This is a genomic window from Ruegeria spongiae (assembly GCF_023502395.1).
In the GTDB taxonomy this organism is placed as follows: domain Bacteria; phylum Pseudomonadota; class Alphaproteobacteria; order Rhodobacterales; family Rhodobacteraceae; genus Ruegeria_C; species Ruegeria_C spongiae.
Genome location: NZ_JAMFMB010000014.1, coordinates 57672 through 113723, shown reverse-complemented (window position 1 = coordinate 113723; position 56052 = coordinate 57672). Strand labels below are relative to the sequence as shown.

Sequence of the window (56052 nt, the reverse complement as noted above, 5' to 3'; positions counted from 1 at the left end):
CATGGCCCGGCCCAGCCCGGCGGCTTCCATCAGGTCCAGCGTGGTTTGGGTGACGGGCAGGTTGGCCAGCCCCTTGTCGGTGACCAGCAACGGTTTGGTGATCCCGGCCGCCGCGCAGGCCTCGGCAATTTCAGCGATCCGCCCCGCGCCGAAGCGGATGGCAGTGGGGTAGGACCAGTTTCCAACAAGTTTCATGGGCTCACGCCTTCTTCAGATGGTAGGATTTCGGGCGAGTCAGGGCGTGGAAGCCCAATACTGACAGACCCGCGCCGCGCCCGGTATCCTTGCAGCCGGTCCAGCACAGGCCAGGGTCGAGATAGTCGCAGCGGTTCAGGAACACGGTGCCGGTTTCCAGCCGCGCACCGATCTCTTCGGCCTTGGCGGCGTCGCGGGTCCAGATCGAGGCGGTCAGCCCGAACTGGCTGTCATTCATCAGCGCGATTGCCTCGTCATCATCATTGACCGGCATGATGCCGACCACCGGACCGAAGCTTTCCTCGCGCATCACGTCCATATCGTGGGTCACATTGGTCAGGATCTGTGGCGTCAGATAGGCGCCGCCATCATCGGCGTCAAAGCGGTCGATATGGGCGGTCGCCCCTTTGGCCATGGCATCCTCGATATGGTCGCGCACCACGCGGGCAAAACGGATATGCGCCATCGGGCCAAGCGTGGTTTCCGGGTCCAGCGGGTTGCCCAGTTTGTAGCCATTCACCAGCGCCACGGCCTTTTCGACGAAATCGTTGAAGAGGGTGCCATGCACATAGATACGCTCGATCCCGCAGCAACACTGACCCGCGTTGAACATCGCGCCGTCGATCAGCGTTTCGACGGCGGCATCCAGATCGGCATCAGCGCGCACATAGCCCGGGTCCTTGCCCCCCAATTCGGTCGAGACCGGAATGAACGTGCCCGCCGCCGCGCGCTCCATCGCCTGACCGCCACCAACCGAACCGGTGAAATTGACGAAATTCACGTGTCGGCCAGAGATCAGCTCGGAGGTTGTGTCGTGATCCAGCACCAGGTTCTGGAACACATCCTCTGGCACGCCCGCCGCATGGAACGCCTCGACCAGACGCTCGCCAACCTGCAGGGTCTGGGCGGCGTGTTTCAGCAGCACCGCGTTGCCCGCGATCAGGGCAGGGGCCACGGTGTTGATCGCGGTCATGTAGGGGTAGTTCCACGGTGCCACCACCAACACGACCCCATGCGGCTCGCGGGTGATCTTGCGCAGGAACGCGTCGCTGTCTTCCACGACAATCGGGGCGAGGCCGTCTTCGGCGATCTTGGCCATATGCAGGGCGCGTTCCTCGAAGCCGCCGAACTCACCGCCATAGCGCACGGGGCGGCCCATCTGATGGGCCAGTTCCACTGCCATACGGTCGGTGGTCTTGCCCACCTCGGCCACGCCCGCCTGTACCAGCGCGACCCGCTCGGCCAGCGGGCGCGCGGCCCAGTCGCGCTGTGCCTGCCGGGCGCGGGCGGCGGCGGCGCGGGCCGCGTCGGGGGACAGAACCGGACGTTCCAGATAAATCGATCCGTCAATCGGAGAGGTGCATTGTGTTGTCTTTGTCATGTCTCAGGCCTTTTCAAATCCACGGGCGATTTCCCAATCGGTCACCACCCGGTCAAACTCTTCTTGCTCCCACTCAGCGCAGCGGGTGTAGTGGTCGACCACCCAGTCGCCCATCGCCGCGCGCAGCATTTCTGATCCTCGCAGCGTCTCGACCGCATCGCGCAGGGTGCGGGGGATTTCGCGCGCCTCGGCATCTTCATAGAGATCGCCCGCCGTGGGCGCGGCAAGCTCCAGCTTGTCCTCGATCCCTTTGAGGCCAGCCGCCAGCAGCGCCGCCTGCGCCAGATAGGGGTTGAGGTCCGAACCGCCGACCCGGCATTCCATCCGCACTGCCTTGGTGCCTTCGCCGCACATGCGGAAACCGGCCGTGCGATTGTCTACTGACCAGACGGTTTTGGTGGGCGCGAATGTGCCCTTCATGAAGCGTTTGTAGCTGTTCACATAAGGCGCCAGGAACGCGGTGTAATCGGGCGCGTATTGGATCATGCCCGCGCAGAATTGCCGCCCCAGTTCCGACAGCCCATGAGGGGCGTCGGGGTCGTAAAAGGCGGGATCATTCCCGTGCCAGAGCGACAGGTGAACATGGCTGGCCGAGCCCACGCGATCCGCGTGCCATTTTGGCAAGAAACTTGCCGCATGCCCCTGAAGATGCGCGATTTCTTTTGTGGCGTGTTTGGCGATTGTGTGGTTGTCGGCACAGGCCAGCGCGTCGGCATAACGGATGTTCAGCTCTTCCTGACCGGCCTCTGCCTCGCCCTTGGTGTTCTCCACGGGAATGCCCGCCGCAAAGAGGTGATTGCGCAGCGGGCGCATCACATGCTCTTCCTTGGTGGTCTGCAGGATGTGGTAATCCTCGTTATAGCCCGAGATCGGGGTCAGGTCGCGGAAGCCCCCGGCACGGATCGCGTCAAACGTGCGGTCGAACAGGAAGAACTCCAGCTCAGTCGCCATCATCGGCGTCAGCCCCAACGCCTCGGCGCGGGCGATCTGGCGTTTCAACATCTCGCGCGGGGAATGGGGCACCGGCTCATGCGTGTGGTGATCCAGCACATCACACAGCACCAGCACCGTCCCTTCCAGCCAGGGCATCGGGCGCAGGGTGCTCAGGTCGGGTTTCATGACATAATCGCCATAACCTGCCTCCCACGAGGTGGCGGCATAGCCGTCGGGCGTCGCCATTTCCAGATCGGTGGCCAGCAGGTAATTGCAGCAATGGGTTTCCTGCCACGCAGAGTCGAGGAAGTTCTGCGCGTGGAACCGCTTGCCCATCAACCGGCCCTGCATGTCCACAAGGCAGACCAGAACCGTATCCACCTCGCCACTGGCCACTTTGGCCGATAACTCTTTCAGAGCAGATGCATCACTCATGGTGTCAATCCGTTTTCTTTTGTTTTCCGGGGGTCAGTCATTGACCCGCTCGCTTTTCATCTCGGTCACCAGCCGGGTTTCCAGAATCTGGCCCGAGCGGTAGAGGATCGGGTAGGCGATCGAGGCGATATGGCCGTGCAGGTCGCGCAGCGCGCGCAGGGTTTCCAGATGCAGGTCGCTGGACTGGAAGCTTTCAGCGGTGCCGCGTTCGAGACGCTTCAGGTGTGCCTTGCGGCTGGCGCGCTCCAGCCGCTTGACCTCGGCCTTGTCCAGAACCAGACGGCGGGCGCATTCCAGATCGTCCACCAGCAGCACGTGGCGGGCCAGCGCAAAGCTTTCGGTCACGGCCCTGTGCAGGTCCGACAGTTCCTTCCAGCCGGGGGGCGAGAACTGCACCCGTTCGTCATGGCGCGCCTTGGCAAAGCCGGTCATGCGTTTCGACACGATATCGCCCGCGGCTTCGACGCGGATGGCGTATTCGACCAGCGACCGGGCGGTCTTGATCTCGGACTTGGACATGTTCTGGCGCGGCATCCGGGCCACGTAGCGGCGGATATCGGTGAACTGTCTGTTCACCTTCTCGTCTTCCTGCAACAGCGCGGCGATCGCCTCGGGGTCGTCGTGCTGATATAGGTCGAGCGCAGGCCGCATCATCCGTTCGACCCGCGCGACCATCTGCAACAACTCCTGCCGGACCGAGGACATCGCCACCGCCGCCTGCGACCCGTGCGGGGCCTCCAGCGGGCTGAGCGGTTCCAGCAGGTCCGAGGAGGTTGTCTCTTCGTCTTCCTGCTCTGGCAACAGCCAGTTCATCGGCTGCTCCAGATGGCGCACGATGCCAAGCGCGCTCAGCGCCAGCAGCAGGTTGAAGCCGATATGGGCGCTGACCAGCGACTGGCCGGGTTGCCCCAGCAGCAGCGCGCCGGAGAGATCGAACAGGTTGATGACCATCAGGCACAGAAACGCCGCCGAACCGCGCAGCAGGAAATTGGCCAGCGGGATACGCTTGGGCACAGGCGGCAGGTCGCGGGTCAACCAGATCGGGATCAGCGCACCGCCCAGATTTGCGCCCAGCATCAGCGACAGACCGGCCGCAAAGGGCAGGGCGTCGACCTGCACCAGCGCCACGCACATCAGGATCGCGGCCACGCTGGAATGCATCACAAAGGCCAGCGCCGCGCCGACCAGAAAGGCGGCGAAATAGTCGGTGCTGAGATAGCCTGCAACGGCAGGCAGAAAGGCGCTTTCGCGGATCGGGTCGACCGCCTCGCGCAGGAATTGCAGCGAGATCAGGATAAAGGCGATGCCCAAAACGATCCGCCCGTTCAGCCGGGTGTGATTGCGGTCGGATTTCAGGTAGAGCCAGCCGCCGGTCGCCAGCAGGAAGGGCATCAGCCAGCGCAGATCGAAAGACAGCAACTGCACCACCAGCGCCGAGCCCAGATCGGCCCCCAGCACCCCGGCCAGCGCAAAGCCGAACCCCACCATGCCCGCCGCCGCAAATCCGGTCAGCAGCAGCGCCACCGCCGCCGAGCTTTGGATCACCACCGCCAGGGCGGTGCCTGACAGGCCCGCGATTGCGGTATTCGTGTGCCCCGTCAGAAGCCGCTCGAACATCGCGCCAAAACGCCGTTCGATCCCGGTGCGCACAAAGCGCACGGCAAAAAGCAGCAACATCGTTGCCGCGAATATCTCGACTATGAAACCTGCGATGGCCAGCAGAGTGTCCTTTCTTGTTTCCTCAGGTTTCGGTCAAAGAGTACCCCGGCGCGACCATATCCGCGCCGGGGCATGGGTCAAACCCGACGGATCAGCCGTAGCGATAGGGCCGTCCGGCCTTTTGCATCACGTCGTTGTATTTCTTGAAGATCTCGACCACCTTCGCCTTGGTCGGGCTTTCGGCGGCGACCTCGTCCCAGAACTTGACGGCGGCCTGTTCGACCTGCGCCCATTCTTCGTCCGGAATGGTGGTCAACTGCATCTTGGTGCCGTTCACGCGCAGATTGGCCTCACCGCCCCAATACCACCACTGGCGATAATAATGCGACTGGTCGCAGCAGACCTTGAAGAGGGTTTGCAGATCCTCGGGCAACTCGTTCCAGCGGTCCATATTGGCAAAGAAATGCCCCGCCCAGGCGCCCGAGACGTTGTTGGTCAGGAAGTAGTTGGTCACATCGGCCCAACCCACCGTGTAATCCTCGGTGATGCCCGACCATGCGATGCCGTCCAGCTCGCCGGTCTGCACCGCGACCTCGATATCTTCCCAGGGCAGGGTGACAGGCACCACGCCGAACTGGGCCAGGAACCGGCCCGCAGTGGGGAAGGTGAAGATGCGCTTGCCCTTCATGTCCTCCAGCGAGTTGATCGGGTCCTTGGTGGCGAAGTGGCAGGGGTCCCAGGCCCCGGCGCTGATATGTTTGACGCCGACCTTGGAATATTCCTCGTCCCAGATCTCGTTCAGCCCGTATTGGTTGAACAGCACCGGCACATCGAGGCTATAGCGCGAGGCAAAGGGGAAATAGCCGCCGAACACGGTGACTTCGGTGGGCGAGGCCATCGAGTCATCATCCGACTGCACCGCATCAATTGTGCCGCGCTGCATGGCGCGAAACAGCTCGCCCGTGGGCACCAGCTGATCGGCATAGAACAGCTCGATCTGCATCCGGTCACCGGCGATCTGGTTGAACATCTTGATGGCCGGGTCGATCACATGCTCGGCCAGCGCGGCCCCCGCATAGGTCTGCATCCGCCAGGTGATTTTGCCCTGCGCCAAAGCGGGCGTCGCCAGCGCGGCGGCGGCCGGGGCGGCAGCAGCGCCTTTCAGGAATGTACGTCTGTTGGTCATGTCTTCTCTCCCATTGTTGGTTTCACGCATCGAAACCTCGTCGGTTTTCCGCCCCGGTTTGGACCGGGATCACTTGTTGTATACATACTCCGGCAGCCACAGAGCGATCTGCGGGAACGTCATGATGATGCTCAGCGCCGCCACCATCACCAGCACAAACGGCAGGATCGAGCCATAGATGTCGCGCAGCGTGATCTCGGGCGGGGCCATGGCCCGCATCAGGAACAGGTTATAGCCGAAGGGCGGTGTCATATAGGCGATCTGGGTGGTGATCGTATAAAGCACCCCGTACCAGATCAGGTCGAACCCCAGCGCGCCCACCAGTGGCACATAAAGCGGGGCCACGATCACCAGCATGGCGGTGTCGTCGAGAAAGGTGCCCATCAGGATGAAGCTCAGCTGCATCAGGATCAGGATCATCCAGGGGTTCAGGCCCAGACGCTCGGTGAACAGGTTCTCGATCGCCTTGACCGCGCCCAGCCCGTCGAACACCGCACCAAAGGCCATCGCGGCCAGGATGATCCACATGAACATGCAGGTGATGCCCAGCGTCGAGCGCACCGAGGTTTCGAATACCTCGCGCGTCATCCGGCCCTTCAGCACCGCCACCGCAAAGGCGGTCAGCGCCCCGATGGCCGAGCTTTCCACCAGCGAGGTCCAGCCGTTGACAAAAGGCACCATCATCGCCGCGAAGATGCCGATGGGCAGAAGGCCCGCGCGCAGCAGCGCCAGCTTCTCGCCCAGCGGCACATCGCGTTCCTCGGGTGGCAGTGAGGGGCCGAGCGCCGGATTGATCCGGCAGCGGATCGCGATATAGGCGATGAACATCGCCGCCATCATCAGCCCCGGCACCACACCGGCCAGCCACAATTGCCCCACCGGCTGGCGCGCGATCATCGCAAACAGCACCAGCACGACCGAGGGCGGCACAAGGATGCCCAGACTGGACCCGGCCTGAATCACGCCGGTCACCATCTTCTTGTCATAGCCGCGTTTGAGCAGTTCCGGCAGCGCGATAGTGGCGCCGATAGCCATGCCCGCCACGCTCAGCCCGTTCATGGCCGAGATCAGCACCATCAGCCCGATGGTGCCGATCGCCAGCCCCCCGTTCAGCCCGCCCATCCAGACGTGGAACATCTTGTAGAGATCATCGGCGATCTTCGATTCCGACAGCACATAGCCCATGAAGATGAACATCGGCAGGGTCAGCAGCGGGTACCACTTCATCAGCTTCATCGCCGCCGAGAAGCCCAGATCATAGCCGCCCCGATCACCCCACAGCAGCAGCGCCGCCATCACCGCGACAAAGCCGATGGCCCCGAACACCCGCTGCCCGGTCAGCAACATCAGCATCATGGTCGAGAACATCAGGATCGCGATCAACTCATAGGGCATCAGATCACCTCGCGCGGGATGTCATCGCCCTTGAGGCGCAGGATGTCCTTGAACAGTTCCGACACTGCCTGCAGCAGCATCAGCGAAAGACCCACGATCATGATCGTCTTGATCGGCCACAGATAGGGTCGCCAGGCGGTCGGGCTGCGCTCGCCATATTGCAGCGAATAGCTGAGAGAGTCGTAACCGCCATAGAGCATGACGATCAGATAGGTGATCAGGAACAGCACGGTGATCGCATCGGTCCAGGCCTTGCGCCGTTCGGACCATTCTCCATACAGCAGGTCCATCCGCACATTGCTGCCCATCTGGATTGAATAGGGTCCGCCCAGCACGTAATAGGAGACCATGGCAAACTGCGCCATTTCCAGCGTCCAGAGCGAGGGCAGAAAGAAGGTCTTCGAGATCGACGACCAGAGCAGGATGCCCATCATGACAAAGATGCCATACATCACCACCCGCCCGATCCAGTGGTTCAGCCGGTCAACGATGCGGACATATCCCCTGAGAAAATTCAAATCCCCGGACCCTTGATCATGGTGCCTTTGATCATGATGATGCCGCCTCTTGTGACAAATCCGAGACCAGATCGGTCAGCATTGGCGACAGCAACCCGGCGATCCGGTTCACGCCCCGGGGCGTGTCGAGCAGATCGTTGCGCAATTCCAGCATCACATTGTGCTGCCCGCGTGAAACAGCGTGCTCGCGCAATGTATGGGTCACACCGTCGCGGGCAGAATATGGCTCGTTCAACGCCACGCGCAGCCCGCAATCAGCGGATCGCTTCAGCAGCACCTGTGCCGCCCGGTCATCCGTATCATGCAGGATGCCAAGTTCAACATCGCGGTGTACACCGTTGTAAACGGGCGTGAAACTGTGGATGGTTACGAGTATAGGCGGCTTTTTGTGCGCGGTCAGAACCTCGGCCAGAAGGTCGCGGAATGGCATGTAGACATCGCGCACCCGCTGCGCGTGATGCGCCGGGCTCAGCCCCTGATTGCCCGGTATGTCGAACCGTTCGCTGCGCGCCGGAACGGCGCTGTCGGCCTCGGGCGGGCGGTTGCAGTCATAGACCAGCCGGCTGACCCGCGAATGGACCAGAGGCGCATCCAGCGCGCCCATCAACTCCACCGCCAGTTCCATCGCGCCGACATCCCAGGCCGCGTGTGACTGCGCCGCTTCACCGTCCAGCCCCAGTCGATCCAGCGCTGCCGGGATGAACCGGCTGGCGTGTTCGCAGACCAGAACGGCAGCGCCGCTGCCCCGCGCATTCAGCACGCGCGCCGCCGGGCCTTCGAACGAGGATAGCAGAGGTGACTCGGGATCAATTGCCATGTGTAGCATTGGTTACAGCTTTGCGCTGACTGTCAACAATATTTCTGTAGACATGATTACAGAACCGCATAGGCTGTAACAATCGTAATCAGGACGCCCGCCCGTGACCCCGACCACCAAGCTCGTCAAGCAACAGATCCAGGAAGAGATGGAGGCGCTGACGCCGTCCGAGCGCCAGCTTGCCTCGATCCTGCTGCAGGATTACCCGATGGGCGGGCTGCAATCGATCACCAAGCTTGCCAATGCCGCCAGCGTCTCGACCCCGACCGTGATCCGGATGGCGCGCAAGCTGGGGTTCGACGGGTTTCCGGCGCTGCAGGACGCCCTGCGCGACGAGGTGGCAGCGCAGATCAAGAAGCCGATCGCCAAGCGGGATGCCTGGGTGGTGGACGAAGGGGCCGAACACCCGCTCACCCGGTTTGCCCAGACCGCCTGGACCAATATGCGTCACACGCTTGACCGGATCGACACGGGCATGTTCGACGCGGTGGCCACTTTGCTCGCCGATACAGCGCGTCCGCTTTACGTGGTGGGCGGGCGCATCACCCGCTCCAATGCCGATTACCTCTACAACCACATGCAGATCATCCGGCCCAATGTGACCATGCTGGGCAATTCCGCCAATGTCTGGCCGCAATATTTGCTGGACATGGACGAAGCCTCGGTCCTGGTGATCTTCGACATCCGCCGGTATGAGGCGCATCTGGCCAAACTGGCGCAGATCGCCTCGGAGCGCGGGGTGACGGTGGTGCTGTTCACCGACCAATGGGGCTCGCCCATCGCCCGCTCGGCCCGCCATACGTTCAACTCGCTGGTCGAGGCGCCGTCAAGCTGGGACAGCACCCTCGCGTTGATGCTGATCGTCGAGGCGCTGATCGCCGAGGTTCAGGATGCGCGCTGGGAACAGAGCAAGGAGCGGATCGAAGAGTTGGAGGCGATGTTCTCGTCCACAAGGCTGTTTCGGGGGCAGGGCTAGGCGGATAATGTGGCGGCCCGCCTTTGCGGTGTTTGAAAACCCTCTGATCAACCTTGTTGTGATGCCTGATATGGCGCGAACCCAATGCACTTGCTATCGTAGCGGCAGCTTGAATGGTTGCCTGTAGCTCCGGGTTGCCTTGAGGGACGCGAGATGCCTGTTTTTCTGACCCTGACCAATGCCGACATCAACAATGCGTCCTTCTGGGCCGGGCTTGATATCGGACCGAACAGCACAATCGACGTGTCAGGCGTCGGCAACGCGTTTCAGATCACAATGACCGGAAGCTCGATTACCTTCACCAACACCAATACCGGCGCTGTCACCACCTACACCAATTCCGATATCGCCTCGGGCTCGTTCAGTGAGTTCGTGGAATATACCGGCAACAACAATGCTGACAATGTCAGCGGCTCGGTCGGGCTGAATGCGGGGGGCTATTCCGGCGGGCGGGGCAATGACACTTTCACCGATGATGGCAGCCTTGGCGGTGCGATTGATGGTGGTCGTGGCAATGACACGCTGCAGGGCGGAGTCGGAGACAACAACATCATCGGCGGGCGTGGCCGTGACGTGCTGCTTGGCGGCTCGGGCAACAATATCCTCAGCGGCGGCATTGGGCGCGATACACTCTTTGCCGAAGACGGCAGCGGCAATCTGGATGGCGGTGCCGGGCGCGATGAAATTCATGCCGGGCTGAACACCAGTTTCGTGGATGGCGGCGCCAACAACGATACGTTGATCGTGCCCAAGGGCTCGACCGTAAGGCCGTTCTTTCCAGGCTCTACCGGCGGCACAGTCAGCCTACCGGGCGACCTAAACAGCTTCACCTATCAGAACATCGAAAACGTCGAGATTGCCTGTTTCACCGAAGGCACTCTGATCAGAACCCCGGAGGGTGAATACGTGATCGAAGCGCTGCAGGTTGGCGATCTTGTCGAAACCCTCGATCACGGGGCCCAGCCCATCCGCTGGATCGGCAGACGCCGTATAGAGGGGCGGGGCCGGCATGCACCGGTGCGGTTTGCGACCGGTACGATCGGCAATGACAGGCCGATCCGGGTTTCGCCCCAGCATCGCGTGCTGCTTTCGGGCTGGCGATGTGAGCTGCTGTTTCACGCGCCAGAAGTGCTCTGTGCGGCCCGGCATCTATGTGACGGCGATCGGATTCACGCTGCGCCCTGCGACCACATCACATATGTCCACCTGATGTTTGACCGCCACGAGATCGTGTTCTGTGAAAACGCGCCGCTGGAAAGCTTCTTTGCGGGTGAGCACATCCTGCAGGCCGATCGTGCGTGTTACGACGAACTGGTCGGGCTTTTTCCTGAAATTGCCAATGGTGACCCCATCGCAGCCGCCCGCCCCTTTGTGCGCCACGCTGAAGGCGCGCTGCTGCAGGCGCGCTGCGTTTCGGGTCGCACGGTCTGACGGTGTGGGTTTGAAATCCCGGTATTTCCCGCTATTGAGCCGGAAACCCGCAGGATCAGGAGCAGGGCGTGAAGAAGAAAAAGCGGAAATTCCCGAAACTCAATGCCTTGCTTGACCCGTTTGATGTGAAACTCATCGACCGGATGGACGAGATGGCCGAGACCGAGCGTCTTGTGGCGTTCGAGCGTCGCGGTGGGCTGAAGCGGTCGGCCTATGCCTTGTCTCCGGGGATGGAGGGGTTCGATATCGCGCCGCTGGTCGCGGAGTATGAGACCCATGCCGAGAGCCTGCGCGCGCTGCAGGATCCCGACCGCAACCGGACCGGCTATCTGCCCCAGAACGGCTATTACGACCGCCCGGATGCGGATGCGCTTTATCTGATGATCCGCCGCTTCGCGCCCAAGCGGGTGATCGAGGTGGGCTGCGGCAATTCCACCCGTGTGACCCGGCAGGCGGTGCTGGATGGCGGGTTGGAGACTCAGATCACCGCCATCGATCCCTATCCGCGCGCCGATATCGCCCATGTGGTGGATACGTTCGAGCAGAAGCGGGTGGAAGAGGTCGATCCGGCGCTGTTTTCGACGCTGGAGGCGGGGGATGTCTTGTTTATCGATTCCAGCCATCAGGTGCGGCTGGGCAATGACGTGGCGCATCTGTTCTGCAACATCATTCCGCAATTGGCACCGGGCGTGGTGATTCATGTGCATGATGTTTTTCTGCCCTATGAATACCCCAAACGGTTTTTCTATGACTGTCCGTCATGGGGCGAGCAATACATGCTGCATGTGCTGTTGCAGGGCGGTGGGTATGAGATGCTCTGGCCTGGATATTACCTGCAGCAGGAGCGCCCCGACGCAGTGCCGGCGCTGCCGTTTCTGCAGGGCGGGCGGGCGCAGAGCCTGTGGGTGCGTAAACGCTGAACGGGGCTGTTTCGAAAAGGAGCGCCTGCGGCGCGCTTTTTTTGTTTGCGTTCACGCCACGCAGGCGCTGGGGCGTTGCCCCAGGCCCGGGTGCGTTTTCTATCGGATGAAGCGCTTCAGATCAGGCGCACCTGGGTGCCGATCTGGACCAGCGGATAGAGTTGTTCCACATGCTCGTTATAGAGGCCGATGCAGCCGGATGAGCTCATCCGGCCGATTTTACGGGTGTCGTGGGTGCCGTGTACCAGATAGGCGGGCCAGTCCAGATACATCGCGCGGGTGCCCAGCGGGTTGCCGGGGTCGCCTCCATCCATCCGGATCGGCAGGTCCGGGTCGCGTTCGCGCATGCTGGCGGTGGGAGTCCAGCTTGGGTTTTCGGTCTTGCGCACCACTTTGGTATAGCCGCGCTTGGTCAGTTCCTCGCTCATCGGGACCGAGGACGGGAACAGGCGATATTCGCCGTTCGGTCCCCAGTAATGCACCGCGCGGCTGGTGATGTCGGCCAGCAGGGCGCCCTTGCCCAGCGTGTCGAAATGGTCCTGCCAGTTCTGGCGGCGGAAGGACGAGACGTTGCGGTTCACCGGCACCTGCGTGCTGATGGGTTGTTCGGTCTGCGGGAAGGCGTCGCTGCTTTGGGCGCGCACCAGGGCCGGGGTTGCAAGGGTGGCGGCAACGCCCAGCAGGGCGCCGCGGCGGGTAATCCGGGAATTCGGCAAAGCTGCCTCCATCATCTGCTCAATTCTTCGCGGGGAAAATAGGGGCTCGGGCGGCGTCTGACCAGAGGGGGCTGATGAAAAGAGCGTGATTGCCGCCCGGCAGGAGGCCGGGCAGCAATTGTCGTCACGTCAGTCCATGGCCTTGAAGTTGAACTCGCCGCCTTCCTTGATGCCCGAGGGCCAGCGCGCGGTGACGGTTTTGGTGCGGGTGTAGAATTTGAACGAGTCCGGCCCGTGCTGGTTGAGGTCGCCGAACATGGATTTCTTCCAGCCGCCAAAGGTGTGATAGGCCAGCGGCACCGGGATCGGGACGTTGATGCCGACCATGCCGATATTGATACGGCTGGCGAAATCGCGGGCGGTGTCGCCGTCGCGGGTATAGATTGCGGTGCCGTTACCGTATTCGTGATCCATTGCCAGACCGATGGCCTCTTCATAGGAGCCCGCGCGGACGGTGGACAGAACCGGGCCGAAGATCTCCTGCTTGTAGATGTCCATGTCGGGGGTCACGCGATCAAAAAGGTGCGGGCCGACAAAAAAGCCGTCCTCGTAGCCTTGCAGGCTGAAGTCGCGGTTGTCGACCACCAGGTCTGCCCCCTGATCGACACCGGACTGGATCAGGCCCATGATCCGCTCTTTGGCTTCGCGCGTCACGACCGGACCCATATCGACATCGTCGCCTGAGGTGTAGGGGCCGACCTTGAGCTTTTCGATGCGGGGAATCAGTTTCTCGATCAGGGCGTCGGCGGTTTCCTCGCCCACCGGCACGGCAACCGAAACGGCCATGCACCGCTCGCCCGCAGCGCCGAAACCGGCACCCACCAGCGCGTCGGCGGCCTGATCCATATCGGCATCGGGCATCACGATCATGTGGTTCTTGGCACCGCCAAAGCACTGCGCGCGTTTGCCGTTCGCGGTGGCGCGGGAATAAATATACTGCGCGATCGGGGTTGACCCCACAAAGGAGACACCCTGAATAATCTCGCTGTCCAGCAGGGTGTCGACCGCTTCTTTGTCGCCGTTGACGACCTGGAACACGCCCTTGGGCAGTCCGGCCTCGACGAAGAGTTCGGCCAGCATCAGCGGCACCGACGGATCACGTTCGGAAGGTTTCAGCACCACGGCGTTGCCGCAGGCCAGCGCGGGACCGACATGCCACAGCGGCATCATGGCGGGGAAGTTGAACGGCATGATCGACGCCACGACGCCCAGCGGCTGGCGCATCGAGTACATGTCGATGCCGGGGCCGGCGCTGTCGGTGTACTCGCCCTTCAGCATCTGAGGTGCGCCGATGCAGTATTCGATCACCTCGAGCCCGCGCTGCAGATCGCCCTTGGCGTCGGGCAGGGTTTTGCCATGCTCGCGGCTGAGCGCCTCGGCCAGCTTGTCCATGTCGCGGTTCATCAGCCCGACCATCGCCATCATCACGCGGGCGCGTTTTTGCGGGTTGGTGGCACCCCAGACGGGTTGCGCGGCTGCGGCCTTTTCAATGGCTGCGGTGGTCTCGGCCACGCTGGCCATCGGGCATCGCGACTGCACTTCGCCGGTGGCGGGGTTGAAGACATCGGCAAAACGGCCGGACGCTCCGGCGACATACGCGCCATTGATGAAGTGGGACAGTTCCTGCATCTCAGACTCCTCCGGTTCAATTTGGGGCCACCATAGGCTTGCAAAAATCCCCTGAACAGAGGCAATGTTCCAAAGCGGTTTTGCAGAAATTCAGGTATGGGCGCCATGGAGCCGAATTGGGACGACATGAAAGTGTTTCTGACCGTGGCGCGCGAGCAGAGCCTGTCTGGTGCCGGACGGCTGCTGAAGCTGGACCCGGCCACGGTGGGACGACGGATCGCCCGTTTGGAGGCCGCGCTGGACGCGCCGCTATTTACCAAGTCGCCGCAAGGCTATGTGCTGAGTGCTGCCGGAGAGCGGCTGCTGAGCCATGGCGAGCAGGCGGAAGAGGCGATGCGCGCCGCTGCGGGCGCGATGGCGGGGCCCGCCGAGACATTGACCGGGCAAATCCGCATCGGCGCACCGGATGGCAGCGCCAACTACCTGCTGCCGCAGGTTTGCGCCCGTATCTGCGATGAAAACCCCGATCTCGACATTCAGATCCTGGCTCTGCCGCGCATTATCAACCTGTCGCGGCGCGAAGCGGATATGGCGATCACCGTCAGCGCCCCCACGGCGGGGCAGTTGCTGGTGCAGAAGATCTGCGACTACAAGCTGCACATCGTGGCCACGCGGCGCTATCTTGCGACCCATCCGCCGATCCACAGTGTCGCCGACCTGCGCGGGCACCGGATGATCGGTTATATTCCCGACATGATCTTTGACCGCGAGTTGGACTACCTCAACGATATTGGTATCCAGCGGGTGGCGCTGGCCTCGAACTCGGTCTCGGTGCAGTTGCGGCAGATGTCGCATGGCTCGGGCGTCGGCGTTGCCCATGATTTCACCCTGCCGTTTCACCCGGACCTGCGCAAATTTCTGACCGAGGAGATCAGCCTGACCCGCAGCTTCTATCTGGTGCGCCACCAGGGCGACCAGCGCAGCGAGCGGCTGAACCGCTTTGCCGCCGCCCTGAGCACCGGGATTCGCGACGAAGTGGCCCGGTTGGAAGGGTTGACTTGACAGGACGCGGCCAAGGGGCAACGCTCGGGGCATACGGGAAATAATACCGAGGTAACGCAAATGCTTGTCCAGGCAATCCTGAAATCCAAGACCGGTTCCGGAGTGGTGACTGTCAAGACGTCGACATTGGTGTCCGAGGCAGCACAGGTTCTGGCCGAGAAACGGATCGGTACGGTGGTGGTCTCGGATGATGGGGAAACGCCGGACGGCATCCTGTCGGAACGCGACATCGTGCGTGAACTTGCCGCCAGCGGCAGCGGCTGCCTGACCCAACCTGTCAGCGCCTACATGACCAGCAACCTGGTGACCTGCAGCCGCGAGGCGAGCGTTCAGGACGTTCTGCAACAGATGACCGAGGGGCGGTTCCGCCACATGCCGGTGCTTGAGGACGGCAAACTGGTCGGGATCGTGACGCTGGGGGATGCAGTCAAGGCGCAATTGGCTGAACTTGCAATGGAAAAGGACGCGCTTCAGGGCATGATCATGGGGCACTGATTTGCCGCATTGCGCTTGCAGGCCGCATGTGGTTCTTTGCGGCGCAATTTTGTTGCGCAGAGGCCTGCCATGAGAACTGCTTTATATCCCGGAACCTTTGACCCGATCACGCTGGGTCATGTCGACATCATTCGCCGGGCGGCTTTGATGGTGGACCGGCTGGTGATTGGTGTTGCGATCAACCGGGACAAGGGCCCATTGTTCACGCTGGAAGAGCGTGTCGCCATGATCGAGGCCGAATGTGTCGCCCTCAGCGCCGAGACGGGCACCGAAATCGTGGTGCATCCGTTTGAGAATCTGCTGATAGATTGCGCCCGCGATGTGGGCGCCCAGACCATCGTGCGTGGTCTGCGTGCGGTTGCCGATTTTGAGTATGAATACCAGATGGTCGGCATGAACCGGGCGCTGGACAACACGATCGAGACCGTGTTCCTGATGGCTGATCTGCGGCATCAGGCGATTGCCTCGAAATTGGTCAAGGAAATCGCGCGGCTGGGTGGCGACGTGTCGAAATTCGTGCCGCCCCGCGTCAAGGCAGCGCTGGATGAACGGCTTGTGCGTTAGCAGGCGGTCCGGTGTCTTCGGCTTGGGTTGGTATCGAAACACGCGCGGCTTTCTGCGCCTTCATCGCAGAGTGTGGGTTCGAGGGGCCGGACCTGTGCTTTGTGATCCATCCGGATGGAAGCTTTGCCGGAACTTCGGACGGGGTGGCATTTGAAGGGCGCTGGGAGTGGCAGGACGGGTTTTTCTGCCGCACGCTCTCCCTTCCGGATGCGCCGGATGAGACCGATTGCGAGCACATCGAAGTGAATGGCGCGCAGATGCGCTATACCCGGGACAGGGGGCAGGGCGAAGCCCATGTGGTTCGCAAGGTTCCGCTCTGATCTTCAGCGCCAGAAGGCCAGCCATTGCAGCAGGTCGTACAGTTTGCGACCCAGAAACAGAAGGTGTTCGGTCCCGAAGAAAATGACATCCCCGACCACGGCGACGAGCAGGATGCCCCCGAGCCAAATGGCGATTTGATTTGTCATCCGGCCCTCGGGAGAAATGAAAAACGCCCGCTCAGATAACCTGAGCGGGCGTTATGTCTCAAGCGCTTAATGGGTTCAATTCAACCGACCCATCGCCACGGCCACATCTGCCATGCGGACCGAGAAGCCCCATTCATTGTCATACCAGGCCAGCACCCGCACCATGCGGTTGTCGACCACGCGGGTCTGATCGGGGGCAAAGATCGAGCTTTCTTCGGAATGGTTGAAATCGACCGAGACCAGTGGCGCGGGCTCATAACCCAGCACCCGCGACATCGGGCCTTGCGCGGCTTCGGCGACGATGGCGTTGACCTCTTCGCGGGTCACGTCGCGCGCGGCGCGGAAGGTCAGGTCAACGGCCGAGACGTTCGGCGTCGGCACGCGAATGGCAGACCCGTCCAGCCGGCCCTTGAGGTTTGGCAGCACCTCACCCAGCGCTTTGGCGGCCCCGGTCGAGGTCGGGATCATCGCCATCGCGGCGGCGCGGGCGCGGTACAGGTCCTCGTGGCGGCGGTCCAGCGTCGGCTGGTCGCCGGTATAGGCGTGAATCGTGGTCATGATGCCGTGCTCGATGCCGATGGCGTTGTCCAGCACCTTGGCCAAAGGGGCGAGGCAGTTGGTGGTGCAGGACCCGTTCGAGATCATCCGGTCCTCGGGTGTCAGCGTCTCGTCGTTGACGCCATAGACGATGGTCTTGTCCACGTTCTTGCCGGGTGCCGACAGCAGCACTTTCTGCGCGCCGCGCTCGAAATGGGTGTTGGCCTTGAGCCCGTCATTGAACTTGCCGGTGCATTCCAGCACCACGTCGCAGCCTTCCCAGTCCAGCTGGCCCATGTCATAGGTCGAGAACATCTGCATCGGGCCGCGGCCCAGATCCATGGTGTTTTCATTGACGATGATGTCGCGCGGAAAGCGGCCGTGGTTGCTGTCATATTTCAGCAGATGCGCCGAGGTTTCCAGCGGGCCGGTAGCGTTGACCTTGATGACTTCGATATCGTTACGGCCGGATGCCGCGATATGGGACAGGGTGCAGCGACCGATGCGACCGAACCCGTTGATGCCTACCTTGATGGTCATATGTTGCTCCGACGACGTGTAATTTGCTGCCATATAGACAGCCATAGCTTCTAGGTGAAGCACAAAAAACCAATAAAACGAGCCTGTTAGCGCAAACCTGCGCCGGTTGCGCTAACGCTTGTGCTAACAGTGTGAACAGATAGTCTGCCAGCGCGCGGATTGATCAGGAGAATCGAAGATGAGCGGTTTGCTGGCTTTGCTGGACGACGTGGCGGGCATTGCCAAGGTGGCGGCGGCCTCGGTCGATGATGTGGTTGCGGCGGCGGGCAAGGCGGGGGCAAAGACCGCCGGAGTGATCATCGACGATGCCGCCGTGACGCCGAAATACGTTCAGGGCTTTGCACCGGCGCGCGAGTTGCCGATCATCTGGCGTATCGCGCGCGGATCGATATTCAACAAGATCATTCTGCTCCTGCCGGTGGCGCTGCTGCTGGCCAACTTTGCGCCCTGGCTGATCACGCCTCTGCTGATGATCGGCGGGTCCTATTTATGTTTCGAAGGTGCGGAGAAGATCTTTCACGTGCTGTTTCCGCATGGCAGTCACGGCGTTCACGAGGACCTGAAAGAGCGCGACCCCGGCCATCTGGAGGAGCAGAAGGTCAGGGGCGCGATCAAGACCGACTTCATCCTGTCCGCCGAGATCATGACAATCGCTCTGGCGGCCATCGAGGCTCCAAACGTCTGGATGCAGGGCGCGACGCTGGCGGTTGTGGGTCTTGGTGTGACGGTCGCGGTTTACGGCTCGGTTGCGCTGATCGTGAAGATGGATGATGTGGGGCTTTTCATGGCGAACAACGCGCCCACGCTGATCGGGCGCGGGTTGGGGCGCGGGCTGGTCAAGGCGATGCCCGGCGTGATGAAGACGCTGTCGATTGTCGGCACCGCCGCCATGCTCTGGGTCGGTGGGTCCATCGTGATCCACGGGATGGAGGTGCTGGGCTTTGGCTGGCTGGGCCATCATATCCACGACTGGGCCTATGCTTTGGGTCATATGGTGCCCGAGCAGTGGGCAGGGGCCGTGGAATGGGTGTCCAAGGCCACCATGGACGGCCTCTTTGGCCTGGCCTGGGGCTTTGTGCTGATCCCGGTGGCGACGAAGGTGATCGGGCCGGTTTTGGGGGCGTTTTCTGGAAAATCTGTTTGAGCCCACAATTCTCATCATTTGCTTTGCAACGAAAGGTTCTTTCCGTTCGAGCAATCCCAAATATACATCGCGCTTGAATTGAGGAGAAGTTAGTAGAGTGGATGAATTTGCCCGTCTGTATGATGAACTCGACAAGCAGTGCCGCTACTATTGTAGACATCTTGGTCATCTGAAGGGGCTGATCGAAAATGATGACTGGATCAGGGTCGTCGACGGTTCGACTTCAGGGCGCGTATTGCTTCTAGGAAATAGCGAAATCACGAATGCCCTAATCCTGTTCAATACTCGGATGTTCGATACTCAGACCGATACCGTTACAATACACAAGCTTGCCAGCAAACTTCCCACTGAGAAAGTAATTGAGAAGTACCATAGAAATAGAATGGAAGAGGTGGGAATACGTTATGAACTTGAAGCATACTTTTCCGCCAGATCAGCTTTCAGCAAAGCTAAACGGGCATTGAGGGGAAATGGTACGCTGGAAAAACTGAGGCCATTGCGAAACCACGTTTTGGCACACAACATAGTGCAGGAGATTGAAACGGAGAGTGCAACCCTCAACGATCTTGTGGAACTAACCGAAGCGGTGAATGAATTGGTGGACTTGGCCGGTTACATAGTAACAAGCACCCGGTCAGCTTATCGCGAATTCTCGAGCAGCGCCGAAAAAGAAACCAGGATGCTATTTGCTAAGCTTCCGGCACTTGCGGCAATAGAACAATAATTCCGCAGGTGAGCTTCTTTCGCAATGCCCGCATTCGAAATTTGACACATTTGTATCAAGAAAGGGCACTCAAACGAGTGCCCTTTTGCTTTGTTCTGAAGAGATGTGGGCTCAGCCCAGCAATTCCTTGACCTTCGACACGGTCGCATCCGCCGTGATGCCAAAATGTTCGTAGAGCTCGCCCGCAGGGGCGGAGGCGCCGAAGCTGGACATGCCGATGAAACCGGCCTTGGCCTCGCGGCCACGCTCGCCCAGCAGCCAGCGGTCCCAGCCGCCCAGACGCACGGCGGCTTCGATGCCGACACGAACCGGCCCGCCCGGCAGGACGCGTTTGCGATAGGCTTCGTCCTGGGCCGCGAACAGCTCCATGCAGGGCATGGAGACGACGCGGGTGCCGATGCCCTCGGCTTCCAGCTTGGCCTTGGCCTCCATGGCGATGGAGACCTCGGAGCCGGTGGCGATCAGGATCGCCTGGCGTTTGCCTTCGGCATCGGCCAGCACGTAAGCGCCCTGTGCGGTCAGGTTCTTGGTCTTGTGCTCACTCCGCACCGTGGGCAGGCCCTGACGGGTCAGGGACAGCACCGCAGGAGTGTCCTTGCTGGTCAGCGCCAGTTCCCAGGCCTCGGCGGTTTCCACCATGTCGGCGGGGCGGAACACATGGGTGTTGGGTGTGGCGCGCGAAATCGCCAGATGCTCGACCGGCTGGTGGGTCGGGCCGTCTTCGCCCAGACCGATGGAATCATGGGTCATCACAAAGACGGTCGGGATTTTCATCAGCGCGGCCAGACGCATCGCCGGGCGGGCATAATCAGTAAAGGCCATGAAAGTGCCGCCATAAGGGCGGATGCCGCCATGCAGCGCCATGCCGTTCATCGCCGAGGCCATGCCGTGTTCGCGGATGCCGTAATGGATGTAACGCCCTTTGCGGTTCTCCGGCAGGAACACGCCCAGATCGGCGGTCTTGGTGTTGTTCGACCCGCTCAGGTCGGCAGAGCCGCCGATAGTCTCGGTCAGGATCGGGTTCACGACGCCCAGCACCTTTTCCGAGGCGGCGCGGGTGGCCAGTTTCGGCTGATCTTCCGAGACCTGCTTTTTCAGCGCGCGGATGGCGCTGGTGAGCTTCTTGGGCGTGTCCCCGGCATAGGCGCGGTTGAACTCGCCCTGCTTGCGCTCGGAGATTTGCGCGAACCGCTCTTCCCATGCGGCACGGGCATCGGCACCGCGGGCACCGATCGCCTCCCATGCGGATTTCACATCCGCCGGGATTTCGAACGCGCCGTGGGGCCAGCCATAGGCCTCTTTTGCCGCCTCAAGCTGCTGCTGATCGGTCAGTGCGCCGTGGCCCTTGGAGGTGTCCTGCGCCGCATGCCCCAGCGCGATATGGCTTTCGCAAGCGATCATGGTGGGCATGTCGGTTGTCTTGGCCTCAATGATGGCGGCGTCGATGGCGGCGGGATCATGGCCGTCGATCTCGATCACGTGCCAGTTCGAGGCGCGGAAGCGTTCGACCTGATCGGTGCGGTCGGCCATATCAACGGTGCCGTCGATGGTGATGTTGTTGTCGTCCCAGAAGACGATCAGTTTGCCCAACTCCAGACGGCCCGCGAGGCCGATCGCCTCTTGGCTGACGCCTTCCATCAGGCAGCCATCGCCTGCGATCACATAGGTATAGTGGTCGACGACCTTCTTGCCGTAATGGGCGCGCTGCACCTCTTCGGCGATGGCGAAGCCTACGGCATTGGCGATGCCCTGACCCAACGGGCCGGTGGTGGTCTCGATCCCCTCGGCCAGGAAGTTTTCCGGATGGCCTGCGGTCTTGGCACCGAGCTGGCGGAAATTCCTGATCTCGTCCAGCGTGATATGCGGGTTGCCGGTGAGGTAAAGCAGCGAATAGATCAGCATCGAGCCGTGGCCCGCGGACAGGATGAACCGGTCGCGGTCGGGCCATGTCGGGTTGGCGGCGTCGAACTTCAGGTGCTTTTCGAACAGCACGGTCGCGACATCGGCCATCCCCATCGGCATGCCGGAATGGCCGGAATTGGCGGCGGCGACGGCATCGAGGGTCAGGGTGCGGATGGCCGTTGCCTTGGCCCAATGTTCAGGGTTCGCTTTGCGCAGCGCAGTCAGGTCCACGGGGCTTGTTCCTTTGGGTTAAGGGCGGTTGCGGCGCTCAATACCATCCAGCCCCCGAAGTGCAAGCAGAACCGGGATTTGCGTCTTTCCGCGCATGAACTGCCGGTCTCAAGTGATTGAAAGCAAAAGGGGGGTATTTCCGCCCCGCTTTCGCTAGGGTAATTTCAATCGAACCGGTGCCCGATTCGTGTGGGTTTTGATGCGGGGGTCGCCGGGATGAAGAACAAGAACCGCAGGAAGATTGGGTGAGGGGCATGAGCCAGATTGAGGAATTGCAACGCCGTATCGCCGCCGCGATGGATCGGATCGGTGCCGGGGTTGAAACGTTGTCAAGACAGCCCGAACCGGCGGCAGATATTGCCGCCGCGGCCGGAGCGCCCGATACGGATCTGCTGGCCGCGCTGGAAGACGAAAAGCTGGCCAATGCCCAGCTTGAGGAACGTCTCAAGGTGCTCAAGGCACGCCACGAGGTCGAGCTGGCGCAGCGGGCTGACGGGGATGGCGAGGAGCTGGCGGCTTTGCGTGCCCATCTGGACGACGCACAGGCATTGCTGGCCGAACGGGCCGGGGCCGAAGAGGCCGCCACATCTGCCGCCAATGCGGTCGAGGACCTGCGCGCCGAGAATGACGTGCTGCGGGTCCGGCTGGGAAGCGTCGAGGATGCCGAACCGCTGAAAGCCGAGATCGAAAGCCTGCGCGCAGCGATGGCGGACACCGAACAGGCGCGCGATCTGCGCTCCGAGAATGACATGCTGCGCGCCGAGCGGGTCAGCCACGGCGCGGCGATGTCGCGGCTGGATGATGATCTGCAGCGGCTGCGCAAAGCCAATGAGCAGCTGCGCGAGGTCAATGGCGCGCTGCGAGAGGCCAATGCCGCCGGGGTTGGCGACGCAGATCTGATCAACCAAGCGCTGCAGGCCGAGCTTGAGGCGCTGCGCTCGGTACGGGCCACCGACATGGCCGAAGCCCAGGCGGTGCTGGCGCAGCTTGAGCCGTTGCTGGCGCAGGCGGAACTGGTCGAAGGGGAGGAAGCGTAATGCCCAATATTACCATCACCATTGGCACGCGCGCCTTCGAGGTTTCCTGCCAGCCCGGCGAAGAGCAGTTTCTGCACTCCGCCGCCGCGATGCTGGATGAAGAGGCACAGGTGCTGTCGGATCAGATCGGTCGTATGCCCGAGGGGCGGATGCTGTTGATGGCGGGGCTGATGCTGGCGGACAAGACTGCCGGGCTTGGCGACCGGGTCCGTGAGCTTGAGGCGCAACTGGGCGAGCAGGAGCACGAACTGGCGCAGCTGCGCAACATGCCGCTGCCCGAGCCGGAACAGATCGAGGTGGCGGTGGTGCCGCCCTTTGTCACCGACACGCTGGCCGAGCTTGCCGCGCGTGCGGAATCTTTGGCCGCAGAAGTTGAGGAAAAGGCGCAGGCGTCGTGAAAGCAGTGCCGCTATTGATTGCGCTTGCGGCGATGGCAGGGCCTGCCGTGGCCGATGTCTGGATCGAGACCACCTATTACATCTGCGAGCGCGGGGCAGAGGTTACGGCAACCCATGTCGGCAAGGATGCCGACGCGGCGGTGGTGCTACTGATCGAAGGCAACCAGATCGGTCTGCCGGTGACGCGTTCCGGTTCAGGCGTGCGCTTTGCGGAACCCGGTGGTGGCTATGTCTGGCATGAAAAGGGCCGGTCCGCCCTGCTGCTCTGGGAGGAGGGGGCCTCCACCCAGGCGATCTATGCGGAGTGTCAGTCAGACTGACCGGGGATCAGCCGTTGGCTTCGCGGATCTTGTCGGCGGCGTCCTTGTCATAGGTGACGCCGTTTTCGTCGAAAAGCGTGTCCAGCTCGCCCGACAGGGTCATCTCGGTGATGATGTCGCAGCCGCCCACAAATTCGCCTTTGACATAAAGCTGTGGAACGGTGGGCCAGTCGGAATAGTCCTTGATGCCCTGACGGATCGCCTCATCGGCCAGCACGTTCACGTCGGAAAAATCCACGCCCATATAGTTCAGCACACCCGCCACACGGGACGAGAACCCGCATTGCGGCATTTCCTTGGTGCCCTTCATGTACAGCACCACGTCATTGGCTTTGACGGTCTCGTCGATCTGGGTCTTAACGTCGCTCATCTTGTAGGTCCTCTTCGCGCGCGGTCGCGTGTTTTGTGTCCGTGTTCGGCTGGTCCTTGGTCCAGCCCTCAGTTTCCAGTCGCCGGTGCTCGGCTTGTGCCAGAACCACCGGGTCCAATCCATAGCGGTCGATGCCTGCGATCTTGCTGATCTTGTCCGGATCGGGGCGCATATCCGACAGGCGTCGTTTTCTGTTCCGCTTCACATAGGCCTCTGTCAGCGCGGCGGCAACCACCAGAGTGGCAATTCCGCCTGCGATCCAGATCAGCCAAGATGTCATTTCTTCGGTGCCATGGCCTTGGCGTATTGCTGCGGGTCGCGCGTGACCCGCGAAACAGTTACATGACCACCGCCTCCGCCCAAAACAGTTCCATGATCTATCAGTTGGTCGCCCTGGCCCGGTTCCACGCCTCGGATTTTTTCGGAGCGTGTTTGACGCCCAACGGATCTAATGATGACGAAGCAGCCAATCACGGTGATCAGTCCGCAGATGCAATAGGTCCAGAAAGTGGTGCTCACTCTGGCGCCTTGGTCGTCAGCGCCAGTGCGTGCAACTCGCCATCGGACCCGTCCATCTTGCCTTTCAGCGCGGCATAGACGGCGCGTTGCTGCTGGACTCGGTTCTTGCCGCGAAAGCTTTCGTCCACCACCATGGCGGACATGTGAACGCCGTCGCTGCCGCCGACCTGAATCTCCGCATCCGGAAAGGCCTCGCGCAGCAGATGTTCGATTTCATGGGCGCTCATTGGCATGTGGGTCGTCTCCTGATGGTCATTCTCAAGAAGTAGAGCGGAGTGCGGGCACGTGCAAGGGAGGCGCGCGCCCGGATCGCGCTAAATCCAGCACCCGTCTGGGTGCCGGATCTGCTCGTTTTTGCGGCCTCAGGCCACCGCTGCGGCAAAGCTTTCGCGATAGGTGCCCGCCAGATCATCCAGCGCCGCTTCCGAGCCACCGATACGCACGCTGCTGCCAGTGAAGCGGCCTACGGATTCGATGGTGACGCCCGCCCGTCCGGCAGCGATCATCAGCGCCTCGGCCTGATCAAAGTTGCAGGCAACCAGATAGCGGGCCTGATCCTCGCCAAACAGCTTTTCGGTGGGGGCATCGTCCAGTTGCACGCCAACGCCGGCAGCCTCGGCCAGTTCGAATGCAGCCATGATCAGCCCGCCATCGCTGAGATCGGTGCAGGCCTTGATGAAGTCGCGATTGGCGCGGATGAAATCGCCGTTGCGCTTTTCGGCGTCCAGATCGACCTGCGGTGCATCGCCGTCTTCGCGGTTGAACACCTCGGCCAGCAGAGCGGATTGGCCCAGATGGCCAGCGGTTTCACCGATCAGCAGCGCCACATGGCCCTCGCGCACCTCACTGCCGATGATGTCGCCCGTATGGGCCAGCAGCCCGACCGCGCCGATGGTGGGGGTGGGCAGGATGCCCTGACCGTCGGTCTCGTTATAGAGCGAGACGTTGCCCGACACGATCGGCATGTCGAGCGCGGCGCACGCTTCGCCGATGCCTTTGATCGCACCCACGAACTGGCCCATGATCTCGGGTTTTTCGGGATTGCCGAAATTCAGGTTGTCGGTCGAAGCAAGCGGTGTCGCGCCCACGGCGGTCAGGTTGCGATAGGCCTCGGCCACTGCCTGCTTGCCGCCTTCAATCGGGTTGGCGCGCACATAGCGCGGGGTCACGTCGCTGGTGAAGGCCAGCAGTTTGTCGGTGCCATGCACCCGGACCATGCCAGCCCCCAGACCGGGCGTGCGGGCGCTGTCGGCCATGACCATGGTGTCATATTGCTCATAGACCCATTGCTTGCCCGCATAGTTGGGCGAGGCCAGCAGGGCGCGCAGACCGTCTATGGCGTCGATCTGGGGCACATCGGCCAGCTCTTCGGCCTGCGGCGTCGGTTCCCACGGGCGGTCATATTCCGGCGCGGTCGAGGACAGTTTGGACAGGACCAGATCAGCTTTGACCTCGCCGTTATGGACGATCAGGAAGCGGTCTTCGGCGATGGTCTCGCCAACAATGGCAAAATCCAGATCCCATTTCTCGAACACGGCACGGGCCTCGGCCTCAAGCTCGGGTTTGAGGACCATGAGCATGCGTTCCTGCGATTCCGACAGCATCATCTCATAGGCGGTCATGTTGTCTTCGCGCTGAGGCACATTTTCCAGATCGAGCCGCACGCCCAGACCGCCCTTGTCACCCATTTCCACAGCCGAGCAGGTCAGACCTGCCGCACCCATGTCCTGAATGGAAATCACCGCCCCGGTCTGCATCAGCTCCAGCGTCGCCTCCATCAGGCGCTTTTCGGTGAAGGGATCACCGACCTGAACGGTGGGGCGTTTTTCCTCGATCGTGTCGTCGAATTCGGCAGAGGCCATGGTGGCGCCGCCGACGCCGTCGCGGCCGGTCTTGGCACCCAGATAGACCACCGGCATACCGACGCCCGAGGCCGCCGAGTAGAAGATCTTGTCGCTGTCGGCCAGACCGGCGGCAAAGGCGTTGACCAGACAGTTGCCGTTATAGGCGGGGTGGAACCGGACCTCGCCGCCCACACAAGGCACGCCGAAACAATTGCCATAGCCGCCGATGCCTTCGACCACGCCGTTGACCAGCTGCCGGGTCTTGGGGTGATCAGGTTCGCCAAAGCTGAGCGCATTCATTGAGGCGACAGGTCGTGCGCCCATGGTGAAGACGTCACGCAGGATGCCCCCCACGCCAGTGGCCGCGCCTTGGTAGGGTTCGATATAAGACGGGTGATTGTGGCTCTCCATCTTGAAGACCACGGCCTGACCGTCGCCGATATCGACCACGCCCGCATTTTCGCCGGGGCCGCAGATCACTTGCGGGCCGGAGGTGGGCAAGGTGCGCAGCCATTTCTTGGAGGATTTGTAAGAGCAATGCTCGTTCCACATGGCCGAGAAAATGCCCAACTCGGTGAAACTCGGCTCGCGGCCGATGATTTGAAGGATCATGTCGTATTCATCGGGTTTCAGCCCGTGGCTTTCGATCAGTTCCGGCGTGATGGCTGGCTCTTGCATCCTGTCTGGGTCCCCGAGATGGCAAAGTTTCGCGCCTTTTAGGGGAAGGCGGCGCCGGGGGGAAGGGGGCGCGCGCCGGATAAGCCGGTACCGGGGCCACCGGGGCATATTGACCCGGCGTGCCGCCGGACCGGGTAAGACACGGAAAGCCCTGTCCAATGTGATCGACCGGGCAGCCTCTTTGCACCAAAGGGGCTGCCCGAAGCCATGTCATCCACCGGATTTGGCGGCCTCATCCTTGGCCAGTTGCTGGTTGACCGCCTCACCGGCTGCAGCGCCGATGGTGGCCTTCTGCTCTTCGGTGATATGTTCGGCATCCTCCAGACCCGGGATCGCGACGCGCACCTCACGGCGGGCGAAGTCGATGCCGTTTTCCTTGAAGGAGGCCTTGACGCGGTTGTAGATTTCCTTGCGCAAGGTGAACTGCTTGCCGGGGATCGCCATGAACTTGCCCCGGATGATCATGCCGACATCGTCGAAATCGAAGACGCCCTGCGATTTGAACGGCTCGAGGAACCCGTCCTTGTGGGTCTCGTCGGCGATCATCTCGGCACCGATCTTCTTGAAGATCTTCTTGACCTTGTTGGGATCGGTGTCGAACGGCACGGTGAATTTCAGCTTCATGATCACCCAGTCGCGGCTGTAATTGGTCAGCTTCTGAATCTCGCCATAGGGGATGGTGTGGACCGGGCCGCGATGGTGGCGCAGTTGCATTGATCGGATCGAGATCTTTTCGACCGTGCCGGTGGTGCCACCCACATCGACATATTCGCCCACGCGGAACGCATCGTCGATCAGGAAGAACACGCCACCGACGATATCTGCCACCAGTTTCTGTGCGCCAAAGCCGATGGCCAGACCCAGAACACCGGCGCCGGCCAGAAGCGGCGTGATGTTGATGCCGAGTGACCCCAGCGCCAGCAGACCGAAGATCACCGCGATACAGACCTGCGCGGTGACCCGCAGCAGTGGCAGCACCGTCGCCAGACGCGAGCCGCCTGCGCCACCGCCTTCGCCACCGGATTCTTCCTCGACCGCGCCTGCGGCGGTCTGTTCGCGGGCCAGACGGCGGTTGATCCAGAGCGAGATCACCTCGTTCAGGATATAGCCCACCGCGACGATCATCAGGAACTCAATCACCGCGCCGCCGAAATCTTCACCGATGCCAGCCGCCGCGACATTGCGCAGGTCAAGCTCCCATGCGCCCGCGATCATCAGGACGACAAATATGCCAGCCAGCACGCGGCCAATGCGGATATAGCTGCGTTTGGAGGATTTATAGGCCCGTTCGGCCATCGGTCCTTCGCCCTCCATGGGTGGTTGCATATGGCGCACCATCCCCCGGATGGCGGTGTCCAGCGCCGGGGCGATCAGCAGCCAGAACATGGTGGTGAAATGCGGCCCCTTGAGCAGAATGGCCAGGAGTTGAGGGTCGTTCTGGGCGGCAATGTATTCAACCAGAATCCAGCCGACCGCTGAAACGCCGATGGCAAAATACGGATAATATCGCGCCGCCTTCTCGTCGAAGGCGGTCCGATCCGGGTCGGTGCCGCGCATCATGTCGCTAAGCCCTTCACGGGCGGTCCAGGCGATGACGCCGATATAGATATGGATCGCCGTGTTCAGCCAGAACCCCAGCCGCGTGTCACCCGGTGTCAGCCCGTTCAGCGCGTTGAAGCGCACGATGAAGAGGGTGAAACCAACCAGGATCACCAGGCCGATCAGGTTGCGGTGCAGGTATTTGGCCCAGTGATCGTCCACGTTCACCAGCCGCAATTGCGATTTCTTTGGTGCCAGTACAAAGCGTGAAATGGATGAACCCAGGCGCGGAATCCAGATCAGGAAGAACACGAAAGGCGCGGCAAAGGTCATCTGCTCGGGGGTCAGCAGCGCGCGTCCCACGGTGCGGATCACCACATAAAACACGATGAGCCCGGCAAGTTCGTGGCAGAAGCGCCGGAACAGGTAGCGCAGCGCGCCCCAGAGATCGGCGCTGTCGCCGGGGTCGGTCTGGTCATGCCATTTGCGGGTGATCAGCCCAAACAGCTTCTCGGCGGCATAACCAAGTGCAAGTACGGCCGCGATCAGCCCGAACAAGAGCAGCACACCACCGCTTCCAAAGGATGAACCGAAGGCCCCAAAGGCTTGGCCCTGCTTGGAAAACAGCGTTGGCAGGGTGGTGACCACATGGGTCCAGGACGAGGTCATCTCGCGGAAGGTCTCGGTCACCTCGGTCAGCATGCTCTTGTTGGCCTGCGTTGATGCCGACTGCTCTTCGGCCACGGCATCCAATCGCTGCAACAACAGCGCGCGCACCTGATCGTCCGACAGCCGCGCCACGAGGTCGTCGACGATCTCGGGGGTCAGTTCCTCGGGCAGGGTGGGAACGCTGGGTGCAGTTGAAGCGCCGCCGGTCGACATCTGCGCCTGAGCGCCGGGGCCGGAGAGGCAGAAAATGGCAATGCAAAGCGCAAAAACCAGTTGGAAGAACCGGAGCATGTCAGACCCTCGTCATAATATGAATCTTGTTTTTCGTGAACTTACCGGAGGTTGTGCTTCAGTGCTAGGCATCTTGACCCATCCCTGCGGTTCAATAGCCGCATGTGTCTTGTGTGCCTCTCGGCGCGGGGGGGAACAAAAGCGCTGGCGACAAAGGTCGACTCCAAAGCCGCGCCTGCTTCGGCTAAGACCGTGCGGGACTGCCGACTGCAAGGACCCCGTGATGCTTTCCAATTCCGATCTTGTCGCTTTGACCGCCTTTCGCCGCGACCTGCACCGGTCCCCGGAAATTTCCGGCGAAGAAGTGGAAACCGCCCACACCATTGCGACCGCTTTGGCGGCGCTGAGCCCCAGCCAAATCGTGACAGGGTTGGGCGGGCATGGCGTGGCGGCGGTGTTCGACAGCGGCGCTCCGGGCGAGACCGTGCTGTTCCGGGCCGAGCTTGACGCCTTGCCGATCGAGGAACTTTCAGGTGTTCCCTGGTCCTCTGAAACTCCGGGCAAGGGGCATCTGTGTGGCCATGACGGGCATATGACCATGCTGCTGGGGCTGGGGCGCCTGTTGGCGCGCAGACCGGTGGCGCGGGGCCGGGTGGTGTTGATGTTCCAGCCCGCCGAAGAGGATGGCAGCGGTGCGCGGGCGGTGGTGGGTGACCCGGGTTTTGCCGCGCTCAGGCCGGACTGGGCGTTTGCGATCCACAACGAACCAGGGCGGCCCTTTGGTCATGTCTCGACCCGCGCGGGTCTGATCAACTGCGCGTCGCAGGGGTTGAAGATCACGCTGACCGGGCGCACAGCCCATGCGGCAGAGCCCGAAGAGGGCGTCTCGCCCGGGCGCGCCATCGCGGGCCTGATCCCGGCGCTTGAGGCGCTGGGGTCGGGCGGGGAACTGGATGACGGGTTCCGGCTGGTGACGCTCACCCATCTGCGCATGGGCGAGCCGGTGTTTGGCATCGCGCCGGGCGAGGGGGTGATTCATGCCACCCTGCGCACCACGCGGGACGAGACGATGGCGGACCTGGTTGCGTTGGCAAAAGCGCTTGCAGCGACCGCTGCGGAGGAGGCGCGCCTGACCGTTCAGTTTGAGGTGCATGACGCATTTGCCGCCTCGGTCAACGATGCCGAGGCGACGGCCGTGGCGGTCCGGGCGATGGAGGCGCTCGGGGTTTCGCATGGCGATACCGGCTTGCCGATGCGCGCGTCGGAGGATTTCGGCGTTTTCGGCTGGGAGGCCAAGGCCGCGATGCTGTGTCTGGGACCGGGCGAGGATCACCCGGTGCTGCACAGCCCCGACTACGATTTCCCCGACGATCTGATCCCACTGGGCAGTGCGATTTTCGAACGCATCGCGCGCGATCTGCTGGGCGCGCGCTGACCTCGGTGCGTCCACAGCGCTTTCCTTGCGCTGTCGCTTGGTTAGGGTGGGGCCAGAGGCGGAGGGATCGGCATGGAACAGGCAGGGAAATACGAACGGCTCAGGGCGCTGCATGGCGGAGAGGCGGCCTTTGTTCTCCCGAACGCCTGGGATGCGGGATCGGCACGGCTGCTGACCAGCCTTGGGTTCGGGGCGCTGGCCACCACCAGCGCGGGCTATGCATTTTCCGTCGGCAAACGGGATTCCGCTGCCGGACTCAGCCGCGCGGAAATATTGCAGAACGCCGCGCAGATCGTGGCGGCGACCGATCTGCCGGTCTCTGGCGATCTTGAGGACGGGTTCGGCGCCACGCCCGAGGCCTGCGCCAGAACCATTGCGATGGCTTCGCAGATCGGGTTGGTCGGTGGGACGATTGAGGATGCGACCGGCGATCCCGACGCACCGATCTACGACATATCCCATGCGACGGACCGCATTCGGGCGGCGGTCGAGGCGGCACGGGGCCAGAATTTCCTGCTGACTGCGCGGGCCGAGAACTTCATCTGCGGGCGGCCCGATCTGGCGGACACGATCCGGCGGCTGCAGGCCTTTGAAGAGGCGGGTGCCGATGTTCTCTACGCGCCGGGCCTGCCTGATCTTGAGACCATCCGCACAGTGTGCCAATCGGTGGGCAGGCCGGTCAATGTTGTCATGGGGCTCAGCAGCCTCGCCTGTTCGGTCACCGATCTGTCAAAGGCGGGCGTTGCGCGCATCAGCGTTGGCGGCTCTTTCGCGCGGGCCGCGATCGGCGCGATGATGCGCGCGGCGCGCGAAGTGCAGGAACAGGGCACCTTCACCTATTCGCAAGAGGCGATCCCCGATGGCGTGGTCCGTCAGGTCATGTTACAGACCCGGGACCCGCAACGCGAGGAGTGACCGCGTCGGGGGCGCAAGTCTCACGATGAACTCATGCATGCAGGGAGCGTGCGACAGTCGATACCACCGCAAGTTGGCACGCTTAGCGGGTGGCGCAAAAAAAAGGGCCGAGCACTAAGCTCGGCCTAAGTCCAACAGGGAGGTATGAAGAAGGCGCTGCCCTCTTCAAGATTGGATTTAATCAGCGCTTAATGAGTTATCAAGGACAATAATGTCGCGGCCCAGGCATTCCTGCTATGCGAATTGCGCATATCTCAGGTTTTGCCTTGCATTTTCAGCTGTTTGCGGCTTGCGACGATCTCCTCCTGAACGAAGTCACGAAACGCTGCAATACGTTGCGAATGGCGCAATTCCTCGGGATAGGCGAGATAGACGGGCACATCCGAGGACTCGACCTCGGGCAGGACGCGCACCAGATCGGGCACTTCCTGTGCAACGTAATCGGGCAAAACGCCGATCCCGAGGTTGTGCAGCACGCCTTGCAGCACGCCAAAATAGTTGTTCACGGTCAAAAGCGATGCAGGAGCGTTCTCCATTAACTGTACGACCAGTGACGCCCCTGCGCCGACCTGCGCGGCACTGGCGCTTTGGCAGATCAGGCGGTGCTGGGAAAAGTCTGCGGGGGTGGTTGGTGCATCATGGGTCTTGAGATAGCCCGCAGATACAAAAAGCTGCATCCGGATCGTCATCAGACGCTTGCGGATCAGGTCCGCCTGGCTGGGTTCCTTCATGCGGATCGCCACATCCGCCTCGCGCATGGGCAGGTCAAGCACGCGCTCTTCCAGCATCAGATCAATCTTGAGATCGGGGTATTTCTCATAAAGCTTGGGCAGGCGCGGGGCCAGCCAGAGCGTGCCGAAGCCGAAGGTGGTGGTCACCCGCAGCTCGCCAAACACCTCTTCCTCGCTGTCGCGGATACGCGCGGCGGCGGCGTCCAGACGTTTGGACATTGATGAGGTGGCGTCGAACAGCAGCTCTCCCTGTTCGGTGAGAATCAGCCCGCGCGCATGCCGGTGGAACAGCGTCGCATCAAGCGCTTCCTCAAGCGCCCTGATCTGACGGCTGACCGCCGATTGCGACAGGTTCAGCTTGTCGCCCGCATGGGTCAGACTGCCCGCATCAGCCACCGCGTGAAATATTCTGAGTTTATCCCAATCCATCCCCGAAACTTCCGTTCTTTTCGATACGACCTATATGAAAGAATGCAAAAGCTCCATGAATATCGGACACTTCATCGCAGGGAGTGAGAAAAAACACCTAGTAAGGTCAGCAATTTTGACCTAATATCGATAATAGACCAAGCAAACTAATCTGACGTGGGGAGGCGTCTGATGAGTAAGCACATGATTTCGCTCAACGACCGGTTCGATCTGGACAAAAGCCCCGTTCTGCTGAACGGGACGCAGGCGCTGGTGCGGCTGATGCTGATGCAGAAGGCGCGGGACACGGCCGCCGGGCTGAACACCGCAGGTCTCGTAACCGGCTATCGTGGCTCGCCCCTGGGGGCTGTAGACATGCAGATGAACCGGGCCGCCAAAGAACTGGCCGGGGCGGATGTCACCTTTCAATACGGGCTGAACGAGGATCTGGCCGCCACCGCGCTCTGGGGCAGCCAGCAGGCGGGGCTGCGGGGCGATGGCCGTTATGATGGTGTCTTTGGCCTCTGGTACGGCAAGGGACCGGGGGTGGATCGCTCGGGCGATGTGATCCGCCATGCGAATATGGCGGGCACCGCGACACATGGCGGCGTGGTCATGGCGATGGGCGATGATCACACCGGCGAAAGCTCGACCGTGCTGCATCAGTCGGAATGGGCCTTGATGGATGCCTATCTGCCGATTGTCAGCCCGGCGGGGGTGCAGGAAATCCTCGACTACGGGTTATACGGGTTTGAGCTGTCGCGGTTCTCCGGACTCTGGGTCGGCCTCAAGACCATGAAGGACACCATCGAGGTGACCTCGGTTGTGGATGGGCGCACCGACCGGATGAACATCGTCACACCCGAATTCGACATGCCCGAGGGCGGGTTGAACATCCGACTGATGGATGACCGCACCCCACAGGAAGCGCGGATCATCGACTACAAGCGCTTCGCGGCTGAGGCGTTTTCCCATGCCAACAAGATCGACAGGCGTGGCTGGGGCAAGCGCGGTGCCAAGATCGGCTTTGTGGCGGCGGGCAAGAACTGGCTCGACCTGACCCATGCCATGTCGCTGCTGAACATCGACGCGGAAGAGGCCGCGCGGCTGGGCATCACCACCTACAAGATCGGTCAGGTCTTTCCGCTGGACATGCAGGGCTTCCATGACTGGGCCGAAGGCCTGGACCTGATCGTCATCGTCGAGGAAAAGCGCAAGCTGATCGAGGTGCAGGTCAAGGAAGCGATCTTTGACGACCGGCGCGGGCGGCGGGTTTATGGCTGGTACAAGGGCGGGGCAGGTGCCATGCACCGCGAAGAGTTGTTCCCGACCCGGGGCGCACTTGACCCGATCATGATCGCCGAGAAGCTGGGCGAGATCCTGATCGAAGAGGGGCGCGAGACCGATGGTATCCGCGCCGGTCTGGCCAGCCTGTCCGAGGCGCGGCGGGCCGATAACGCGCAGGAGATCGCGGCGCGGCTGCCCTATTTCTGTTCCGGCTGCCCGCATAATACCAGCACCAAACTGCCCGATGGCAGCATCGCCTATGCCGGGATCGGCTGTCACTTCATGGTCAAGTGGATGGACCGCGAGACCGATGGGTTCACCCATATGGGTGGCGAAGGGGCCAACTGGATCGGCGAAGAGCCATTCTCGAAAACCAGGCACGTGTTCCAGAACCTGGGCGACGGCACATATAACCACTCGGGCGTGCAGGCGATCCGGGCGGCTTTGGCGGCGGGCACCAACATCACCTACAAGATCCTCTATAACGATGCCGTGGCAATGACCGGTGGCCAGACCAACGAAGGTGGTTTGAGCGCCGAACGGATCGTGGCCGAGTTGAAGGCGATGGGCGTGCAACATGTTGCGGTCGTCTATGACGAAAAAGAGGATGTGAATTTCAAGGCGCTGCCCTCGGGCGTCGAGACCCATGAGCGCGCCGATCTGATGGCGGTTCAGGAGCGCTATCGCGAGATCGAGGGCGTCTCGGCCATCGTCTATATCCAGACCTGCGCTGCAGAGAAACGTCGCCGTCGCAAGCGCGGCAGCTTCCCGGACCCCGACAAGCGGGTCTTTATCAATACCGATATCTGCGAGGGGTGTGGTGATTGCGGGGTGCAGTCGAACTGCGTCTCGATCGTGCCGCAAGAAACCGAGCTGGGCCGCAAACGCGCCATAGACCAGTCGAGCTGCAACAAGGATTTCTCTTGTGTCAAAGGGTTTTGCCCCTCTTTCGTGACGTTGGAAGGCGCGCAGATCCGCAAGGAGGCGACCACAGAGATCGATCTGCCGGATCTGCCGATGCCCGACCTGCCAGAGATCACCGGCACCCACAACGTGGTGATCACCGGGGTCGGCGGCACTGGTGTTGTGACCATCGGCGCAGTGCTGGCCCAGGCGGCGCAGATTGACGGCAAGGGCGCGGGTATGATGGAAATGGCGGGGCTGGCTCAAAAGGGCGGCGCGGTGCATATCCATTGCCGTCTGGCCAATCACCCCGACGATATCAGCGCCATTCGCGTGGCCACCGGCGAGGCGCATGCGCTGATCGGCGGCGATCTGGTGGTGAGCGCCGGGGCCAGGACGCTGGGTCTGACGCGCACCGGAAAAACCGGCGCGGTGGTGAACAACCACGAGATCATCACCGGCGATTTCACCCGCGATACCGAGTTCAAAATCCCCTCGGACCAGCTTGAGCTGGCTCTACAGGCGCGGCTGAAGGACCGGCTCGACCTGTTCGACGCCTATGATCTGGCTCGCGCGGTGATGGGGGACGCGATCTATTCCAACATGATGGTTTTTGGCGCTGCCTGGCAGCGCGGGCTGCTACCGATCACCCATGCGGCGATCGTGCATGCCATCGACCTGAACGGCACCGCCGTCGAACGCAACAAGCGCGCTTTCGAGATCGGGCGCTGGGCGGTGCTGCATCCCGACGAGGTTGCCGGAATCCTGCAACCGAACGTGGTCGAGATACCCGGGACGCTGGACGAAAAGATCTCGTTCCGCGCCGCGCATCTGGTGGCCTATCAGGGGCAGCGTCTGGCAAACCGATACCTGAAGCTGCTGGGCGGGATCAAGGATACCGAACTGAAAGAGGCGCTGGCCAAGGGCTATCACAAGCTGCTGGCTTACAAGGATGAATATGAGGTGGCGCGGCTGTTGCTGGATAGCCGGGAGCAAGCCGCTGCCGAGTTTGATGGCGATCTGAAGATGACCTTCCATCTGGCACCACCCATTCTGGGCGGCACCGGATCGGATGGGCGGCCCAAAAAGCGAGAATTTGGCGAATGGATGCTGCGGCCTCTCAGGCTGCTGGCGCGGTTCAAGGGGTTGCGCGGCACGCCGCTGGACATCTTCGGTTACAGCGCCGAGCGCCGGATGGAGCGGGCGCTGATCCGGCAATATGAGACGGATATGAAGGATGTACTGCCGCGTCTTACACCTCAAACCCGCGACGCGATCATTGCGCTGGCCCGGCTGCCGCTCGACATTCGCGGCTTCGGCCCGGTGAAACAGGCCAACGAGGTCAAGGCGGCCAAACGGCGCGAAGAACTTCTGGCAACGATCCGTCAGGGTGGCCCGGAGGTTCGCAACGCCGCGGAATAAACGTCACATTGGTGTCACCGAACCTATGCAGAATCGATGTTCGCGTTTATTTAGCGCGCATCGAACCCGGAGACCCCAATGCCTGCCCATCGTCATATCGCCCGTGACATCAGCTATGCCCATTCCGCTGAAACCAAAAGCGGACGTGCGCTGATCCGGCTGATGGAAAACACCACCGGGCGGATGCGGCTGATCAAACGGGCGGACGGGTATGAAAAGGAAGTGGCGGCTGGGCGCGATTTCTGGGAGGTCATGGTCGAACGCTATGGGCTGAGCTTGGATGTGGTCGGCGGGGCGCTGTCGAACATCCCGCAGGACGGCCCGCTGATTCTGATCGCCAACCATCCCTACGGCATCCTTGATGGGTTGATGATGGGCCATATCCTGTCGAAAACGCGCAGGGATTTCCGCATCCTCGCCAACCAGGTGTTTCGCAAGGCCGACGATATCAACCGGATCGTGCTGCCGATCTCGTTCGACCAGACCAAGGAAGCGATGCGCCTGAACATCGAGACCCGCAAGACCGCGCTGGGTTATCTCGATGATGGCGGCGCGATCGGGATTTTTCCGGGCGGCACCGTCAGCACGGCGGCGAGGCCGTTTGCCCATCCGATGGACCCCGGCTGGCGTGGCTTCACCGCGCGGATGGTGGGCAAGTCGAACGCCGTTGTGGTGCCGATGTTCTTTGACGGCCATACCTCGCGCCTGTTTCAGATCGCCAGCCATCTGCACGTCACCCTGCGCATGGGGCTGTTGCTCAAGGAGTTCAGGAAACGCGTCGACACACCGGTGCGGGTGGTGATCGGCGCGCCCATCAGACGCGATGTTCTGGACCCGATGGCGACGGATACGCGCAAGATGATGGATTTCCTGCGCAAGGCGACATATGAGCTTTCCCCGCAGCCGTTGAAGTCTTATGACTACGGTTTCGAATTCGAGGAACGGCATCGCGCCTGACAGGGACCATGGCAGTAGGCATTTTTGATTCGGGACTGGGCGGCCTGACCGTCCTCAACGCCGCGCAGGCCCGTCTGCCGGAACTGGATTTCCTGTATTTCGCCGACAGCGCCCATGCGCCTTACGGGGTGCGGGATGCCGAGGATATCCATCAGTTGACCCGTAAAGCGGTTCAGAGCCTGTGGGATTCGGGCTGCAATCTGGTGATTCTGGCCTGCAACACCGCCAGCGCCGCCGCCCTGCGCCGGATGCAGGAAGAGGGCGTGCCGAAGGGCAAGCGCGTTCTGGGCGTCTTTGTGCCGCTGATCGAGGCGCTGACCGAGCGGCAATGGGGCGACAATTCCCCTCCGCGCGAGGTTGAGGTCAAGCATGTTGCGCTGTTTGCAACGCCCGCCACCGTGTCCAGCCGCGCGTTTCAGCGCGAATTGGCGTTCCGCGCCATAGGGGTGGATGTCGAGGCGCAGGCCTGCGGTGGTGTGGTCGATGCCATCGAGGATGGCGATCTGATCCTGGCCGAGGCGATGGTGCGCAGCCATGTGGATGCGCTGAAACGCAAGATGCCCGAGCCGCAGGCCGCCATTCTGGGCTGCACCCACTATCCGCTGATGGAAGAGGTGTTTCAGGCCGCGCTGGGACCAGAGGTCAAGGTCTATTCGCAGGGTGATCTGGTGGCGGCAAGCCTTGCCGACTATCTGAAACGCCATCCCGACATGTTGGGCGATGATGGCTGCGGTGGCTATCTGACCACCGGCGATCCATCGCGCGTCAGCGACCGGGCGACGCAGTTTCTGCGACGACAGATCAGCTTTGAGGCGGCCTGACATAAGTCAATGTCGGCAATGCCCCTGATTTGTAGTAAATTGGCCGTCCATGGGCGGCGCGACCCCATGACATCGAACGAAAGAGGTCCGACATGACCCACAAAATCGCAATCCTCGGCGCCAGTGGTTATACCGGCGCGGAACTGGTGCGGCTGATCGCCGAACACCCGGCGTTGGAGATCGCTGCTCTGTCGGCCGAACGCAAGGCAGGCCAGAGCATGGCGCAGGTCTTTCCGCATTTGCGGCATCTGGACCTGCCCGAGCTGTGCAAGATCGGTGAGATTGATTTCAGCCAGATCGACCTGTGTTTCTGCGCCTTGCCGCACAAGACCTCGCAAGAGGTGATCCGCGAATTGCCGAACACCCTGAAGATCGTCGACCTTTCGGCCGATTTCCGGCTGCGCGATCCCGAAGATTACGAGAAATGGTATGGCAACCCGCATGCCGCGCTCGCCCATCAGGAAGAGGCCGTCTATGGACTGAGCGAGTTCTACCGCGATGAGATCACCTCGGCGCGGCTGGTGGCAGGCACCGGCTGCAACGCGGCCACCGGGCAATACGTGCTGCGCCCGCTGATCACCGCCGGGGTGATCGATCTGGATGACATCATCCTAGACCTGAAATGCGCTGTGTCGGGGGCGGGGCGGTCGCTGAAAGAGAACCTGCTGCATGCGGAACTGAGCGAGGGCTACAACGCCTATGCCATCGGCGGCACCCATCGCCATCTGGGTGAGTTCGATCAGGAGTTCACCAAGCTCGCGGGACGTCCGGTGAAGGTGCAGTTCACCCCGCATCTGATCCCGGCGAACCGGGGCATTTTGGCCACCACCTATGTGAAGGGCGATCCGCAAAGCGTCTATGAGGCGCTGTGCTGGGCATATGAGAATGAACCCTTCATCGAGGTGCTGCCTTTTGGCGAGGCGCCCTCGACCCATCATGTGCGCGGCTCGAATTTCTGCCATATCGGGGTTGCTGCTGATCGGATCGAACGGCGGGCCATCGTGATCGGTGCGCTGGATAACCTGACAAAAGGTAGCAGCGGGCAGGCCTTGCAGAATGCCAATCTGATGCTAGGTGAGCCTGAAACCACGGGGCTGATGATGGCCCCCCTGTTCCCGTGAGGATGACATGAAGTCGCTCAAGAAACGTCGCCGCATACAAGTGATCGTGCTGGCCACGGTTGCTCTGGTCATCGCCACCGGGCTGATCGGTTATGCGATGCGCGATGGCATCAATTTTTTCCGCTCGCCCAGCCAGGTGATAGCCGAACCACCCCAGCCCAACGAGGTGTTCCGCATTGGCGGGCTGGTCGAGGAAGGCAGCCTGATCCGCGGACAGGGTGAATTGGTCGAGTTTCTGGTGACCGATGGCGGCGAGAGCGTGAAGGTGGTCTTCGGGGGCGTATTGCCTGATCTCTTTGCCGAGAAACAGGGGATGGTGGGCACCGGAAGTTACGTGAATGGTGTCTTTGAAGCCTCTGAAATTCTTGCCAAACATGATGAAACATATATGCCCAAGGAAGTGGTGGACGCGCTGAAGGAACAAGGCGTCTATCAGGAACCCGGCGAAGGCTGATCCCTCCTTCGCAGCGCGCAGTTGGACAAAGGAAAACGGGGGCGTTGCGCAGGCAACGTCCTTTTCGTTTGCGCGGCTTAAAGACCTGCATCGCACCGTTTGCATGAGATTGCAGAGGGCAGGTGATGCAGACAGTCAGACAAATTGCGCAGGATATCGTGGCGCGTGAGGGCGGGTTTGTGGATGACCCGGACGACCCCGGCGGGGCCACCAAATACGGCGTCACCATCCATACGATGCGGCGCCTTGGCCTTGATCTGGATCGCGATGGCGATGTCGACACGCGCGATGTGCAGGCGCTGACCCGGACGCGGGCGGTGGAGATTTTTGTCGCCCATTACTTCGAACGTCCCCGGATTGATGATCTGCCGCAAATCCTGCAGGCGACTGTGTTCGATATGTATGTGAATGCCGGTGTGCAGGCGGTGAAAATCCTGCAGCGCCTGCTGCGCGAGATGGGCTACCGGGTTGCCGTGGATGGTCTGATCGGGCCGCAGACGACCCGAGCAGCGCGTCAGGCGGCAGAACCGGATGCGCTGGCGCTGCGCGATGCCTATGGCGTGGCGCGGCGGAACTATTACTTCCGGCTTGCCGATCGCCGCCCGTCCAGCCGCAAATATGCGCGGACACGGGCAGGCGGCAAGGGCGGCTGGATCAGGCGGGCCGAGGAATTCCTGTCCAAACGGTATCATCTGGATCAGGCAGCATTTCAGCAAAGGGTGGCGACATGGGGTTGATCGACGGAATAATGGCGCTGCTGTTCGGAGCGGGGCGCAACGTGGTGCGCGAAACGGCCGAGGTGTTTCGCGAAAACGCCGAAGCAGGCGCCGCCCGGGGCGCAGAGGCGCGGCAACAGGCGTTGGCGCAGTTCGGGGCGGAATTTGCGCAGCCCGCGCAGGGTGGCTTTGACCGCTTTGTCGACGGGCTCAACCGCCTGCCACGCCCGGCGCTGGCTTTTGGCACGCTGGGCCTGTTCGTGGCGGCCATGGTCGATCCTTTGTGGTTTGCCGAGCGCATGCAGGGCATTGCGCTGGTGCCCGAGCCGCTTTGGTGGCTGTTGGGTGTGATCGTGTCGTTTTATTTCGGCGCGCGCTATCAGGCCAAGACTCAGGATCTGCAGCGTGATCTGGCGCGCAGCCTGACCCAGGCGCATCAGGTCAAAACCAATATCGAGATGCTGCGGGACCTGCGCGCCGACAGTCCCGGCAGCGCCGATCCCGGCACGGATGCGGCGCTGGCGCAACAACTTGAAGGCACCGATCCGAACCCGGCGCTGGAGGAGTGGCGGCGGCGGCAAAAGGCCTGATCCGCGACACTATGCGCGCCGCGTCCGGACGATTGTGATTGGACGCGGGCAGGGCCGGGTTTATACCAAGGCCCATGACAGCAGAACTCGGACATTTCGCCCTCATCCTCGCATTTCTGGTGGCCGTCGTGCAGATGGTCGTCCCGCTGATCGGCGCCCATCGGCGCTGGCCCGGCTGGATGGCCATGGCCGAACCGGCCGCCACGGCGCAGTTCCTGTTGACCGGTTTTGCCTTTGGCGCGCTGATGTGGGCCTTTATCACCTCGGATTTCTCGCTGCGGCTGGTGGTGCTGAACAGCCACTCGGCCAAGCCGATGCTCTACAAGATCAGCGGCACTTGGGGCAATCACGAGGGGTCGATGCTGCTTTGGGTGCTGATCGTGACGCTGTTCGGCGCGATGGCGGCGTGGTTTGGTGCCGGGCTGCCACCCACGCTCAAGGCGCGCGTGCTTGCGGTGCAATCGGCCATCGCGGTGGCGTTTTTTGCCTTTATTCTCTTTACCTCGAACCCGTTCATTCGGCTGGCGGTGCCGCCGTTTGACGGGCAGGACCTGAACCCTCTGTTGCAGGACCCCGGATTGGCGTTTCATCCGCCGTTCCTCTATCTCGGTTACGTCGGCCTGAGCATGGCGTTCAGCTTTGCGGTGGCCGCCCTGATCGAGGGCCGCGTTGATGCCGCCTGGGGCCGCTGGGTGCGGCCCTGGACGCTGGCGGCGTGGATTTTTCTGACCATCGGTATCGCGCTTGGGTCCTGGTGGGCCTATTACGAGCTTGGCTGGGGCGGGTTCTGGTTCTGGGACCCGGTTGAAAACGCCAGCTTCATGCCGTGGCTGCTGGCCGCTGCCTTGCTGCACTCGGCCATCGTGGTGGAGAAGCGCGAGGCGCTGAAAAGCTGGACCATCCTGCTGGCGATCCTGGCCTTTGGGTTCTCGCTGATCGGGACGTTCATCGTACGCTCGGGGCTGCTGACATCGGTTCATGCCTTTGCCAACGACCCTGAGCGGGGTGTGTTCATCTTGGGCATTCTGGCGTTTTTCACCGGCGGGGCGCTGACGCTTTATGCCGCCCGTGCGCAGGCGATGGAGGCGAAGGGCGTCTTTGGCATGGTCAGCCGCGAAAGCGCGCTGGTGCTGAACAACATCCTGCTGGCGGTCAGCTGTTTCGTGGTCTTCTTTGGCACCATGTGGCCGATGGTGGCCGAGATGTTCTTTGACCGGAAACTTTCGGTTGGTGCACCGTTTTTCAACGCGGCCTTCACACCGTTCATGGTTGTTCTCGGGCTGGCCTTGCCGCTGGGTTCGGTCCTGCCGTGGAAGCGCGGCAAGTTGGGGCGCGCCGCGTGGTCGATGCGCTATGCCTTCGGGCTGGCGGTGGCGGTGACACTGCTGGTCTGGGCGATGCAGACCGGGCGCAGCGCGCTTGGGCCTGTTGGCGTGTTTCTGGGTGTCTGGGTCACATCCGGCGCGATGGTCGATCTCTGGAGCCGTACCGGGCGCAAGGGCAACCTTGGCCGTCTCTTCCGCCTGCCGCGCGCCGATTGGGGCAAGGCGGTGGCGCATTCCGGGCTGGGGGTCACGATCTTTGCCATCGCGGGCCTGACCGCGTGGGAGCAGGAGGATATTCGCGTCACCCAATTGGGCGAACCCTTCGAGGTCGGAGGATTCACCCTGACACTGGACAAGGTCGAACGTCTGGCGGGGCCGAATTACTTCGCCACCACCGGTTCGGTGCGGCTTGAACGGGACGGGCGGGCCATCGCCACGCTGCGCCCTGAGAAACGCGACTATCCGGTGGCGCGGATGCCCACCACCGAGGCGGCGATCGATTACCGGATCATGCGCGACGTCTATGTGGTGCTGGGCGATGAACAGGCGAATGGCGGCTGGACCGTGCGGACCTATATCAAACCCTTTGCCAACTGGATCTGGGCAGGGTGCCTGATGATGGCCCTTGGCGGCGCGCTGAGCCTCAGCGACCGGCGCTTCCGGGTGGCTGCGGGCGCGCGCAGGGCGCCGACGGGCGGGGTACCGGCGGAATGACGGGCCTGCTCAAACGTTTCATGGCCGTCCTGATGCTGGTGTTGCTGGCGCTGCCGGTGGCGGCGGTTCAGCCCGACGAGGTGCTGGATGATCCGTTGCTGGAGGAGCGCGCGCGGGACCTGAGCAAGGGGCTGCGCTGCCTTGTCTGCCGCAACGAGAGCATTGACGAAAGCAATGCCGGTCTGGCCCGCGATCTGCGCCTTCTGGTGCGTGAACGGCTGGTGGCGGGGGACAGCGACGACGAGGTGATCGCCTTTGTCGTCGACCGTTATGGCGAATATGTGCTGCTGCGGCCCACGTCGGACGGAGCCAATATGCTGCTTTGGGCGGCAGGACCGATCATGCTGTTGCTGGCGGCGCTGACCGGGTTCTTCTACCTGCGCAAACGCGCATCCGCCCCGGCACCAACAGAGGCGGCGCTGACCGAGGAAGAACGTCAGCGGCTGCGAGAGTTACTGGACGAGTGATCCGGGCCTGATCCGGGATTGCCGCCAGGGCGCGCGCCGTTTGCCTTTGCCAATCCGGCGCGCTCGGTGTTCTATGCCAAAAGCGTCACCAGGCCGGAGCCATTCATGGAATACGAGACCATCACGCTTGAGATCGCCGACACGCTCGCCATTCTCACGCTGAACCGCCCAGAAAAGATGAACGCGCTGACCAGCCAGATGCGGGCCGAGATCGCCTTTGCGATGCACGAGGCCGCCAAATCGGCGCGCGCCATCGTGCTGACCGGCGCGGGTGACGCATTTTGCACCGGGCAGGATCTGGGCGACGCGGGCAGTGCCGGGCGGATTGATCTGGAACGCACGCTGCGCGACGAATACGGCCCCATGCTGGCGGCGATCTATGAGTGTCCGGTGCCCACGATCGCGGCGGTCAATGGCCCCGCGGCGGGGGCGGGCGCCAATCTGGCGCTGGCGGCGGATGTGGTGATCGCAAGTGAGAGCGCCTATTTCCTGCAGGCTTTTGCCCGGATCGGGCTGATGCCGGATGCCGGTGGTACTTGGTTCCTGCCGCGCCAGATGGGCATGGCCAAGGCGATGGGGGCGGCGCTTTTTGCCGACAAGATCACCGCCACCCAGGCCGAGCAATGGGGCATGATCTGGGAAACCGTGCCCGATGACGCGTTCGAGGCGCAATGGCGCGCGCGCGCCGGCTATCTGGCAAACGGCCCGACCCAGGCCTTTGCGGCCATCAAGAAAGCGATTCGCGGCACCTATGGCAGCAACCTGCCGGATCAGCTTGCCATCGAGGCGCATCTGCAGGGCGAATGCGGTCGCAGCCGGGACTTCAAGGAAGGTGTCGTGGCCTTCATGGAAAAACGCCCGCCCGCCTTTGAAGGGCGCTGATCCGGTTTGGTTAAAGGCAAGAATAACGGGGTCGAGGAGCCCCTCGAACTCAGCCGCCGCCCGGCGACGGCGCTGATCGCCTTTGCCAGTTCGATGGCGATGGATGACGACGTCGACGAAGAGGTGCTGCGCCGCCTGATCCGCGCGGTGCTGAGCCGCAAGGCCGAGCAGGCCGCGCTGATCACCGGTCTGGGACTGGCCAACAATCCTCATACTGCGTTGATCGTCTCGCATCTGCTCTCGGCCCATGTGGCCGAACTGCGCCAGCGGGAGAACGGGTTGCTGGATGCCGATCAGGTCACCGGCGTCTGGGGCCAGCGCCTGACCGTGGGGGCGATGCTGGCGGCGATGGGGGCGGCGATTCCGGGCACGCTGAGCGGCGGTGTGGCGGTCTCGCTGGTGCTTCTGGCGATGTCGGCAGGTGCCTTTGCCGCTGCGGGGCGCTTGCGCGGACGGGCCAAACGCAACCAGATCGCCCGCAACCGGGAGGAGGCCGAAGCCTTGTCGCGGCACCTTCTGGAGGCAATAAAGACCGCGCCATCGCTCTGATGTTGCTCTGATATGGAAATTTTATCCCAATAGGCCTATATTGGAGATGTGAAAGGAGACTGTCATGCTGGAAGGGATTGGACTGGACACAACGATGCTCTGGGCAGCGATCGGGTTCAGTGCGCTCGGCCTGGGGGCAGGGGCCTATATGTTCTATCGGGCTCGACCCGCGACCGAGAGCGCTGATGTCAGCGAAATCGTGAAATCGGCACCCTATCACCGGGTGCATAATGATCTGAAGATCAAAAGCGGCAGCTGAAACAGCCTGTGGCTGCCTGACCTGGCTTCCTTGACCGGAACGCCGGACAAGTCCCTGCTTGTGATAATGGTCTGAAGTTCAGGCGGCTTTTTGTTGCCCCCGCCACAGGATGAACAACCCGGACAACACGATCAGCCCGCAGCCCAGCAGCGTCGCGCCGCTCAGCTTCTCTGCGAACATAAACACGCCCAGACCAATGCCGAACAACAGCCGCGTATAGCGGAACGGTGTGACCGCTGAAACTTCACCCGTGCGCATCGCTTTCATCAGGCTGGAATAACCCAAAACGCCCGCCAGCACCGCGCCGGACAGGATGAGCGCCGTGGGGGCGTCCGGCAGGACAAGCGGCGCGCCCTCCCACACCGAATAGATCACGCCGGCCAGAATGATGGACAGAAAGCCGTAGAACCCCAGAACCGCGGTGCCCAAATTGGCAGGGGCGGCGCGGCTGGCGAGGTCCCGTCCGGCAAAGCCCAACATGCCCAGCACGGCCAGGATGGAGAGCGCCGAAAAGCTCTCGGCACCGGGCTGGATGATGACCACAACGCCAGCCAGCCCGATCAGGATTGCGACCCATCTGCGCCGGCCCACCTGCTCGCCAAAGACCAGCGCCGCGCCCGCGACCACTACAATCGGGGTCGCCTGCAGGATCACCGTGGCCGAGGATAGCGGCGTGAGGGTGATGGCCAGCACATAGAACAGACGCCCGAACACCTCGAACACGGCGCGGATGCACATCGGGCGCGAGACCACGTCGCTTGTGAACAGCGGCTGTTTCCGGGCCAGTGCGAGACCACCAAAGACACAGGTGCCTCCCAGACCGAAGAACAGCATGATCTGACCGATGGGCAGCGTGCTGTGCGAGGCCTTGAGCAACGCGTCTTCAATCGCAAACCCGGCCATGGCGGCAACCATCCAGAGACTGCCGATCAGATTGGCCCGACGGTCGGTTGCGATCAATGGAGCCACGAAATGTCCGATACTGTTCCGATACCTGCCCAACGCAAGACCATCCGTCCTGTCAGGTCGGCGAATAGTCCGGTCGTGTCAATTCGAAACGCCCCGGCGGGCCGGGGACTCAGGCGCGGCGGCGACGCCGGGGGCGGCGCTCGGGTTGGGCCTCATCCCCGGTGCCGTCCGAGGCTGAGGTGAACGGGCCAAGGGCGGCTGTGATCTGGTCCAGCGTGGGCCGCTCGCCCCGCGTGCCAGTGTCCAGCGCGGCCCGCATATGGCGCAGGTGATCGGGCATGGTGCCGCAGCAACCGCCGACAATGCGCGCGCCTGCGTCCCGTGCCATCCCGGCATATTGCCCCATCAACTCGGGCGTGCCGTCATAATGGATATGGCCGTCGACATATTTCGGGATGCCCGCATTGCCCTTCGAGATGATGGGCCGCTCGGTGCCCTGGGCGGCAAAGCCCAGCACGGTGCGCAGGATGTCCGACGCGCCGGTGCCGCAATTGGCGCCAAAGGCGATCGGCGGGTTCGGCAGGGTCTCGACCAGCTGCGCCAGATCGGCTGAGGTCACGCCCATCATGGTGCGCCCGGCAGTGTCGAAGCTCATGGTGCCGCACCACGGCATATCGGCCAGCGCGAACCCTTCGGCAGCGGCGCGGAACTCTTCCGGGGCGCTGATGGTTTCCAGCCACAGCACATCCGCGCCACCGGCTTTCAGGGCCTCGGCCTGTTCATGGAACATCTCGACCGCCTCGGCATGGCTGAACGTGCCAACCGGTTCGAAAATCTCGCCGGTGGGTCCGACCGAGCCTGCCACCACGATGTCGCGGCCCGATTTGTCGACAACTTCGCGGCCGATCTCGGCACCCACGCGATTCAGCTCTCCGACGCGGTTCTGGGCATCATGCAGTTTCAGCCGCGCGGCGGTGCCGCCGAATGTGTTGGTCAGGAACAGATCGCTGCCCGCATCCACCGCACCCTGATAAAGGGCCGCGATCTTGCCAGGCTGATCGACGTTCCAAAGCTCGGGCGCATCGCCTGCCTGCAGGCCCATGGCAAACAGGTTGGTGCCCGTGGCCCCATCGGCCAGAAGCGTGTCCTTGGAGGCGAGCAGGCGGGTCAAAGCATTTGTCATGGGATCATACCGGTCTTGCCGCCAAAACGGCGGTCTTGAACTGAGACACCCCGTCTCTCACGAGCGGGGTGTTCAATCAAATTCATAATTCTCATGAAGATCATGAGGATCGCGGCAGGGCGCGGGTCAGCTACCCGCTTCGCCCAGCATCTGCGCCTTTGCTTCGGGCAGCAATTCGGCGCGCTTGGCCCGGATGGTGTCCGATGTGACGCGCCCTTCGAGATCGGCAGTCACCTTGCGCACCACATCTTCGGTGCCGGGTTCCTCGAAATCAGCCTTTACCACGCTGAGCGCATAGTCCTGGGCCGCATCGCCGGTTTTGCCAAGCTGTTCGGCCGCCCACAGGCCCAGCAGCTTGTTGCAGCGCGCCTCGGCCTTGAACTGCATTTCCTCGTCATGGGCGAATTTGGCCTCGAATGCGTTTTCGCGCTCGTCGAAGGTGGTCATGGATGGGGACCCTTATCCGGTTGGTACTGTTACCAGAGATATGCCCCCGTAATTGCGCTTTCGCAAGAGGGTCCTCATGCGGCAAAGCCACGCTATCGGGGTTGGGGCGCGTGTCAGGACCGGGCGAATGCGCTCAAGAACCTACTGGATCGACAGGTCGATATTGTAGCCGACCGTTTTGCCGGTGTCCCGGTCATTGCCCATCAGATAGACCCGTATCGTGTAATCGCCGTCCTCGGGCAGGTCGAGAGTTGTGGTGTCGCCGTTGATCGACCCGTTATAGATCGCCTCGCCATCGCTGCCCGGTGGCAGAATGTTGAAATAGATCGTGCCATTGCCATTGGTGTCCGCCACGCTCAACTCTGCAAACATCTTCTGGCCCGCATTCGCGCCGAGCCTGTAGTCGAAGAATTCGTCGCCGGTGACCGTGCCGCTGACCATGGTTCCGTAATTGCCCGGTGCGAATGTCACTTCCGCTGTCATTTGCGCGTTCGCCGCAGAAACGCCCATCGAAAGGATCAAAAGGACAGGGGCGAGATATCGCATTCAGAGCTCCTTGTGCAGGTTGCTACGCGAGACGAAGCCTAGTCGCCGACGAATAGAGGTCAATGCAAAGTCGGGATACGGTCATCAATACGTAGAAGGCGCGGCTGAGCGTCGCTTGCGGCACTGCCGCACTTGCACTATGAGGGCGCGGTGGGGGGCTGATCCCCCGTCTCCATCCCGAAAGGTCGGCAATGGCGCGTCGCAAGAAAATATACGAAGGCAAGGCGAAGATTCTGTATGAAGGTCCTGAACCGGGCACCATCGTGCAGTATTTCAAGGATGACGCCACCGCCTTCAACGCCGAGAAGAAGGACGTGATCGAAGGCAAGGGGGTTCTCAACAACCGCCTGTCCGAGTTCTTCATGACCGGTCTGAACCATATCGGTGTGCCGACCCATTTCCTCAAGCGGCTGAACATGCGCGAGCAACTGGTGCGCGCCTGCGAGATCGTGCCGCTGGAAGTGATCGTGCGCAACTTTGCCGCCGGGACCATGTCGAAACGGCTGGGCATCGAAGAGGGCACGCAACTGCCGCGCCCGATCGTCGAATATTGCTATAAGGACGATGGGCTGGGTGATCCGCTGGTCACCGATGAACATATCGCTGCCTTTGGCTGGGCCAGCCAGCAGGACATGGACGACATCCTCAGCCTGGCGCTGCGGGTCAATGATTACATGTCGGGCCTGATGTATGGCGTCGGCATCAAGCTGGTCGATTTCAAGATCGAGATCGGACGGGTCTATGATGGCGATTTCCAGCGCCTGATCATCGCCGACGAGATCAGCCCCGACAGCTGCCGCCTGTGGGATATGGAGTCCGGTCAGAAGCTGGACAAGGACGTGTTCCGCCGTGATCTGGGCAATCTGACTGATGCCTATTCCGAGGTCGCGCGCCGTCTGGGCGTGATGCCGAAATCGGCGCCAGTGACCAAGCCCACGCTGATCAACTGAGCGCGCGTCGCTGCAAAAGGCTACTTTAGTTCAATCTAAAGTAGCCTTTTCCCAAAAATTTCTGTTTTCATTGCCGCCACGGGAACCTGAGAATACGGGCGGACGGTGATGGCAGAGCTATTTGATCAGGCGGTGTTTCTGAAATTCCTTGCAGCGCTGCTGGCAATTTTCAACCCGCTTTACGGCATTCCCATCTTTCTGAGCATGACGGCGGGCTATTCCAAGCCCGAGCGGTTCCGCACCGCGCTCACCGTCACTGCCTCGGCCACCATCATCGCGCTGATCGCGGTTGCGGTGGGCGAAGAACTGCTGGCGATTTTCGGGATCGAAGTGCCCTCGTTCCGCATCGCGGGCGGGTTGATCATCTTTGGCATCGGCATGGCGATGCTGAATGCTCACGCACCATCCCCCGGCGACAAGGCCGCGCATGACGAAGGCCATGCCCGTGACCGCAATATCGCGGTGGTGCCGCTGACCTTGCCGCTGACCATCGGACCGGGCACGATCGCCACGACCATCGTGTTCTCGCATCAGGTTCCCGACGGGGCCGAACTGGTCACGCTGGGCTCGGCGGTGCTGATCGCCTGCGCCATCGTCGGTCTGGGGCTGATCTTTGCCGACACGATCTCGCGGGTGCTGGGCGAGACGATGATGAGCGTGCTCACCCGTGTCATGGCGATCATTCTGGTCGCGGTCGCGGTCGAGATGGTGGTGACCGGCGCCTTTAACGCGATCGACAGCCATTACCCCGGATTGCTGCCTGCCAAACCCGACGGCTAAGGCCCCTGCGAAGGGTTGTTCAAACCACGCAGGCGCGCTATTGCCTCGCGCAACGGGAAATGGGCCTCGGACAGTCCGGGCCGCGCTGGGAGTTGCGACAGATGAAGGCACGGGTGCATGTGATGCTCAAACACGGGGTTCTCGATCCGCAGGGCGAGGCGGTGCGCCACGCGCTTGGCGCAATGGGCTTCGACAAGGTCGAGGGCGTGCGCCAGGGCAAGGTGATTGATCTGCAACTGGCCGAGGGCGCCAGCGAGGCGGATGTCACCGCGATGTGCGAAAAGCTGCTCGCCAACACGGTGATCGAATCCTACAGCATCGAGATGCAGGGATGAAGGCGGCGGTCATTGTCTTCCCCGGCTCCAACTGTGACCGCGATCTGGCGGTGGCCTTTGAACGCGCGGGATTTGATGTCTCGATGGTCTGGCACAAGGATGCGGACCTGCCCGAGGGCGTCGATATCGTCGGGGTGCCCGGCGGGTTTTCTTATGGTGACTATTTGCGCTGCGGCGCGATCGCGGCGCAATCGCCCATCGTCAAGGCGGTCAAGGCCCATACCGATCGCGGCGGCTACGCCATGGGCATCTGCAACGGCTTCCAGATCCTGACCGAGACCGGCATCCTGCCCGGCGCGTTGCTGCGTAACGCGGGTCTGAAATACATCTGCAGGACGGTTGGGCTGAAAGTTGCCACCAGCGACAGCGCCTTCACCGAAGGCTATAACGCGGGTGACGTGATCGGTATCCCGATCGCCCACCACGATGGCAACTACTTCGCCGATGGAGACACCGTGGCGATGCTGCACGATCAGGACCGCGTGGCCTTTACCTATGACCAGAACCCCAACGGCTCGATCGCCGATATTGCGGGGGTCCTGTCCGAGAACCGCAGGGTGTTGGGGATGATGCCACATCCGGAACGCGCGGCGGATGACGGCCATGGCGGCACCGACGGGGTGGCGCTCTTCCGCGCATTGGCGGGTGTTCTGACCCCGGCATGACTTGAGCAGAACCCCGCGCCCAAGTAGCGTTGCCCCATGAACGGTGACATTTCCAATGCGCGGAACTCTGCCCCCCCGGTCCGGGACTCCGGTGCGGTGTCCTGGCGGGTTCGCGGTATCCTGCTCATGCTGCTGGTTGCGGTGGCGGCCACGGTGTGGGTGACCAACCGGCTGCTGACCGACCGCTTTACACAAAGCACCCGCAACCGCGCCGAGCTGCGGCTGGCGCTCTATTCCGGCAACCTGCTCAGCGAGCTCCGGCGCAATGCCATCGTGCCGCAATTGCTGGCGCGTGACCCGACGCTGATCTCGGCGCTGCAATCGAACGATTTCTCGCTGTCGACGCAGCGGCTGATCTCGTTTGTCGAAGAGATCGGCGCCGCCTCGCTGATGCTGCTGGATCAGGACGGGCGCACCGTGGCCGCCACCGACCGCAACCGCATCGGCGAACAACATCGCGCCACGCCCAATTTCATTGAAGCGATCCGTTCGAACGCCACGATTTTCAACGTCATCCCGCGCGAGTCAGGCGGCTACAGCTTCAGCTATTCGCGCAAGATCGAAAGCAATGGCGAGCTGTTGGGCGTGATCGTGGTCGAGGTTGACCTGCAGAAATTCGAACGTGCCTGGGCGGGTATTTCGGATGCGGTTCTGGTAACAGACAGTACCGGAACGATCATTCTGTCGACCGAACCACGCTGGCGCGGGCTCGACGAGGAAGAAGCGCTGCAGCGCCAGACCCCGCAGGGCGCCATCGAACGGGCGATCCGGGCCACCGCTGGCTGGACCGCGCTGCCTGCGGATGCCTATCTCAAGGGCGAGGCAGTGATCCGGATGGAAAACCGCATCCCGTTCCGGGGCTGGCAGATGACGTCCTTTACCACCTATGCCTCGGTCCGCGAGCGGGTGAACGGCGTTTTGGCGTTGGAAATCATGGGATTCGCGATTCTGCTGGCGCTGGTCTTCTATGCGTTGAGCCGGAAAACCGCGTTGCGCATGGCGCTGTTCCAGCGCGAGTCGGCAGAGCTTCGCGCATTGAACAGCAGGCTGCAGCGGGAAATTGCTGAACGCGAACGGGTGCAGGAGACGCTCGCAGTGGCCGAACAGACGCTGGAACAAAGTTCGAAACTGGCCGCCCTGGGTGAGATGTCGGCAGCGGTGAGCCACGAGCTGAACCAGCCGCTGGCGGCGATGAAGACCTACCTGGCGGGCGCGCGCCTTTTGCTGCGCCGCAACCGCCCCGAAGAGGCGCTGTCCTCCTTCGGTCGGATCGACGATCTGATCGAGCGGATGGGGGCGATCACGCGGCAGCTGAAATCTTATGCGCGCAAGGGCGCGGATGCGTTTTCGCCAGTAAACATGAGGGATGCGCTGGCCGCGTCGCTGGCCATGATGGAACCGCAGCTGCGCCACCGGCAGGTCAAGATCACCCAGATCCTGCCCGACACTCCGGTCCTTGTGATGGGAGATCGTATGCGAATTGAACAGGTTATGGTAAACTTGCTCAGAAATGCGCTGGATGCCACCAAAACCGTGGCGGACCCCGAGGTCGATATCATCCTCGCGGCGGGTGAGACGGCGACGCTGAACGTGCGCGACAACGGTGACGGGATCGAAGATTTTGATGCCCTGTTCGAGCCGTTCTACACCACCAAGCGGCCGGGGGATGGCGTCGGACTGGGGCTTGCTATCTCGTCGGGGATCGTGAACGACCATGGCGGGCGTCTGACGGCGCGCAATGGGCAACATGGGGGCGCGGTGTTCGAGATGCGCCTGCCCATTCTGGAAGGCGGCATTGAGGCCGCAGAGTAAGAGGTACATCTATGGCACAGGCCATGAAAATCGCGATTGTGGATGACGAACAGGACATGCGGCAGTCGATCAGCCAGTGGCTGGCGCTGTCGGGCTATGACACCGAAACCTTCGCCAGCGCCGAGGATGCGCTCAAGGTGCTGGGGCCGGACTATCCCGGCATCGTGATCTCCGACATCAAGATGCCTGGCATGGACGGGATGCAGTTTCTGAAAAAGCTGATGGGCTCGGACAGCACGTTGCCGGTGATCATGATCACCGGGCATGGCGACGTGCCAATGGCGGTCGAGGCGATGCGCGTGGGGGCGTTCGATTTCCTTGAAAAGCCGTTCAACCCGGACCGGATGTCGGAACTGGCCAAACGCGCCACGGTGACCCGCCGCCTAACGCTGGACAACCGGGCGCTGCGCCGTGAGCTGAGCGATGGGACGCAGTTGATGAAAAAGATCATCGGTGCCAGCCCGGTGATGGAGCGGCTGCGCGAGGATATCCTCGATCTGGGACAGGCCGACGGTCATGTGCTGATCGACGGCGAGACCGGCACCGGCAAGACACTGGCGGCGCACGCGCTGCATGCGGTGGGCAGCCGGGCGGGCAAGAAATTCGTGCTGATCTCCTGTGCGGCGCTGGAGGAAGAGGCGCTGGCGAAACGGCTCTTTGGCCCGATGAACCCCGAGGATGCGGAACTGCCCGCGATCGAAGAGGCGCGCGGTGGGACGCTGGTGCTGGAGGATATCGAAGCGCTGAGCGACACGCTGCAAGCCAAGCTTTTGAGCGTGATGAACCAGCAGGGCACCCCGGCCGAGACACGGATCGTGGCGATTTCGAACCTGCAAGAGGCGGGCAAGACTTGTGAGGATGCGCTGCGGCCTGATCTGTTCTACCGGCTGGCGGCGTTGCGCATCACCATGCCGCCGCTGCGCCAGCGCGGCGAGGATATCCTGACGCTCTTTACCCGGCTCAGCGAGCAGTTCGCCGAGGAATACGGCTGTGACGCGCCCCAGGTCAGCGCGCAGGAGGCCGCGCAGCTGCTGCAGGCCCCCTGGCCGGGCAATGTGCGCCAGCTGATCAACATCGCCGAACGTGCGGTGCTGCAGGCGCGGCGCGGCTCGGGCACGATTGCCTCGCTGCTGATGTCCGATCACGAAGAGATGCAGCCGGTGATGACCACCGAAGGCAAGCCGCTCAAGGAATATGTCGAGGCGTTCGAACGGATGCTGATCGACAACACCATGCGCCGCCACAAGGGCTCGATCGCCAGCGTGATGGACGAGCTGTGTCTGCCCCGCCGGACACTGAACGAGAAGATGGCCAAATATGGCTTGCAGCGGTCGGACTACCTCTGATCACGCTCTGTTGCTGATCGTCTGAAAGAGTGACCGCGGGTTTGGCCCGCGGTCCTTTTTTGTCCTGATCCATTTAGGTAGAACGGGCACTGGAACGTATTGCCGAGGCATCCGTAATGTCGACACCAGCCGCTTTTCTCTTCGACATGGACGGCCTGCTACTTGATACCGAGCGGGTTTTTCTTGAGGTCGCCGTCGCGTTGTTGATCCGGCGCGGCTACGATCCGGATGCGGGCCGAGCGTTTTTTCTGACGTTGGTCGGGTCTTCGGACAGCCATGCGCGCGAAAGGCTGGAGGGTCTTCTGGGGCAGGCGCAGCACGTCGATGCATTTCACGCCGATTTGTATGCGGCAGTTGACGCCAGATTGGACAGCGATGTGCCGCTCAAGCCATATGTTCAGGGTACCCTGTCAGCGCTGTCGGGTAATGGGCATCCGATGGCAGTCGTGACCTCGACCCGAGGAGCGGCGGCACGGCATCATCTGTCGAAAGCAGGCCTGATCGGGCATTTCGCGCATGTGATCGGAGGCGACGAGGTGTCGGCCAACAAGCCCGATCCCGCCCCGTATCTGGAAGCAGCGGCCAGGCTTGGCGTGGCACCCGAGCGCTGCGTGGCCTTCGAAGACAGCGACCGGGGGGCGACATCTGCCGCTCGCGCGGGATGCCGGGTGATCCAGATCCCGGATTTGCGACCGCCCGAGGTGGAACTTCCCGATTTGGGTCAACACGTTGCGACTGATCTGGCGGCTGCGATGGCGCATCTGGGGTTTTCGACGCCGGTGTGATCGGACAGAGGCGGCCCAAGGTGGATTGCCCATTGTCTTTTCCACAAGTCTCCCTTTATGGTGTGGAGACGGGTCGGATCGCGATTTTGATCCCTAAACCCCGTTGAGAGATTCGCTGCTTTGGCCAGGCCGGACGAGATACCTGCAGGACATCGCAGACCGATTATTGCCCCTCACAAGGGGCAGTGGAGTGCCTTCTTCCGATGCGTCGGAAGAAAGGAAATAAGTGGGCAGGCTGCGGAATACCCGCGCCTGTCGGAGAAGAACCGCGATGACGCGCGCGCAAGGATTGAGAAATCGGGCAGGGGGCCAGTTGGCCGGACCCTGCCGCGCTGCGTCTGAAATCGCCCTGACAAGACACCCCCCCAGACATGCCGGACCGCCTGGTTTCAGGCGACGCGTGCCTTTGGCGCGGTGCACCAAGGAAACATGGGAAAGAAAATGCTTATCGATGCCACCCACGCGGAAGAGACCCGCGTCGTGGTGGTTGACGGAAACAAGGTCGAGGAATTTGATTTCGAGGCCGAAAACCGCCGGCAGCTTGCCGGCAACATCTATCTTGCCAAGGTAACGCGGGTCGAACCCTCGTTGCAGGCCGCCTTTGTGGATTATGGCGGCAATCGCCATGGCTTCCTGGCGTTCTCTGAAATTCATCCCGACTACTACCAGATCCCCGTCGCCGACCGCGAGGCGCTGATGGAGGAAGAGCGCGCCTATGCCGATGCGCTGCGTGCCCGCGATGAGGCCGAGGTGGCCCGTGCTTCGAAGCCGCGCCGCCGGTCGCGGTCCAAGACCAAGGCCGAGGATGTGGTGACCGAGGATGCCGTCGAGACCAAGGAGGTCGAGATCGGCGGAATGGAAACCATCGATCTGAGCGATGAGGTCAGCGCAGACGATGGCGACCTGGTGGCCGAAGGCAGCTCGCCGATGGAAACC

General features: G+C 62.2%; 58 protein-coding genes (2 of these 58 running past the window's edge). 34 read left to right on the top strand and 24 right to left on the bottom strand.

Features of this window, described 5'->3' with window-relative positions:
• From M3P21_RS12495 to M3P21_RS12460, 8 genes are all read right to left on the bottom strand, one after another.
• On the bottom strand, positions 1-195 hold the start of the coding sequence (locus M3P21_RS12495) for an iron-containing alcohol dehydrogenase (protein WP_249710366.1). Its footprint begins 951 nt before the window's first position; only the first 195 of its 1146 coding nucleotides appear in the window; the start codon lies at positions 193-195; the stop codon falls past the left edge of the window.
• Positions 196-199: 4 nt separating this feature from the next.
• A complete protein-coding gene (locus M3P21_RS12490; protein WP_249710365.1) occupies positions 200-1576 on the bottom strand; it encodes an aldehyde dehydrogenase family protein in 1377 nt (458 codons plus the stop codon).
• Positions 1577-1579: 3 nt separating this feature from the next.
• Positions 1580-2944, bottom strand: a complete 1365-nt coding sequence (locus tag M3P21_RS12485) for a glutamine synthetase family protein (protein WP_249710363.1) — start codon at positions 2942-2944, stop codon at positions 1580-1582.
• A 33-nt stretch (positions 2945-2977) separates the two neighbouring features.
• On the bottom strand, positions 2978-4621 hold the full coding sequence (locus M3P21_RS12480; RefSeq protein WP_249710361.1) for a Na/Pi cotransporter family protein: 1644 nt from the start codon (positions 4619-4621) through the stop codon (positions 2978-2980).
• A gap of 133 nt (positions 4622-4754) precedes the next feature.
• Positions 4755-5789, bottom strand: a complete 1035-nt coding sequence (locus M3P21_RS12475; RefSeq protein ID WP_249710360.1) for a TRAP transporter substrate-binding protein — start codon at positions 5787-5789, stop codon at positions 4755-4757.
• A 69-nt stretch (positions 5790-5858) separates the two neighbouring features.
• A complete protein-coding gene (locus tag M3P21_RS12470) occupies positions 5859-7184 on the bottom strand; it encodes a TRAP transporter large permease (protein ID WP_249710359.1) in 1326 nt (441 codons plus the stop codon).
• Positions 7184-7702: a TRAP transporter small permease subunit gene (locus M3P21_RS12465; protein ID WP_249710358.1), complete on the bottom strand. Its 519-nt coding sequence runs from the start codon at positions 7700-7702 to the stop codon at positions 7184-7186. Before M3P21_RS12465 ends, M3P21_RS12470 begins: the two co-directional genes overlap by 1 nt.
• A gap of 31 nt (positions 7703-7733) precedes the next feature.
• Complete coding sequence (locus M3P21_RS12460) at positions 7734-8528, bottom strand: N-formylglutamate amidohydrolase (protein WP_249710357.1); 795 nt, start codon at positions 8526-8528, stop codon at positions 7734-7736.
• Between the two features lie 94 nt (positions 8529-8622).
• Here M3P21_RS12460 and M3P21_RS12455 point away from each other — a divergent pair, with 94 nt between their 5' ends.
• The 3 genes from M3P21_RS12455 (at position 8623) to M3P21_RS12445 (ending at position 11846) form a co-directional block, all read left to right on the top strand.
• Complete coding sequence (locus M3P21_RS12455) at positions 8623-9495, top strand: MurR/RpiR family transcriptional regulator (RefSeq protein WP_249710356.1); 873 nt, start codon at positions 8623-8625, stop codon at positions 9493-9495.
• 153 nt (positions 9496-9648) lie between these two features.
• Positions 9649-10926, top strand: a complete 1278-nt coding sequence (locus tag M3P21_RS12450; protein ID WP_249710355.1) for a Hint domain-containing protein — start codon at positions 9649-9651, stop codon at positions 10924-10926.
• Positions 10927-10994: 68 nt separating this feature from the next.
• Positions 10995-11846: a class I SAM-dependent methyltransferase gene (locus M3P21_RS12445; protein ID WP_249710353.1), complete on the top strand. Its 852-nt coding sequence runs from the start codon at positions 10995-10997 to the stop codon at positions 11844-11846.
• Between the two features lie 116 nt (positions 11847-11962).
• Here the strand turns inward: M3P21_RS12445 and M3P21_RS12440 are convergent, their stop codons facing one another.
• Positions 11963-12577 (bottom strand): L,D-transpeptidase, encoded by a 615-nt coding sequence (locus M3P21_RS12440; RefSeq protein WP_249710352.1) that lies wholly within the window; start codon positions 12575-12577, stop codon positions 11963-11965.
• A 114-nt stretch (positions 12578-12691) separates the two neighbouring features.
• Positions 12692-14191 carry a CoA-acylating methylmalonate-semialdehyde dehydrogenase gene (locus M3P21_RS12435; protein WP_249710351.1) on the bottom strand — a complete coding sequence of 500 codons (1500 nt, stop codon included), beginning with the start codon at positions 14189-14191 and terminating at the stop codon, positions 12692-12694.
• Between the two features lie 105 nt (positions 14192-14296).
• Between M3P21_RS12435 and M3P21_RS12430 the strand changes: the two genes are divergently transcribed.
• The 4 genes from M3P21_RS12430 (at position 14297) to M3P21_RS12415 (ending at position 16572) form a co-directional block, all read left to right on the top strand.
• Positions 14297-15193, top strand: a complete 897-nt coding sequence (locus M3P21_RS12430; RefSeq protein ID WP_249710350.1) for a LysR family transcriptional regulator — start codon at positions 14297-14299, stop codon at positions 15191-15193.
• A gap of 60 nt (positions 15194-15253) precedes the next feature.
• Entirely contained in the window at positions 15254-15688 is a 435-nt protein-coding gene (locus tag M3P21_RS12425; RefSeq protein WP_249710349.1) for a CBS domain-containing protein, read from the top strand.
• A gap of 69 nt (positions 15689-15757) precedes the next feature.
• Positions 15758-16252, top strand: a complete 495-nt coding sequence (gene coaD, locus M3P21_RS12420; RefSeq protein WP_249710348.1) for a pantetheine-phosphate adenylyltransferase — start codon at positions 15758-15760, stop codon at positions 16250-16252.
• Positions 16253-16263: 11 nt separating this feature from the next.
• Complete coding sequence (locus tag M3P21_RS12415) at positions 16264-16572, top strand: hypothetical protein (RefSeq protein WP_249710347.1); 309 nt, start codon at positions 16264-16266, stop codon at positions 16570-16572.
• Between the two features lie 3 nt (positions 16573-16575).
• Here M3P21_RS12415 and M3P21_RS12410 read toward each other — a convergent pair whose 3' ends face one another.
• Both M3P21_RS12410 and gap read right to left on the bottom strand, forming a co-directional pair.
• Positions 16576-16719, bottom strand: coding sequence for a hypothetical protein (locus tag M3P21_RS12410; RefSeq protein WP_249710346.1), 144 nt, complete (start codon positions 16717-16719; stop codon positions 16576-16578).
• Between the two features lie 75 nt (positions 16720-16794).
• Positions 16795-17796, bottom strand: coding sequence for a type I glyceraldehyde-3-phosphate dehydrogenase (gene gap, locus M3P21_RS12405; protein WP_249710345.1), 1002 nt, complete (start codon positions 17794-17796; stop codon positions 16795-16797).
• Between the two features lie 178 nt (positions 17797-17974).
• On the opposite strand from gap, the gene M3P21_RS12400 reads away from it, so the two are divergent.
• Together M3P21_RS12400 and M3P21_RS12395 are read left to right on the top strand one after the other, a co-directional pair.
• Positions 17975-18940, top strand: coding sequence for a DUF808 domain-containing protein (locus M3P21_RS12400; protein ID WP_249710343.1), 966 nt, complete (start codon positions 17975-17977; stop codon positions 18938-18940).
• Between the two features lie 97 nt (positions 18941-19037).
• Complete coding sequence (locus tag M3P21_RS12395) at positions 19038-19664, top strand: AbiU2 domain-containing protein (protein ID WP_249710342.1); 627 nt, start codon at positions 19038-19040, stop codon at positions 19662-19664.
• A gap of 111 nt (positions 19665-19775) precedes the next feature.
• Here M3P21_RS12395 and tkt read toward each other — a convergent pair whose 3' ends face one another.
• Entirely contained in the window at positions 19776-21797 is a 2022-nt protein-coding gene (tkt, locus tag M3P21_RS12390) for a transketolase (protein WP_249710341.1), read from the bottom strand.
• Between the two features lie 254 nt (positions 21798-22051).
• Between tkt and M3P21_RS12385 the strand changes: the two genes are divergently transcribed.
• The 3 genes from M3P21_RS12385 to M3P21_RS12375 are packed head-to-tail and all read left to right on the top strand — an operon-like array spanning position 22052 to position 23552.
• On the top strand, positions 22052-22834 hold the full coding sequence (locus M3P21_RS12385; protein ID WP_249710340.1) for a coiled-coil domain-containing protein: 783 nt from the start codon (positions 22052-22054) through the stop codon (positions 22832-22834).
• The gene (locus M3P21_RS12380; protein WP_249710339.1) at positions 22834-23232 is read left to right on the top strand and encodes a cell division protein ZapA; all 399 of its coding nucleotides are present in this window, start codon (positions 22834-22836) and stop codon (positions 23230-23232) included. Before M3P21_RS12385 ends, M3P21_RS12380 begins: the two co-directional genes overlap by 1 nt.
• Positions 23229-23552: an MliC family protein gene (locus M3P21_RS12375; RefSeq protein ID WP_249710338.1), complete on the top strand. Its 324-nt coding sequence runs from the start codon at positions 23229-23231 to the stop codon at positions 23550-23552. The genes M3P21_RS12380 and M3P21_RS12375 overlap by 4 nt, the downstream gene beginning before the upstream one ends.
• A 7-nt stretch (positions 23553-23559) precedes the next feature.
• Here the strand turns inward: M3P21_RS12375 and grxD are convergent, their stop codons facing one another.
• The 6 genes from grxD to M3P21_RS12345 form a co-directional block, all read right to left on the bottom strand.
• Positions 23560-23922 carry a Grx4 family monothiol glutaredoxin gene (grxD, locus tag M3P21_RS12370; RefSeq protein WP_249710337.1) on the bottom strand — a complete coding sequence of 121 codons (363 nt, stop codon included), beginning with the start codon at positions 23920-23922 and terminating at the stop codon, positions 23560-23562.
• A complete protein-coding gene (locus tag M3P21_RS12365; protein WP_249710336.1) occupies positions 23909-24202 on the bottom strand; it encodes a hypothetical protein in 294 nt (97 codons plus the stop codon). Before M3P21_RS12365 ends, grxD begins: the two co-directional genes overlap by 14 nt.
• Positions 24199-24441, bottom strand: a complete 243-nt coding sequence (locus M3P21_RS12360) for a hypothetical protein (protein WP_249710335.1) — start codon at positions 24439-24441, stop codon at positions 24199-24201. The genes M3P21_RS12365 and M3P21_RS12360 overlap by 4 nt, the downstream gene beginning before the upstream one ends.
• Positions 24438-24674, bottom strand: coding sequence for a BolA/IbaG family iron-sulfur metabolism protein (locus M3P21_RS12355; protein WP_249710333.1), 237 nt, complete (start codon positions 24672-24674; stop codon positions 24438-24440). Before M3P21_RS12355 ends, M3P21_RS12360 begins: the two co-directional genes overlap by 4 nt.
• A gap of 129 nt (positions 24675-24803) precedes the next feature.
• On the bottom strand, positions 24804-26963 hold the full coding sequence (gene purL, locus M3P21_RS12350; RefSeq protein ID WP_249710331.1) for a phosphoribosylformylglycinamidine synthase subunit PurL: 2160 nt from the start codon (positions 26961-26963) through the stop codon (positions 24804-24806).
• Between the two features lie 210 nt (positions 26964-27173).
• Complete coding sequence (locus M3P21_RS12345; protein ID WP_249710329.1) at positions 27174-29462, bottom strand: mechanosensitive ion channel family protein; 2289 nt, start codon at positions 29460-29462, stop codon at positions 27174-27176.
• Between the two features lie 223 nt (positions 29463-29685).
• Here M3P21_RS12345 and M3P21_RS12340 point away from each other — a divergent pair, with 223 nt between their 5' ends.
• Positions 29686-30837, top strand: coding sequence for an amidohydrolase (locus M3P21_RS12340; RefSeq protein WP_249710327.1), 1152 nt, complete (start codon positions 29686-29688; stop codon positions 30835-30837).
• 72 nt (positions 30838-30909) lie between these two features.
• Positions 30910-31752, top strand: coding sequence for an isocitrate lyase/PEP mutase family protein (locus M3P21_RS12335; protein ID WP_249710325.1), 843 nt, complete (start codon positions 30910-30912; stop codon positions 31750-31752).
• Between the two features lie 254 nt (positions 31753-32006).
• On the opposite strand, the gene M3P21_RS12330 is transcribed toward M3P21_RS12335, so the two are convergent.
• A complete protein-coding gene (locus tag M3P21_RS12330) occupies positions 32007-32912 on the bottom strand; it encodes a LysR family transcriptional regulator (protein ID WP_249710323.1) in 906 nt (301 codons plus the stop codon).
• A 171-nt stretch (positions 32913-33083) separates the two neighbouring features.
• On the opposite strand from M3P21_RS12330, the gene M3P21_RS12325 reads away from it, so the two are divergent.
• From M3P21_RS12325 to M3P21_RS12270, 12 genes are all read left to right on the top strand, one after another.
• Positions 33084-36503 (top strand): indolepyruvate ferredoxin oxidoreductase family protein, encoded by a 3420-nt coding sequence (locus M3P21_RS12325; protein WP_249710322.1) that lies wholly within the window; start codon positions 33084-33086, stop codon positions 36501-36503.
• 78 nt (positions 36504-36581) lie between these two features.
• Positions 36582-37460 (top strand): lysophospholipid acyltransferase family protein, encoded by an 879-nt coding sequence (locus tag M3P21_RS12320; RefSeq protein ID WP_249710321.1) that lies wholly within the window; start codon positions 36582-36584, stop codon positions 37458-37460.
• An 8-nt stretch (positions 37461-37468) separates the two neighbouring features.
• Positions 37469-38281, top strand: a complete 813-nt coding sequence (locus tag M3P21_RS12315) for a glutamate racemase (RefSeq protein WP_249710320.1) — start codon at positions 37469-37471, stop codon at positions 38279-38281.
• A 92-nt stretch (positions 38282-38373) separates the two neighbouring features.
• Entirely contained in the window at positions 38374-39402 is a 1029-nt protein-coding gene (gene argC, locus M3P21_RS12310; protein WP_249710319.1) for an N-acetyl-gamma-glutamyl-phosphate reductase, read from the top strand.
• A gap of 7 nt (positions 39403-39409) precedes the next feature.
• The gene (gene ccmE / locus M3P21_RS12305; RefSeq protein WP_249710318.1) at positions 39410-39856 is read left to right on the top strand and encodes a cytochrome c maturation protein CcmE; all 447 of its coding nucleotides are present in this window, start codon (positions 39410-39412) and stop codon (positions 39854-39856) included.
• Positions 39857-39981: 125 nt separating this feature from the next.
• Positions 39982-40593: a holin-associated N-acetylmuramidase gene (locus tag M3P21_RS12300; protein WP_249710317.1), complete on the top strand. Its 612-nt coding sequence runs from the start codon at positions 39982-39984 to the stop codon at positions 40591-40593.
• Positions 40584-41162 (top strand): holin family protein, encoded by a 579-nt coding sequence (locus tag M3P21_RS12295; RefSeq protein WP_249710316.1) that lies wholly within the window; start codon positions 40584-40586, stop codon positions 41160-41162. Before M3P21_RS12300 ends, M3P21_RS12295 begins: the two co-directional genes overlap by 10 nt.
• 74 nt (positions 41163-41236) lie before the next feature.
• Entirely contained in the window at positions 41237-43201 is a 1965-nt protein-coding gene (locus tag M3P21_RS12290) for a heme lyase CcmF/NrfE family subunit (protein WP_249710315.1), read from the top strand.
• A complete protein-coding gene (locus M3P21_RS12285; RefSeq protein WP_249710314.1) occupies positions 43198-43668 on the top strand; it encodes a cytochrome c-type biogenesis protein in 471 nt (156 codons plus the stop codon). The genes M3P21_RS12290 and M3P21_RS12285 overlap by 4 nt, the downstream gene beginning before the upstream one ends.
• 105 nt (positions 43669-43773) lie before the next feature.
• Complete coding sequence (locus M3P21_RS12280; RefSeq protein WP_249710313.1) at positions 43774-44550, top strand: enoyl-CoA hydratase-related protein; 777 nt, start codon at positions 43774-43776, stop codon at positions 44548-44550.
• Between the two features lie 6 nt (positions 44551-44556).
• Positions 44557-45099 carry a hypothetical protein gene (locus tag M3P21_RS12275; protein WP_249710312.1) on the top strand — a complete coding sequence of 181 codons (543 nt, stop codon included), beginning with the start codon at positions 44557-44559 and terminating at the stop codon, positions 45097-45099.
• Between the two features lie 64 nt (positions 45100-45163).
• Positions 45164-45358 carry a hypothetical protein gene (locus tag M3P21_RS12270; protein ID WP_249710311.1) on the top strand — a complete coding sequence of 65 codons (195 nt, stop codon included), beginning with the start codon at positions 45164-45166 and terminating at the stop codon, positions 45356-45358.
• 78 nt (positions 45359-45436) lie between these two features.
• Here M3P21_RS12270 and M3P21_RS12265 read toward each other — a convergent pair whose 3' ends face one another.
• The 4 genes from M3P21_RS12265 to M3P21_RS12250 form a co-directional block, all read right to left on the bottom strand.
• Entirely contained in the window at positions 45437-46327 is an 891-nt protein-coding gene (locus M3P21_RS12265; RefSeq protein WP_308445952.1) for a DMT family transporter, read from the bottom strand.
• Between the two features lie 109 nt (positions 46328-46436).
• On the bottom strand, positions 46437-47450 hold the full coding sequence (gene bmt / locus M3P21_RS12260) for a betaine--homocysteine S-methyltransferase (protein WP_249710310.1): 1014 nt from the start codon (positions 47448-47450) through the stop codon (positions 46437-46439).
• A gap of 126 nt (positions 47451-47576) precedes the next feature.
• Positions 47577-47897, bottom strand: a complete 321-nt coding sequence (locus M3P21_RS12255) for a DUF1476 domain-containing protein (RefSeq protein ID WP_249710309.1) — start codon at positions 47895-47897, stop codon at positions 47577-47579.
• A gap of 141 nt (positions 47898-48038) precedes the next feature.
• Positions 48039-48443, bottom strand: coding sequence for a hypothetical protein (locus M3P21_RS12250; protein ID WP_249710308.1), 405 nt, complete (start codon positions 48441-48443; stop codon positions 48039-48041).
• Positions 48444-48634: 191 nt separating this feature from the next.
• Between M3P21_RS12250 and purC the strand changes: the two genes are divergently transcribed.
• The 8 genes from purC to M3P21_RS12210 all read left to right on the top strand — a co-directional run.
• The gene (purC, locus tag M3P21_RS12245) at positions 48635-49393 is read left to right on the top strand and encodes a phosphoribosylaminoimidazolesuccinocarboxamide synthase (protein WP_249710306.1); all 759 of its coding nucleotides are present in this window, start codon (positions 48635-48637) and stop codon (positions 49391-49393) included.
• A gap of 108 nt (positions 49394-49501) precedes the next feature.
• Positions 49502-50173, top strand: coding sequence for a MarC family protein (locus tag M3P21_RS12240; protein WP_249710305.1), 672 nt, complete (start codon positions 49502-49504; stop codon positions 50171-50173).
• Between the two features lie 101 nt (positions 50174-50274).
• A complete protein-coding gene (gene purS, locus M3P21_RS12235; protein ID WP_249710304.1) occupies positions 50275-50508 on the top strand; it encodes a phosphoribosylformylglycinamidine synthase subunit PurS in 234 nt (77 codons plus the stop codon).
• Positions 50505-51173: a phosphoribosylformylglycinamidine synthase subunit PurQ gene (gene purQ, locus M3P21_RS12230; protein ID WP_249710303.1), complete on the top strand. Its 669-nt coding sequence runs from the start codon at positions 50505-50507 to the stop codon at positions 51171-51173. Before purS ends, purQ begins: the two co-directional genes overlap by 4 nt.
• Positions 51174-51209: 36 nt before the next feature.
• A complete protein-coding gene (locus tag M3P21_RS12225) occupies positions 51210-52985 on the top strand; it encodes a sensor histidine kinase (RefSeq protein ID WP_373320002.1) in 1776 nt (591 codons plus the stop codon).
• An 11-nt stretch (positions 52986-52996) separates the two neighbouring features.
• Positions 52997-54331 (top strand): sigma-54-dependent transcriptional regulator, encoded by a 1335-nt coding sequence (locus M3P21_RS12220; RefSeq protein ID WP_249710302.1) that lies wholly within the window; start codon positions 52997-52999, stop codon positions 54329-54331.
• Positions 54332-54447: 116 nt separating this feature from the next.
• Positions 54448-55116 (top strand): HAD family hydrolase, encoded by a 669-nt coding sequence (locus M3P21_RS12215; RefSeq protein WP_249710301.1) that lies wholly within the window; start codon positions 54448-54450, stop codon positions 55114-55116.
• 429 nt (positions 55117-55545) lie between these two features.
• Positions 55546-56052, top strand: the start of a protein-coding gene (locus M3P21_RS12210; protein WP_249710300.1) for an Rne/Rng family ribonuclease. It continues 2391 nt past the right edge of the window; 507 of the gene's 2898 nt are visible here — the first part of the coding sequence; the start codon lies at positions 55546-55548; the stop codon falls past the right edge of the window.

Excerpts from the sequence above, each read along its gene's own strand:
- coaD (WP_249710348.1), top strand. The coding sequence starts at position 15,758 with ATGAGAACTGCTTTATATCCCGGAACCTTTGACCCGATCACGCTGGGT.
- M3P21_RS12410 (WP_249710346.1), bottom strand. The coding sequence starts at position 16,719 with ATGACAAATCAAATCGCCATTTGGCTCGGGGGCATCCTGCTCGTCGCC.
- M3P21_RS12315 (WP_249710320.1), top strand. The coding sequence starts at position 37,469 with ATGGCAGTAGGCATTTTTGATTCGGGACTGGGCGGCCTGACCGTCCTC.
- M3P21_RS12485 (WP_249710363.1), bottom strand. The coding sequence starts at position 2,944 with ATGAGTGATGCATCTGCTCTGAAAGAGTTATCGGCCAAAGTGGCCAGT.
- argC (WP_249710319.1), top strand. The coding sequence starts at position 38,374 with ATGACCCACAAAATCGCAATCCTCGGCGCCAGTGGTTATACCGGCGCG.
- purC (WP_249710306.1), top strand. The coding sequence starts at position 48,635 with ATGGCGCGTCGCAAGAAAATATACGAAGGCAAGGCGAAGATTCTGTAT.
- M3P21_RS12460 (WP_249710357.1), bottom strand. The coding sequence starts at position 8,528 with ATGCTACACATGGCAATTGATCCCGAGTCACCTCTGCTATCCTCGTTC.
- M3P21_RS12440 (WP_249710352.1), bottom strand. The coding sequence starts at position 12,577 with ATGATGGAGGCAGCTTTGCCGAATTCCCGGATTACCCGCCGCGGCGCC.
- M3P21_RS12215 (WP_249710301.1), top strand. The coding sequence starts at position 54,448 with ATGTCGACACCAGCCGCTTTTCTCTTCGACATGGACGGCCTGCTACTT.
- M3P21_RS12480 (WP_249710361.1), bottom strand. The coding sequence starts at position 4,621 with ATGTTGCTGCTTTTTGCCGTGCGCTTTGTGCGCACCGGGATCGAACGG.
- M3P21_RS12345 (WP_249710329.1), bottom strand. The coding sequence starts at position 29,462 with ATGCTCCGGTTCTTCCAACTGGTTTTTGCGCTTTGCATTGCCATTTTC.
- M3P21_RS12255 (WP_249710309.1), bottom strand. The coding sequence starts at position 47,897 with ATGACCACCTTCGACGAGCGCGAAAACGCATTCGAGGCCAAATTCGCC.
- M3P21_RS12400 (WP_249710343.1), top strand. The coding sequence starts at position 17,975 with ATGAGCGGTTTGCTGGCTTTGCTGGACGACGTGGCGGGCATTGCCAAG.
- purQ (WP_249710303.1), top strand. The coding sequence starts at position 50,505 with ATGAAGGCGGCGGTCATTGTCTTCCCCGGCTCCAACTGTGACCGCGAT.
- M3P21_RS12435 (WP_249710351.1), bottom strand. The coding sequence starts at position 14,191 with ATGCAGGAACTGTCCCACTTCATCAATGGCGCGTATGTCGCCGGAGCG.
- M3P21_RS12430 (WP_249710350.1), top strand. The coding sequence starts at position 14,297 with ATGGAGCCGAATTGGGACGACATGAAAGTGTTTCTGACCGTGGCGCGC.
- M3P21_RS12290 (WP_249710315.1), top strand. The coding sequence starts at position 41,237 with ATGACAGCAGAACTCGGACATTTCGCCCTCATCCTCGCATTTCTGGTG.
- M3P21_RS12425 (WP_249710349.1), top strand. The coding sequence starts at position 15,254 with ATGCTTGTCCAGGCAATCCTGAAATCCAAGACCGGTTCCGGAGTGGTG.
- M3P21_RS12330 (WP_249710323.1), bottom strand. The coding sequence starts at position 32,912 with ATGGATTGGGATAAACTCAGAATATTTCACGCGGTGGCTGATGCGGGC.
- M3P21_RS12270 (WP_249710311.1), top strand. The coding sequence starts at position 45,164 with ATGCTGGAAGGGATTGGACTGGACACAACGATGCTCTGGGCAGCGATC.
- gap (WP_249710345.1), bottom strand. The coding sequence starts at position 17,796 with ATGACCATCAAGGTAGGCATCAACGGGTTCGGTCGCATCGGTCGCTGC.
- M3P21_RS12365 (WP_249710336.1), bottom strand. The coding sequence starts at position 24,202 with ATGACATCTTGGCTGATCTGGATCGCAGGCGGAATTGCCACTCTGGTG.
- purL (WP_249710331.1), bottom strand. The coding sequence starts at position 26,963 with ATGCAAGAGCCAGCCATCACGCCGGAACTGATCGAAAGCCACGGGCTG.
- ccmE (WP_249710318.1), top strand. The coding sequence starts at position 39,410 with ATGAAGTCGCTCAAGAAACGTCGCCGCATACAAGTGATCGTGCTGGCC.
- M3P21_RS12295 (WP_249710316.1), top strand. The coding sequence starts at position 40,584 with ATGGGGTTGATCGACGGAATAATGGCGCTGCTGTTCGGAGCGGGGCGC.
- M3P21_RS12325 (WP_249710322.1), top strand. The coding sequence starts at position 33,084 with ATGAGTAAGCACATGATTTCGCTCAACGACCGGTTCGATCTGGACAAA.
- M3P21_RS12470 (WP_249710359.1), bottom strand. The coding sequence starts at position 7,184 with ATGCCCTATGAGTTGATCGCGATCCTGATGTTCTCGACCATGATGCTG.
- M3P21_RS12380 (WP_249710339.1), top strand. The coding sequence starts at position 22,834 with ATGCCCAATATTACCATCACCATTGGCACGCGCGCCTTCGAGGTTTCC.
- M3P21_RS12490 (WP_249710365.1), bottom strand. The coding sequence starts at position 1,576 with ATGACAAAGACAACACAATGCACCTCTCCGATTGACGGATCGATTTAT.
- grxD (WP_249710337.1), bottom strand. The coding sequence starts at position 23,922 with ATGAGCGACGTTAAGACCCAGATCGACGAGACCGTCAAAGCCAATGAC.
- M3P21_RS12280 (WP_249710313.1), top strand. The coding sequence starts at position 43,774 with ATGGAATACGAGACCATCACGCTTGAGATCGCCGACACGCTCGCCATT.
- M3P21_RS12285 (WP_249710314.1), top strand. The coding sequence starts at position 43,198 with ATGACGGGCCTGCTCAAACGTTTCATGGCCGTCCTGATGCTGGTGTTG.
- M3P21_RS12320 (WP_249710321.1), top strand. The coding sequence starts at position 36,582 with ATGCCTGCCCATCGTCATATCGCCCGTGACATCAGCTATGCCCATTCC.
- purS (WP_249710304.1), top strand. The coding sequence starts at position 50,275 with ATGAAGGCACGGGTGCATGTGATGCTCAAACACGGGGTTCTCGATCCG.
- M3P21_RS12240 (WP_249710305.1), top strand. The coding sequence starts at position 49,502 with ATGGCAGAGCTATTTGATCAGGCGGTGTTTCTGAAATTCCTTGCAGCG.
- M3P21_RS12250 (WP_249710308.1), bottom strand. The coding sequence starts at position 48,443 with ATGCGATATCTCGCCCCTGTCCTTTTGATCCTTTCGATGGGCGTTTCT.
- M3P21_RS12220 (WP_249710302.1), top strand. The coding sequence starts at position 52,997 with ATGGCACAGGCCATGAAAATCGCGATTGTGGATGACGAACAGGACATG.
- bmt (WP_249710310.1), bottom strand. The coding sequence starts at position 47,450 with ATGACAAATGCTTTGACCCGCCTGCTCGCCTCCAAGGACACGCTTCTG.
- M3P21_RS12225 (WP_373320002.1), top strand. The coding sequence starts at position 51,210 with ATGAACGGTGACATTTCCAATGCGCGGAACTCTGCCCCCCCGGTCCGG.
- M3P21_RS12300 (WP_249710317.1), top strand. The coding sequence starts at position 39,982 with ATGCAGACAGTCAGACAAATTGCGCAGGATATCGTGGCGCGTGAGGGC.
- M3P21_RS12355 (WP_249710333.1), bottom strand. The coding sequence starts at position 24,674 with ATGCCAATGAGCGCCCATGAAATCGAACATCTGCTGCGCGAGGCCTTT.
- M3P21_RS12385 (WP_249710340.1), top strand. The coding sequence starts at position 22,052 with ATGAGCCAGATTGAGGAATTGCAACGCCGTATCGCCGCCGCGATGGAT.
- M3P21_RS12450 (WP_249710355.1), top strand. The coding sequence starts at position 9,649 with ATGCCTGTTTTTCTGACCCTGACCAATGCCGACATCAACAATGCGTCC.
- M3P21_RS12475 (WP_249710360.1), bottom strand. The coding sequence starts at position 5,789 with ATGACCAACAGACGTACATTCCTGAAAGGCGCTGCTGCCGCCCCGGCC.
- M3P21_RS12340 (WP_249710327.1), top strand. The coding sequence starts at position 29,686 with ATGCTTTCCAATTCCGATCTTGTCGCTTTGACCGCCTTTCGCCGCGAC.
- M3P21_RS12335 (WP_249710325.1), top strand. The coding sequence starts at position 30,910 with ATGGAACAGGCAGGGAAATACGAACGGCTCAGGGCGCTGCATGGCGGA.